The sequence below is a fragment of the Christensenellaceae bacterium 44-20 genome (assembly GCA_041223705.1).
Classification (GTDB): Bacteria; Bacillota; Clostridia; order Christensenellales; family Christensenellaceae; genus QANA01.
This window is the reverse complement of sequence record JBCLQU010000003.1, coordinates 1-57,671: the sequence shown is the minus strand read 5'-3', so window position 1 is coordinate 57,671 and position 57,671 is coordinate 1. Positions and strand designations below refer to the sequence as shown.

General features: G+C 59.0%; 49 protein-coding genes (1 of these 49 running past the window's edge). 41 read left to right on the top strand and 8 right to left on the bottom strand.

What is annotated here, in order from left to right; all coding sequences use genetic code 11:
- From tilS to AALG83_08475, 4 genes are all read left to right on the top strand, one after another.
- Nucleotides 1-1,270 carry the 3' portion of a tRNA lysidine(34) synthetase TilS gene (tilS, locus tag AALG83_08490; protein ID MEY8383187.1) on the top strand. Its footprint begins 143 nt before the window's first position, so only the last 1,270 of its 1,413 coding nucleotides appear in the window; its start codon lies off the left edge, out of view; its stop codon occupies nucleotides 1,268-1,270.
- Nucleotides 1,260-1,826 carry a hypoxanthine phosphoribosyltransferase gene (gene hpt / locus AALG83_08485; GenBank protein ID MEY8383186.1) on the top strand — a complete coding sequence of 189 codons (567 nt, stop codon included), beginning with the start codon at nucleotides 1,260-1,262 and terminating at the stop codon, nucleotides 1,824-1,826. The genes tilS and hpt overlap by 11 nt, the downstream gene beginning before the upstream one ends.
- Nucleotides 1,823-3,685 (top strand): ATP-dependent zinc metalloprotease FtsH, encoded by a 1,863-nt coding sequence (ftsH, locus tag AALG83_08480; GenBank protein MEY8383185.1) that lies wholly within the window; start codon nucleotides 1,823-1,825, stop codon nucleotides 3,683-3,685. Before hpt ends, ftsH begins: the two co-directional genes overlap by 4 nt.
- Nucleotides 3,686-3,898: 213 nt before the next feature.
- The gene (locus tag AALG83_08475; GenBank protein ID MEY8383184.1) at nucleotides 3,899-4,405 is read left to right on the top strand and encodes a GNAT family N-acetyltransferase; all 507 of its coding nucleotides are present in this window, start codon (nucleotides 3,899-3,901) and stop codon (nucleotides 4,403-4,405) included.
- 64 nt (nucleotides 4,406-4,469) lie between these two features.
- On the opposite strand, the gene AALG83_08470 is transcribed toward AALG83_08475, so the two are convergent.
- Nucleotides 4,470-4,832 (bottom strand): hypothetical protein, encoded by a 363-nt coding sequence (locus AALG83_08470; GenBank protein ID MEY8383183.1) that lies wholly within the window; start codon nucleotides 4,830-4,832, stop codon nucleotides 4,470-4,472.
- Nucleotides 4,833-5,124: 292 nt separating this feature from the next.
- Here AALG83_08470 and AALG83_08465 point away from each other — a divergent pair, with 292 nt between their 5' ends.
- Nucleotides 5,125-5,286, top strand: coding sequence for a hypothetical protein (locus tag AALG83_08465; protein ID MEY8383182.1), 162 nt, complete (start codon nucleotides 5,125-5,127; stop codon nucleotides 5,284-5,286).
- Nucleotides 5,287-5,349: 63 nt separating this feature from the next.
- On the opposite strand, the gene AALG83_08460 is transcribed toward AALG83_08465, so the two are convergent.
- Nucleotides 5,350-5,499 carry a hypothetical protein gene (locus AALG83_08460; protein MEY8383181.1) on the bottom strand — a complete coding sequence of 50 codons (150 nt, stop codon included), beginning with the start codon at nucleotides 5,497-5,499 and terminating at the stop codon, nucleotides 5,350-5,352.
- A 120-nt stretch (nucleotides 5,500-5,619) separates the two neighbouring features.
- Here AALG83_08460 and AALG83_08455 point away from each other — a divergent pair, with 120 nt between their 5' ends.
- The 7 genes from AALG83_08455 (at nucleotide 5,620) to AALG83_08425 (ending at nucleotide 13,318) form a co-directional block, all read left to right on the top strand.
- The gene (locus AALG83_08455) at nucleotides 5,620-5,961 is read left to right on the top strand and encodes a helix-turn-helix domain-containing protein (GenBank protein MEY8383180.1); all 342 of its coding nucleotides are present in this window, start codon (nucleotides 5,620-5,622) and stop codon (nucleotides 5,959-5,961) included.
- 316 nt (nucleotides 5,962-6,277) lie between these two features.
- Complete coding sequence (locus tag AALG83_08450) at nucleotides 6,278-6,547, top strand: EsaB/YukD family protein (GenBank protein MEY8383179.1); 270 nt, start codon at nucleotides 6,278-6,280, stop codon at nucleotides 6,545-6,547.
- A gap of 3 nt (nucleotides 6,548-6,550) precedes the next feature.
- Complete coding sequence (locus AALG83_08445) at nucleotides 6,551-7,756, top strand: ThiF family adenylyltransferase (GenBank protein ID MEY8383178.1); 1,206 nt, start codon at nucleotides 6,551-6,553, stop codon at nucleotides 7,754-7,756.
- Nucleotides 7,753-9,417 carry an FHA domain-containing protein gene (locus tag AALG83_08440; GenBank protein MEY8383177.1) on the top strand — a complete coding sequence of 555 codons (1,665 nt, stop codon included), beginning with the start codon at nucleotides 7,753-7,755 and terminating at the stop codon, nucleotides 9,415-9,417. The genes AALG83_08445 and AALG83_08440 overlap by 4 nt, the downstream gene beginning before the upstream one ends.
- Nucleotides 9,418-9,426: 9 nt before the next feature.
- Nucleotides 9,427-10,425 (top strand): Mov34/MPN/PAD-1 family protein, encoded by a 999-nt coding sequence (locus tag AALG83_08435; protein MEY8383176.1) that lies wholly within the window; start codon nucleotides 9,427-9,429, stop codon nucleotides 10,423-10,425.
- Nucleotides 10,418-12,511 (top strand): zinc-ribbon domain-containing protein, encoded by a 2,094-nt coding sequence (locus AALG83_08430; protein MEY8383175.1) that lies wholly within the window; start codon nucleotides 10,418-10,420, stop codon nucleotides 12,509-12,511. Before AALG83_08435 ends, AALG83_08430 begins: the two co-directional genes overlap by 8 nt.
- Before the next feature lie 9 nt (nucleotides 12,512-12,520).
- Nucleotides 12,521-13,318 (top strand): hypothetical protein, encoded by a 798-nt coding sequence (locus tag AALG83_08425; protein ID MEY8383174.1) that lies wholly within the window; start codon nucleotides 12,521-12,523, stop codon nucleotides 13,316-13,318.
- Nucleotides 13,319-13,789: 471 nt separating this feature from the next.
- Here AALG83_08425 and AALG83_08420 read toward each other — a convergent pair whose 3' ends face one another.
- Nucleotides 13,790-14,704: a DMT family transporter gene (locus tag AALG83_08420; protein ID MEY8383173.1), complete on the bottom strand. Its 915-nt coding sequence runs from the start codon at nucleotides 14,702-14,704 to the stop codon at nucleotides 13,790-13,792.
- A 322-nt stretch (nucleotides 14,705-15,026) separates the two neighbouring features.
- Here AALG83_08420 and AALG83_08415 point away from each other — a divergent pair, with 322 nt between their 5' ends.
- Nucleotides 15,027-15,278 (top strand): kinase to dihydroxyacetone kinase, encoded by a 252-nt coding sequence (locus AALG83_08415; protein ID MEY8383172.1) that lies wholly within the window; start codon nucleotides 15,027-15,029, stop codon nucleotides 15,276-15,278.
- A gap of 691 nt (nucleotides 15,279-15,969) precedes the next feature.
- Here the strand turns inward: AALG83_08415 and AALG83_08410 are convergent.
- Nucleotides 15,970-16,974, bottom strand: coding sequence for a Gfo/Idh/MocA family oxidoreductase (locus AALG83_08410; GenBank protein ID MEY8383171.1), 1,005 nt, complete (start codon nucleotides 16,972-16,974; stop codon nucleotides 15,970-15,972).
- 11 nt (nucleotides 16,975-16,985) lie between these two features.
- On the bottom strand, nucleotides 16,986-17,171 hold the full coding sequence (locus AALG83_08405) for a hypothetical protein (GenBank protein ID MEY8383170.1): 186 nt from the start codon (nucleotides 17,169-17,171) through the stop codon (nucleotides 16,986-16,988).
- Between AALG83_08405 and mnmA the strand changes: the two genes are divergently transcribed.
- The 8 genes from mnmA (at nucleotide 17,170) to AALG83_08365 (ending at nucleotide 28,152) form a co-directional block, all read left to right on the top strand.
- On the top strand, nucleotides 17,170-18,252 hold the full coding sequence (mnmA, locus tag AALG83_08400; GenBank protein MEY8383169.1) for a tRNA 2-thiouridine(34) synthase MnmA: 1,083 nt from the start codon (nucleotides 17,170-17,172) through the stop codon (nucleotides 18,250-18,252). The two genes, AALG83_08405 and mnmA, sit on opposite strands and share 2 nt — an antisense overlap.
- Nucleotides 18,253-18,502: 250 nt before the next feature.
- Nucleotides 18,503-18,904, top strand: coding sequence for a hypothetical protein (locus tag AALG83_08395; GenBank protein MEY8383168.1), 402 nt, complete (start codon nucleotides 18,503-18,505; stop codon nucleotides 18,902-18,904).
- A gap of 308 nt (nucleotides 18,905-19,212) precedes the next feature.
- A complete protein-coding gene (locus AALG83_08390) occupies nucleotides 19,213-19,830 on the top strand; it encodes an NUDIX hydrolase (GenBank protein ID MEY8383167.1) in 618 nt (205 codons plus the stop codon).
- A gap of 90 nt (nucleotides 19,831-19,920) precedes the next feature.
- Nucleotides 19,921-21,279 (top strand): bifunctional UDP-N-acetylglucosamine diphosphorylase/glucosamine-1-phosphate N-acetyltransferase GlmU, encoded by a 1,359-nt coding sequence (gene glmU, locus AALG83_08385; protein ID MEY8383166.1) that lies wholly within the window; start codon nucleotides 19,921-19,923, stop codon nucleotides 21,277-21,279.
- Between the two features lie 33 nt (nucleotides 21,280-21,312).
- On the top strand, nucleotides 21,313-21,876 hold the full coding sequence (gene pth / locus AALG83_08380; GenBank protein ID MEY8383165.1) for an aminoacyl-tRNA hydrolase: 564 nt from the start codon (nucleotides 21,313-21,315) through the stop codon (nucleotides 21,874-21,876).
- A 428-nt stretch (nucleotides 21,877-22,304) separates the two neighbouring features.
- A complete protein-coding gene (gene mfd / locus AALG83_08375; protein MEY8383164.1) occupies nucleotides 22,305-25,718 on the top strand; it encodes a transcription-repair coupling factor in 3,414 nt (1,137 codons plus the stop codon).
- A 33-nt stretch (nucleotides 25,719-25,751) separates the two neighbouring features.
- Nucleotides 25,752-26,981 (top strand): peptidyl-prolyl cis-trans isomerase, encoded by a 1,230-nt coding sequence (locus tag AALG83_08370; protein ID MEY8383163.1) that lies wholly within the window; start codon nucleotides 25,752-25,754, stop codon nucleotides 26,979-26,981.
- A gap of 106 nt (nucleotides 26,982-27,087) precedes the next feature.
- Nucleotides 27,088-28,152 carry an FkbM family methyltransferase gene (locus AALG83_08365; GenBank protein MEY8383162.1) on the top strand — a complete coding sequence of 355 codons (1,065 nt, stop codon included), beginning with the start codon at nucleotides 27,088-27,090 and terminating at the stop codon, nucleotides 28,150-28,152.
- Between the two features lie 479 nt (nucleotides 28,153-28,631).
- Here AALG83_08365 and AALG83_08360 read toward each other — a convergent pair whose 3' ends face one another.
- Nucleotides 28,632-28,787 carry a hypothetical protein gene (locus AALG83_08360; protein ID MEY8383161.1) on the bottom strand — a complete coding sequence of 52 codons (156 nt, stop codon included), beginning with the start codon at nucleotides 28,785-28,787 and terminating at the stop codon, nucleotides 28,632-28,634.
- A gap of 14 nt (nucleotides 28,788-28,801) precedes the next feature.
- On the bottom strand, nucleotides 28,802-29,341 hold the full coding sequence (locus AALG83_08355) for a stage V sporulation T C-terminal domain-containing protein (protein MEY8383160.1): 540 nt from the start codon (nucleotides 29,339-29,341) through the stop codon (nucleotides 28,802-28,804).
- 718 nt (nucleotides 29,342-30,059) lie between these two features.
- Between AALG83_08355 and AALG83_08350 the strand changes: the two genes are divergently transcribed.
- The 13 genes from AALG83_08350 (at nucleotide 30,060) to AALG83_08290 (ending at nucleotide 43,800) form a co-directional block, all read left to right on the top strand.
- A complete protein-coding gene (locus AALG83_08350) occupies nucleotides 30,060-31,595 on the top strand; it encodes a polysaccharide biosynthesis protein (GenBank protein MEY8383159.1) in 1,536 nt (511 codons plus the stop codon).
- Nucleotides 31,596-32,063: 468 nt separating this feature from the next.
- A complete protein-coding gene (locus tag AALG83_08345; GenBank protein ID MEY8383158.1) occupies nucleotides 32,064-32,525 on the top strand; it encodes an Rrf2 family transcriptional regulator in 462 nt (153 codons plus the stop codon).
- A 2-nt stretch (nucleotides 32,526-32,527) separates the two neighbouring features.
- Nucleotides 32,528-33,712, top strand: a complete 1,185-nt coding sequence (gene nifS, locus AALG83_08340; protein ID MEY8383157.1) for a cysteine desulfurase NifS — start codon at nucleotides 32,528-32,530, stop codon at nucleotides 33,710-33,712.
- A 12-nt stretch (nucleotides 33,713-33,724) separates the two neighbouring features.
- Nucleotides 33,725-34,174, top strand: coding sequence for a Fe-S cluster assembly scaffold protein NifU (gene nifU / locus AALG83_08335; protein ID MEY8383156.1), 450 nt, complete (start codon nucleotides 33,725-33,727; stop codon nucleotides 34,172-34,174).
- A 519-nt stretch (nucleotides 34,175-34,693) separates the two neighbouring features.
- Nucleotides 34,694-36,106, top strand: coding sequence for a nucleoside triphosphate pyrophosphohydrolase (gene mazG / locus AALG83_08330; protein MEY8383155.1), 1,413 nt, complete (start codon nucleotides 34,694-34,696; stop codon nucleotides 36,104-36,106).
- Nucleotides 36,107-36,211: 105 nt separating this feature from the next.
- Nucleotides 36,212-36,484, top strand: a complete 273-nt coding sequence (locus tag AALG83_08325; protein ID MEY8383154.1) for an HU family DNA-binding protein — start codon at nucleotides 36,212-36,214, stop codon at nucleotides 36,482-36,484.
- 211 nt (nucleotides 36,485-36,695) lie between these two features.
- On the top strand, nucleotides 36,696-36,938 hold the full coding sequence (locus tag AALG83_08320) for an RNA-binding S4 domain-containing protein (GenBank protein MEY8383153.1): 243 nt from the start codon (nucleotides 36,696-36,698) through the stop codon (nucleotides 36,936-36,938).
- Nucleotides 36,935-38,104: a 2-C-methyl-D-erythritol 2,4-cyclodiphosphate synthase gene (ispF, locus tag AALG83_08315; protein ID MEY8383152.1), complete on the top strand. Its 1,170-nt coding sequence runs from the start codon at nucleotides 36,935-36,937 to the stop codon at nucleotides 38,102-38,104. Before AALG83_08320 ends, ispF begins: the two co-directional genes overlap by 4 nt.
- Nucleotides 38,105-38,113: 9 nt before the next feature.
- Entirely contained in the window at nucleotides 38,114-39,265 is a 1,152-nt protein-coding gene (locus AALG83_08310) for a hypothetical protein (protein ID MEY8383151.1), read from the top strand.
- Nucleotides 39,265-40,629, top strand: a complete 1,365-nt coding sequence (gene radA / locus AALG83_08305) for a DNA repair protein RadA (protein MEY8383150.1) — start codon at nucleotides 39,265-39,267, stop codon at nucleotides 40,627-40,629. Before AALG83_08310 ends, radA begins: the two co-directional genes overlap by 1 nt.
- Before the next feature lie 593 nt (nucleotides 40,630-41,222).
- Entirely contained in the window at nucleotides 41,223-41,696 is a 474-nt protein-coding gene (locus AALG83_08300; GenBank protein MEY8383149.1) for a C-GCAxxG-C-C family protein, read from the top strand.
- A gap of 106 nt (nucleotides 41,697-41,802) precedes the next feature.
- On the top strand, nucleotides 41,803-43,404 hold the full coding sequence (locus AALG83_08295; GenBank protein ID MEY8383148.1) for a hypothetical protein: 1,602 nt from the start codon (nucleotides 41,803-41,805) through the stop codon (nucleotides 43,402-43,404).
- A gap of 60 nt (nucleotides 43,405-43,464) precedes the next feature.
- The gene (locus AALG83_08290) at nucleotides 43,465-43,800 is read left to right on the top strand and encodes a hypothetical protein (protein MEY8383147.1); all 336 of its coding nucleotides are present in this window, start codon (nucleotides 43,465-43,467) and stop codon (nucleotides 43,798-43,800) included.
- A gap of 215 nt (nucleotides 43,801-44,015) precedes the next feature.
- Here the strand turns inward: AALG83_08290 and AALG83_08285 are convergent, their stop codons facing one another.
- Nucleotides 44,016-44,390: a DUF1573 domain-containing protein gene (locus AALG83_08285; GenBank protein MEY8383146.1), complete on the bottom strand. Its 375-nt coding sequence runs from the start codon at nucleotides 44,388-44,390 to the stop codon at nucleotides 44,016-44,018.
- 171 nt (nucleotides 44,391-44,561) lie between these two features.
- On the opposite strand from AALG83_08285, the gene AALG83_08280 reads away from it, so the two are divergent.
- The 7 genes from AALG83_08280 to fusA all read left to right on the top strand — a co-directional run bounded on the left by AALG83_08280 (nucleotide 44,562) and on the right by fusA (nucleotide 57,556).
- Nucleotides 44,562-45,641, top strand: coding sequence for a PIN domain-containing protein (locus AALG83_08280; protein ID MEY8383145.1), 1,080 nt, complete (start codon nucleotides 44,562-44,564; stop codon nucleotides 45,639-45,641).
- Nucleotides 45,642-46,169: 528 nt separating this feature from the next.
- The gene (gene rpoB, locus AALG83_08275) at nucleotides 46,170-49,973 is read left to right on the top strand and encodes a DNA-directed RNA polymerase subunit beta (protein MEY8383144.1); all 3,804 of its coding nucleotides are present in this window, start codon (nucleotides 46,170-46,172) and stop codon (nucleotides 49,971-49,973) included.
- Between the two features lie 48 nt (nucleotides 49,974-50,021).
- Nucleotides 50,022-53,597: a DNA-directed RNA polymerase subunit beta' gene (gene rpoC, locus AALG83_08270; GenBank protein ID MEY8383143.1), complete on the top strand. Its 3,576-nt coding sequence runs from the start codon at nucleotides 50,022-50,024 to the stop codon at nucleotides 53,595-53,597.
- A gap of 60 nt (nucleotides 53,598-53,657) precedes the next feature.
- Nucleotides 53,658-54,422: a hypothetical protein gene (locus tag AALG83_08265; GenBank protein MEY8383142.1), complete on the top strand. Its 765-nt coding sequence runs from the start codon at nucleotides 53,658-53,660 to the stop codon at nucleotides 54,420-54,422.
- A gap of 140 nt (nucleotides 54,423-54,562) precedes the next feature.
- Nucleotides 54,563-54,937, top strand: coding sequence for a 30S ribosomal protein S12 (gene rpsL / locus AALG83_08260; protein MEY8383141.1), 375 nt, complete (start codon nucleotides 54,563-54,565; stop codon nucleotides 54,935-54,937).
- A 47-nt stretch (nucleotides 54,938-54,984) separates the two neighbouring features.
- Complete coding sequence (gene rpsG / locus AALG83_08255; GenBank protein MEY8383140.1) at nucleotides 54,985-55,455, top strand: 30S ribosomal protein S7; 471 nt, start codon at nucleotides 54,985-54,987, stop codon at nucleotides 55,453-55,455.
- A 25-nt stretch (nucleotides 55,456-55,480) separates the two neighbouring features.
- The gene (gene fusA, locus AALG83_08250) at nucleotides 55,481-57,556 is read left to right on the top strand and encodes an elongation factor G (GenBank protein ID MEY8383139.1); all 2,076 of its coding nucleotides are present in this window, start codon (nucleotides 55,481-55,483) and stop codon (nucleotides 57,554-57,556) included.
- Nucleotides 57,557-57,671 lie beyond the last annotated feature (115 nt).

Here is a 57,671-nt window from a genome sequence, read left to right as displayed (position 1 = left end):
TTATGTCTGCGCACTGCATTTTGAGCATGGCATCCGCTCCGAGGAATCCGTGGGCGATATGCACTTTGTGGAGCAGCAGTGCGAGGCGATGCATATCCCCTTTTACGCGGGCAGCGCGGATGTTCCGGTAATCGCGGCGCAGACGGGGGAGAACCTGGAGGCCGCGGCGCGCCGTCTGCGCTACGAATTTTTCGAGGAGCGCAAGCAGCAGCTGGGGCTGGCAAAAATCGCCATCGCCCATCATAAAGACGACTTCGCCGAGACTTTCCTGCTCAACCTTCTGCGGGGCAGCGGCGTCGCCGGGCTGACTTCCATGAAATACCAGCGCCAGCCGGGCATCATCCGGCCGCTGCTGGATATTTCCCGCAAGCAGATCGAGGCGTATGCCAAAAAGCACGAGATCACCTTCCGGGTAGATTCCACGAACGCCGCGCTCAAATATACCAGAAACTATATCCGGGCCGAGATTCTGCCGCGCATGGCCAAGCTCAATCCCGAGGTCTCCTCGGCCATCATGCGGGCCAGCGAGATTCTGGGCGAGGAAGATGCCGCGCTGTTCGAATATGCCAAGAGCGAGTATCATAAAATTTCCCGCAGGGAAGAAGGGCAGATCGTGCTGGATCTCATCGCGTTCAACGCCCTGCCCAAAGCCATCCGCAGAAGAGTCGTGCGCATGGCGCTGCTGGAATTTACCACGCTTCAGGATGTGGATAAGCGCTCTGTGGACCGGGTGCTGGATTTGGCCGCCTCGGGGCGCACGGGCAAGGGATATAGCCTGGAGGGGCGCTTTTTTGCGCACGTCTCCTATCATTCGCTCATCATCACGGATAAGATCATCACCATCCAGCGGGAGGGCAGCTTTGCTGTGGGCGAGGGCGTCATCGAGCCCTGGCCGGGCGAGTTTTTCCTGATGCAGCCGGTGGAGCGGCAGAACCTGCCGCGCAAGTTCCCCTCGGCCTCCAGCATGGTGCAGTATGCGGATGCGGCGGCGCTGGAAGGGGCGGTTTTGCGCACCAGAGCCCCGGGCGACTATTTCTCTCCCTTTGGCATGGAGGGCAAAAAGAAGCTCAAAGACTGGATGATCGACGAAAAAATTCCCCGGGAAGCCCGGGGGAGTATGCCGCTTCTGGCAAAGGGCAGCGAGATTTTGTGGATCGTCGGGTGTGCGCTTTCGGAGCACGCCAAAGTGCGCCGGGATAGCAGCGCCGTCTGCAAAATATCCTATATGTATCACACAGGAGAGGAAAGTGCAAAAGAAAATGAAGGATGATATCGCCGGCGTTCTGCTGAGCCAGGAGCAGATTCAGAGCCGGGTGCAGGAGCTGGCCGCCCAGATTGAGCGGGATTATACGGGAAAAGAGCTCATCATGGTCTGCGTGCTAAATGGCGCCGCGGTTTTCTATATCGATTTGCTCATGGCGCTGGATATCCCGCTGGAGATGAACTTCATCCGGGTCTCCAGCTATGGCAGCGGCACAAAAAGCAGCGGCAGCATCCGCATGCTCTACGACTTGGAGGCGGATATCACGGCAAAGCATGTGCTCATCGTGGAGGATATCATCGATTCGGGCAATACGCTCAAAAACCTCACGGCGCTGCTGGCCGGCCGGGGCGCGGCAGAGGTCAAAAGCTGCTGCCTGCTCGATAAGCCTTCCAGAAGAAGCGTGGCTATGGAGGCGGATTACGTCGGCTTCAAGGTCCCGGATGAATTTCTCGTGGGCTATGGGCTAGACTACGCGGGCAAATACCGCAATTTGAAGTTTATCGGCACGCTGAAAAAAGAGATTTACGAATCAAACGATTCGCAGGAGGAGAAAGTAGATTGAAGAAAAAGAGTAATTTCTTAAGAGGGCCGCTTCTGTATGTGCTCATCTTGCTGGCGATTTTTCTGATCGCCCAGTCCATGGGCGGCTATACCGTCAGCCAGGGGCAGACCATCGAATACAGCCAGCTTCTTGAAAAAATCGAGGCCGGGGAGATCGGCAAAATCACCATCTCGGCCAACGAAGCCGTGGCCTTAAAGCGGGATACGGCCATCAGCGCCAAGGATTTCCCAAAGAAGTACGACTACTATATCTATCTGCCCTCGGCAGAGCAGTTCGATGCAGATGTCAAGGCGATTCTGGGCGTGGATAAGGGAACCGAAATCGATATCGAGATCGCCTATGAGCCCCAGGCGCAGCCCAGCATTTTCGTGCAGATGCTGCCCGAGCTTCTCATGACGCTTCTGATGATCGGGGTCATCTTCTTCATGTTCCGGCAGACCAGAGACGGCGGCAAAACCATGGGCTTTGGCAAGAGCAAGGCCAAAATGGTGCTGGGCGAGGAGGTCAATAAGACGTTCGGCGACGTCGCCGGGGCGGATGAGGAAAAGGCCGAGCTGGCCGAGGTTGTCGAGTTTTTGAAAGACCCGAAAAAGTTCACCCGCTTTGGCGCGCGCATCCCCAAAGGCGTGCTGCTGGTGGGCCCGCCCGGATGCGGCAAAACCCTGCTGGCCAAGGCCGTGGCCGGGGAAGCGGGCATCCCCTTCTTCAGCATCACAGGCTCGGATTTCGTGGAGATGTTCGTGGGCATGGGCGCGGCGCGCGTGCGCGATCTGTTCGATACGGCCAAGAAGAACTCCCCCTGCATCATCTTTATCGACGAGATCGACGCCGTCGGCCGCCAGAGAGGCGCGGGCCTGGGCGGCGGGCACGATGAGCGCGAGCAGACGCTCAACCAGCTTTTAACCGAGATGGATGGCTTTGTCGTCAACGATGGCATCATCGTCATCGCGGCGACCAACCGCGTGGATATTCTGGACCCGGCGCTTCTGCGCCCCGGCCGGTTCGACCGCCAGGTCGTCATCAACTATCCGGATGTCAAGGGCCGGGAGGATATTTTGAAGGTTCACGCCAAGGGCAAGCCCCTGGCCCCGGATGTGGATCTGGCCGTGCTTGCCAAGCGCACCCCGGGCATGGGCGGCGCGGATCTGGAGAATGTCTTAAACGAGGCGGCTATCCTGGCCGCGCGGTATAACCGGCCGAATATCGGCATGGAGGAGATCGAGGAGGCCGTAACCAAGGTGATGGTGGGCCCCGAGAAGAAGAGCCGCGTCATCACAGAAGAGGATAAGAAGATTACGGCATATCACGAGGTGGGCCACGCCATCTGCGCCAAGTGCCTGCCGAACTGCGATCCTGTGCACGAGATCTCCATCATCCCCCGGGGCATGGCCGCCGGCTATACCATGACGCTTCCCGATGAGGATAAGAGCCACTATTTCAAATCCAAGATGCTGGATGAGATGACCATGATGCTGGGCGGACGGGCGGCAGAGGCGCTCATTTTGGGCGACATCACCACCGGCGCTTCCAACGACATCGAGCGGGCGACTAATCTCGCCCGGGGCATGGTTGTCAAATACGGCATGAGCGATGTCATCGGCCCGGTGTTCCACGGCGCGCAGCAGGAGGTGTTCCTGGGCAAGGAGCTGGTGCAGAGCAAGGCTTGCAGTGAGGAGGTTGCCGCGCAGATCGATGCCGAGATGAAGCGCATCCTGACGGGCTGCATGAGCCGCGCCACCGAGATTTTGTCCCAGCATGTGCAGAAACTGCACGAGATCTCCCATGTGCTCATGGAGAAGGAGAAGATAGACGGCGAGGAGTTCGAGGCGCTGTTTGCCGCCCCGGCTCAGGCTGAATAGGCAAGGTAAAAAGAAAAACCGCGGCAGTTGCTGCGGTTTTTTTGTGCGCAAAAGGGCAAGGGCTAATTGTGAACATGGGGCTCCCGCCCCATACCCCCTCACTATATTATGATAAGGGAATAGTGCAGGCAGAAAGTGCGCGTGGTTGGCGCGGTTTTGCCCGAGAGCTCTCTTTCTGATATAATGAGGCTACCTTAGATTAGGAGGCTTATCATGCAAATTCGCAAAAGCACCCCCGAGGATTTGGAGCATATGATGGAGCTATATGCCCAGGCTCGGGTTTTCATGCGGGAGAACGGCAACCCGAACCAGTGGGGCGATTCTCACCCCGCCCGGGAGATGATAGAAGCGGATATTGCCGCAGGCAAGAGCTATATCTGCACGGAGGGCGGCGAAATTGCGGCGACTTTCTATTTCGCCGTGGAGGACGACCCGACTTACCGCATCATCGAGCAGGGCGCATGGCTTTGCGGCGGGCCTTACGGCGTTGTGCACCGCATCACGGCGCGGCAGGGCGTGCGCGGTGCGGCCTCCTTCTGCCTGGCATGGTGCTATGAGCAGTGCGGCAACCTGCGCATCGACACCCACCGGGACAACCTGCCCATGCGGCGCTGTTTGGAGCGCAACGGCTTTTCCTACTGCGGCATCATTCACATTGCAGACGGAAGCGAGCGCATCGCTTTCCAGAAGCCGCCCCGGGGAGGGCGCGTGCAGGATTGACAAACTCCGCTATTCCGTCAATCGGGTATAAAAAAGAGCGCATAAGCGCTCTTTTTTGATTGCTTTACTGCCCTTCTATTTCGGCCAAATGCCTTTTGAGCACCAGGTTCACATACTGGGAAAGCGAACGCGCGTCCAGCTCTGCATAGAGGCGCATCTTTTCCAAAACATCTCCGGAGATGCTCAGCGTCCTGTTTTTCTTTCTGCCTTTGCTTCTCTCCGCCGCCAGTTCCAGCTCCCCGGCGTCTATTTCGCCGCTCTCCATTCTCTCGATATATCTGCGCAGGGCAATCGTAACATACCCAGAGACAGAGCGGTTCTCCCGCTCCGCGCATTGGCAAATTCCCTGCAAAACCGCCTTATCCAAACAGAGCGTAACGCTAATTTTGAGCGGCATCATGGCTTTCCATTTCCTTTCGCTGGGCATTTTCCGTCTGCGCAAAATACTCCCTCAAAACGGAATTGACGTACCGAGAAAGCGGCCATCCTCTCTTTTGGGCATTCTTCCTGGCTTTGTTTAGAATGGAGATATCTAGGGTCATATGGGCGCGGGCTTTTTTTATCATGCTTTCCTCTTCTATGATTTTATACGAATTTACATGAGCTTTCCCCTTTATTCTAATATTTTCCATTAAGATAATGGGAAATCTCATAGGAACTCATGTAATCTCGTGTAACCCATTAGATTATATGAATGTTTCCCAGAAAGGAACCACGCCATGCTGACCATCGAATCTCTTAGAGAAATGCTGGACAAAGAGCAGAGCCAAGACGAAATCCAACTGCACCTGAAAATCTCGTGCAGCCGCGCGCTGGCAGAATCTATCCTGCAAGGGAAATGCCCAGCCATTGCCATAAAACTGGAAGAGGACGAGCAATAAAGGGAAAAGTAAACATGGGGGCGAGGCCCCCATACCCCCTTACTTTTGTAGTGAAAGGGCGTTTCAAGACGCCCTTTCCCGCTCCATTTCCCTTACCGCTTTCCCCGCTTCCATTCCGGCGATAAAGGCCTTCACCTTTTGAACTTCATCAGCAGAGGAAAGGCGCTCTATCTTACTTAGTAAATTCTGCTTTTCATCTAACTGAGTTCTCATTTTTACCCTCCTTTATTTGATTTAATCAAATATTATCACTAACCCAATCAAATGTCAATATTTATTTTTGTTGACTAAATTACATTTCTAATATATCATTTTATCCATGGAGGTGATAGCATGTCTTTGGGGCAGCGGATACAGACGATATTGAAAGAGCAGAAAGTTAAGCAAGTCGAGTTTGCAAGAACACTTGGAATAAGCGCCAATTACGTCAACTTGATCGCAAATGATAAAAAAGCAACCATTTCCGATACTCTTGCAAAGTTAATAGAAGAAAGCTATGGATATTCCGCGCAATGGGTTCTTGACGGAAGCGGCGAAAAATTATCCGCAAATGAGTTGACCGCCGAAAAAGCTGAACTGCTCAAAAAAATTCAGAAGATGTCCAGCAGTGAAGTCCGGGCGGTATTGGCTTTTGTAAATACCTTGGAGAGCATGAATAAAGAAAAGGGGGAATAGCCCCTTTTCTTTTTAATTTTTGGGCAGTAAAAAGGGACTGCCTTAGGGGATATTCACCACAAAATTGAACGAGACAATACTCCCATATGGGGGTATGGGGGCTGTGCCCCCATGATTACGAATGGCCCTTGACCTTTTTTCCGTACCCTCTTGAACAGTCTGGGGCAAATAGTGTAAACTAGGCATATCGGGATAAAAATATAATAGCGTGAAGCGCCAATATAATGATATGCGCGTGAAGTGTTTGCAGTGGCGCGCGCTTTGGCGTAAAATAGATTTAATAGGCGGATTTTCCGCTTTTTATGGAGGCAATAAAATGGGAAAAGTGAATGTAATCATCGTAGACGCAACAGGCAATAAGGAGCAGAAAGTCGGCCTGCCCGACGACATCAAAACCGGCATTATCATGGTCAAGCTGGTGGAAAAAATCAAGCTGCCCTCTGTGGGGCCGGATGGCAACCCCATCAGCTATAAATTCATCCATAAAGTCTCTGGCCGGCAGCTTTTGGAAATGCAGACTCTGGCCGAAGCAGGCGTGCGGGATGGAGATGTGCTCCGCCTCCAGCCGGAAATCACGGCGGGCTGAGCCATGGAGGAGAGCAAAAATATCGAGCTAACCTCCGCAGATTTCGAGGAGGATCGCTATAGCCGCCTGCGGCTGATTCCCTGGTGGGACCAGGAGAAGCTCAAAAACGCCTGCATTCTGGTGGTGGGCGCCGGAGCGATTGGCAACGAGCTCATCAAAAACCTGGCGCTGCTGGGCATCGGAAAAATCCTCATCGTGGATATGGATAAAATCGAGCAGACCAACCTCACCCGCTCTGTGCTCTTCCGGGCCGGGGATGTGGGCCGCTATAAGGCGGAAGTCGCGGCGGAGCGCGCTATGGAGCTCAACCCGGATGTCCGCGCCAAGGCGTTTACCAGCAATGTGATAGACGATATCGGCCTTGGGGTGTTTGCCCGGGTGGATGCGGCGCTGGGCGGGCTGGATAACCGGGAAGCCCGGCTGGCCATCAACCAGAGCTGCTATAAGCTGGGCAAAACCTTCATCGACGGCGCCATCGAGGCGCTGGGCGGCTTTGCCCGGGTGTTTGCGCCGCCCGGCCCCTGCTATGAATGCACCATGACCGAGGCAGACTGGCGCATGATCAACCAGCGCAAGAGCTGCGCGCTTTTGACGCACGAGCAGATGGCCGAGGGCAAAATTCCCACGACGCCCACCTCCTCTTCCATCATCGCGGGGGTGCAGGTGCAGGAGATGCTCAAGATTTTGCACGCAGACCGCGGCCTGCCCACGCTGGCCGGCAAGGGCTATGTGTTCAACGGGCTGACGCACGATTCCTTTGTCGTCGAATACCAGAAAAAGCCGGACTGCATGAGCCACGATGCCTATGGCCCGGCCGAAAAAATGCCCTGGCGCGCGGAAAAGACCACGCTTGCCGAGGTTCTGCAAAAGGCCCGGCAGGATTTGGGCGAGGGAGCCGTGGTGGATTTCGACCGGGATATCGCCTCCCTGGCATCCTGCGCCTGCGGGCAGAAAAAACCGCTGTTTGCGCCTGTGCATAAGCTTCGGGGGGCGGATCTGGCCTGCCCGGACTGCGGCAAAGCCATGCAATTTGAGACGTTCCACACCCTCACGGGCAGCGAAGATTTTCTAAATAAGACGCTGGGCGAAATCGGCATCCCGCCGCTGCATATTTTCTGCGGCCGCCGGGGGATGGAGGAGCGGTATTACGAGTGCACCGGGGATGAGGCGGCAGTGTTTGCCGGCCTCGGACAGGAGGAGAGAATATGAATGCAAGAATGCGGCGCATCGCTTCAGACTGGGAGCAGCTGCAAAAGGATTTCGGAAACCATCCGTATATCAAGGTAACGCCCATGGGGCCAGAGCCGCCCGAGCGCTACCACGTTACCTACTTTGTCAACGGCATCTATCTGCGGCCGGATGGCAGCATCGAGACGCTGGCGCGGCACGATGTGGAGATCACGCTGCACGCAGATTACCCGCGCTATAAGCCCCTCTGCCGCATCCTGACGCCCATCTGGCATCCCAATTTCCGGGATGGGCAGATCTGCATCGGGGATATCTGGGGCGCGGGCGAATCGCTCTCGGATATCATCATCAATATCGGGGATATGATCCAGTATAAGAGCTGGAACTCGTATAGCCCGCTCTCGGCAGACGCGGCCAAATGGGCCATCGAGCATAAGCATATGTTCCCGGTGGGCAATCTCAATCTCTATCAGGGCGAGGAGGCCGCGGCGGGGGACGTGCAGATAGACCTATTCGATGAGCAGGGCGAGAAGATAGAGGAGGAGGTTCCCCAGCTGGAAATCTCTCCCGAGCCGGAAAACGATTTCGAGATCACGGCGGAGGAGCTGGCTGGGGTCGTGTTTACCCCCACGGCCGCCCGGATGCAGTCGGCCCAGCGGCCGGTCTCGGCGGGAAAGAAGCTCAACTTCAAAACTGTCTTTATGAAGGGCCTGCTCTGGGGCATCATCGGCGGTCTCGTCGGCTTTGCCTTGCAGGAGCTCATCGGCCTCTGGCTGAATACGGATACCTTCCTTGGCTGGATGGGCTATCCCGGTATGGAGGAGATTTATGCGAACGCCTACGCTGGGCTGTACAGCGAGAGCCAGCTTGCCGTCATCTTCTCGGCCGTAAGCAACGCCATGCGGCTCAGTTCCGCTTTCTTCAGCGCGTTTCTGGCCTGCGGCATCGGCCTGTTTTTGGGGCTGGGCGAGGGAGTATACTACGGCTCGGGCCGCCAGGCCGCCAAAAACGCGGCCATCGGCGCGGGCATTTCCCTGGTGCTGGGCTTTGTCAGCGGCTATATCGCCCAGTGGCTGTACAGCGCGCTCATGCAAAACACGGAAAGCGAGTTTGCCATGGCTTTCATCCGGGGCATCGGCTGGGCCATCATGGGGCTGGGCATCGGGTTCTCGGCCGGCCTGTTAAAGCCCGAGAAAAAGCGCATGCTCTTCTGCATGCTGGGCGGCCTGCTGGGCGGCTTTCTCGGCGGCTTCGTATTCAACTATATCTGCAATATCCCCTGGGCCCTGCTCAGCGAGACGGATACCGGCATCATCCCAAGGGCCGTGGGCATCACGGCAACCGGCCTGCTGGTGGGCCTGGGCGTGGGCCTGCTCGAGCAGTTCGCCAAATCCGCGTGGCTCAAGGTCATCCGGGGCGAGTTCGAGGGCAAGGAATACCTGGTCTTTGCGGGGACGACCAGCATCGGCAACAACGGCAGGAATACCATCGTGCTCTTCAAGGATAAGCTGGTGGGCGAGCATCACTGCGATATCATCCAGGAGGGCAACCGCTATGTGCTGGTAGACTGCGGCACCCCGCTCGGGACGGTGGTCAACGGCATGCGCGTCTCCCGGCATGTACTGCGGCAGGGGGATGCCATCGCCGTCGGCAACTCTGTGCTCGTGTTCAATATGAAGTAGGAGGCAGGCATGGCAAAGAAGGAAAAGCAAAAGGCGGCCGGGAAAAAGGCCGCCAAAAAGCAGAAACAGAAGGCGCTTTCCGCCCCCGAGGCCGAGGGCGCCCTGCCCCAGAATATCCTGCCCGTGGGCGAGCGGGTGCAGGGAAATAAGAATATCTATATCGCCCAGAAGGTCTACCGCCAAATCCATAAGTTCACCGAGGGCAAAACCGAGAACGAGAGCGGCGGCATTTTGGTGGGCGAGTTTGTGGAGGAGTTCGGCAAGCAGAATATCCTCATCGAGGGCTTCATCGAGGCAAAGCACTGCGAGGCCACGCCCCAGACGCTCACTTTCACCCACGAGACCTGGGAAGCCGTGGATAAGGAGATGGAGAAAAAGCACCAGGGCAAATCCATCGTGGGGTGGATTCATACGCACCCGGATTTTGGCATCTTCCTCTCCAATTACGATACCTTCATCCAGGAGAATTTCTTCAAAGAGGAGAACCAAATCGCCTATGTGATAGACCCAATTCGCGGCGAAGAGGGCTTCTATTTCTGGGAAGAGGGCAAAATCGAGCGCTGCCCGGGCTTCTATCTGTATGATAAGACGGGCGTGCCCATCAAGGCCCTAAGGGCAGAGCAGGAGGAGCCCCCGGCCGAGCCGGAAAAGGGCGGCGGCGTGCTGGCCGGCATCCAGACGGCCCTGCTCGTCGTGCTCTCGGCGGTGGTGGTCATGCTGGGGTTCCAGGTCATCTCGCTGAATGAACAGGTGAACCTGCTCAGCGCCAGCGTAGGCGGCTTGCTGGATGAAGCTAGGCTCAGCTTCGCTGTCATCGCCCAGGAGCAGCGGGGGATGGATGCGCGCATCTCAGCCATAGAGGATATGCTGGGCATCGCGCCCCAGGCTCCCTCGCCGGAGGCCTCCGCTGCCTTGCCGGAGCCTTCGATAGATGCACAGTCTGCTTCGCCGGAAACGAGCCCCGCGGCTTCCCAGCCCGCTCCCAGCCAGGAGGATACAAATGGATAAAACCGGGCATACCATGGAGGAATATATCGGCAAAATCTGCCCCTATTGCAAGACGGCTTTTGCAGAGGGCGATGAGATCGTGCAGTGCAGTGCCTGCGAGATGCCGCACCATAAGGACTGCTGGATCGAGAACCAGGGCTGCACGACCTTCGGCTGCCAGGGGACGATCCGCGGCCTGGACGGCCAGGCCTATAGCCAGATGATGGCCCAGGGCGCGCAGAGGGGCCAGCAGGCCGAGGCCTACCAGCGGCCGGTCTATGGGCAAAACGGCTATATGTTCGCCGGCCAGAGCCAGATGGCGGAGCGGCCGGCCTTTGGAGCGCAGTCCGCAGTCTATGGCGGCTCGGCGCAGGGAGCGGGCAAGCTCTGCCCAAATTGCGGCGCGCAAAATATCGGCGATTCTATCTTCTGCGCCCACTGCGGCGCCAGGATGGCCGGGGCCGATTTGGCCGGGCAGTCCCCGGAGCAGTACGCGTTTGGGCAAGCGCCTGCCCAAGGTTTGGCCGCACAAAATTTGGCAGGCCAGGCGGCGGCACCCGGCGCGCAGGGTTCGGCGCAAACCGCGTTCGGGCAGACGCCCGCTCAAGGTTCGCCCGCCCAATCCCAGCAAACCGCATCCACCGGCGCTTCTGCCGCGCAAACTGCATCCGGCCCCGCCCAGCCAATTTCGGGGCAGAGCGCGGCTGGCCAGTCCGTATCAGAGCAGTCCCAGTCCGGGCAGAGCGTCTCCAGTCAGTCCGTGCAAGCCGGGCAGAACACAGCGGCGCCCGGCCAAACTGCCCAGGCAGGGCAGGAAGCGGCCGCTGGCGCTCCCGTTTCGGCGCAGAACCAGGCGCCCAGCCAGGCAGAGCAGCTCTGCCCGGCCTGCGGCGCACGCAATCCCGCAGGATCGGCCTTCTGCTATGCCTGCGGCAGGCAGCTTGCAGGGCAGGCGGCCCCGGCTCAGGCCAGCGAGACCTTCTGCCAAAACTGCGGCGCCAAAAACCCGGCCGAAGCGGTGTTCTGCTATGGGTGCGGCGCAAGGCTCTACCGCCCGGGGCAGCAGAGTCAGCCCGGGCCGGATGCAGCGCATCCTTATGACGCCATCAGAAAGCAGGGCAGCCGCGCAAATCCTGCGGCCGGCGCAGGAGCGGCCGGGCAGGCCGCCCCGGCAGACGCGGCAGGCCCCGTCTGCCCAAAATGCGGCACGAAAAATGCCGCCCAGGCGGTGTTCTGCCAGGAATGCGGCGCCAGGTTTAGCGGCGCGGTAGACCCTGCCCGGCCGTATGATGCCATCAGAAAGCAGGGGAGCCGGGGCCCGGCAGGGCAGGCGGGCGCTCCGGCGTATGGTGCGCCCAGCCAGGGAGCATACCGGCCCGCCGGGCAAACGCAAGCGGCCCCTTCGGCAAGTGCTCAGCCCTATGGCGCACCCTATGGCCAGAGCGCGTCCCGCCCGGCCAATCCGGCGGCGGCCCAATCCGGCGGCCAGCCCTATGGCGCTTACGGCGCGGCGCAGAGCGCGGGTGCCTATGGCGCGGGAGCGTCCGGAAGCGCGCAGAGCGGCGGCGCCCGGCAAGGCCAGGCGGCCCCAGTCTATACCCCGCCGCTGGGGACGTACCGCGTCCCTTCCTATGCCATTCCCCAGCCCAGAAGTGCCGCCCCGCCCACGCCCGAGGAATTTGCCGAGGAAAGAAGGTTGTTTCTTGGCAAAAATGAGGTATACTATGAGAAGAAGTTTGCGCAGCTGCAAGGCGGCCAGCTGACCTGGAACTGGGCGGCCGCCTGCTTTACCTCCTTCTGGTTCATCTACCGCAGAATGTATCTTTGGGGCTATCTCTCGCTGCTGGGGCAGATTATCCTGGCGGCGGTGCTGGTCTATGCCTGGCCCGTGGCCCCGCTGCTGGCCTGCATTCTCTTCGGCATGTTCGGCAACAGGATCTATCTGGGCCATGTGGAGAAGGAGATGAAGCTGGTCCAGCGGCTGAGCAAACAAAACCGGCTTATCGAGTATGCGGATAAGGGCGGCGTGCGCCTGGCGCATCCCCTGATCGCAGGCACAATCATCGGGGTCTACCTCATCGCGCTGCTCTGCTCGCTGTATATCTAAGGAGTTAGCTTGAACCAAGAAGATTTTGAGATTACGTTTCTATCCGGAGAAGAGGCCCCGCGCCGGCAGTGGGAAATCCCCAAAAACGCCGTGCAGGTCGGCGAGATCGCGGAGGGGGATTTGCGCCTGTATATCGGCCAGGAGCTGCTGCATCAGATGGATGCCCTGGCTGGCTTGGATTTGCGCCGGGAGACGGGCTGCTTTCTGGTGGGAGACTATCTGGAGCAGGATGGCCGGCTCTGCGCCATCGTCGCCGGGTTTATCGAGGCGCGCTATGCCGATGCCTCTTCCGCCTCGCTGACGTTTACGCACGAGACCTGGCAATACGTCTCGTCCCAGCTGGAAGAGCATTTTGCCGGTATGCGCATTTTGGGCTGGCAGCATACCCACCCGGGCTACGGCGTGTTTTTGTCCCAGCACGACCTGTTTATCCAGGAGAATTTTTTCAACCTGCCCTATCAAATCGCCTATGTGATAGACCCAATCCAGGGGCACCGTGGCTTTTTCGGGTGGAAGCAGGGCAGAATCTGCCCGCTCTCGGGCTACTATGTCTTTGGCAATCTCGGCGAGGAAATCCGTCTGCTGCCCGGCGCAGAGCGCGCGCCGGGGAAGCCCAAAAAGAAGCGGCGTTGGTGGCTCTTTCTGCTCCTATTCCTGCTGGCGGTTTTTCTCGCCGCGGCCACGGCCGGTACGATTCTCTTCGCGCGCAGCCAGAGCGAGCAGTCCCAGAAGGGCGGCGGCTCCCGGCCGGGCATGATGGAGCTGGCAGAGCCGGCGCAGCCGGATGGAGCGCTTTCCCCACAGTAAAAAGGAGCAGTTTTGCTCCTTTTTTGATTGGGAAAGGCCAAGGGCGGTAAGTAACCATGGGGGCATGGCTTAACAGCGCGGCGCAAAAGGCCAAGGGCCCCTCTTAACCATGGGGCTCCGCCCCATACCCCCCTCTAAAAAAGAGAGATACGGGTTAGGCCCAAAAGCGATAAAAGCCAAAAAATCCTGCCGCCCCAATGCCAGGAAGCAGAGCTTTGGGAAAAGCGCCTGATAGTATGATGGCATGCACAGCTAGGGAGCCCGCCCGCTCTTTTATGGCATGGTGCAAAAAAGGGCCGTGAAGCCACGCTCTACCCCCTTTTATTTTTCACGGGGGTATGGGGGCTATGCCCCCATGATAAAGAATCGCCCTTGACCTTTTGCCCCCGTGTTCACCCGCAGCCCGGAGGCATGAAAAAAGACCGGGCATTGCCCGGCCTTTTTCTCGCCTGATATTTTGTTTGCGCCTTCCTATTCCGCCTGCGCCTGCCCCTGTGGCTCTGCCTGCGCCTGCTCCGCCCGAGCGGCCCGCTCGGCTTCGCGCTTTGCCAGCTTGGCGTTTTGCAGATTGTAGCAGACCACCGCCCCGATGACGACGGCCGCCCCGGCCAGCGCGATGAGGCTGGGCAGCTCGCCGTAGAAAATGGCGACCCAGACCGGGTTCAAGATGGGTTCCAGCGCCGAAACCAGGCTGGCAGCCACGGGCGGCGTCTCCCGAAGCCCCTTGGAGAGGCAGAGGAAGGCCGCGCCCTGCTGAACCACGCCCAAAACCACGATGCTCATGACGGGCGCAAAGCTAAAATCCGTCTCCTGCAGGATGAACGGAATGCCCAGCACGGCGCAAAAACTGTGCGTGATGACCATAGAGGAGAGAGAATCGCCCTGGGGGAAAGCCTCCATCATGAAGACGACGGCGTAAAACGCACCCGAGCCCACGGCCAGCAGGTTGCCCAGCATGCCGCCGCCCGAAAGCCCGTCGATGAAAAACAAAATGATGCCGCCAAAGACCACGGCGCAGGTGAAAATATCCAGCTTTCTGGGTTTCTGGCGGAAGAAAATCCACATGAAAAGGATGATGAAGATGGGCGCGGTAAACTGCAAAATGATGGCGCCCGCCGCGGTGGTCAGCTGGTTGGCGTAGACGTAGAGTATCATCTCGCCCAGCAGGCAGACCGAGCCCAGCAGAACCTGCTTGTTGACGACCAGCTTATGGTGCGTCGCCTTCATATAGCAGGAGAGGATGACAGCGGAAATCAGCGCCCGGCCGCCGTTGATGGAGAGCGCGTTCCAGGGGACCATTTTGAGGAACAGCCCGCCGATGCTAAAGCAGATGGCCGAGAGCAGGACAAAGATGACGCCGTGATTTTTCTTTTTCGCAGTTTCCAAGATAACCCTCCCAGGGCAGGCAAGCCCGGTGAATTTGGCCGGCGGGAGGGCCCCGCGCGCCCGTAGGTACCATATCATGGCGGGAAATTTTTGTCAACCAAAGGGCGGCAGGCGTGGGGCAAAGGAGGCCAAGGGCGATAGGTAAACATGGGGGCATTGCCCCCATACCCCGGTGAAAAATAGAAGGGGGTGGGTCCATGATGAAGAGGGACACCTGTTTTCTTACCGCCCTATTTTCCACGTGGTTTGCCAACCGCGCGGCTTGACGCGCCCGCTCGGCCGCGGGTAAAATAGGAGAAAACGAGCAGAAGGGAGAAAAGCCATGCTGGAATACAAGTTCGATACGCAGCTTTTAATCGAGGGGGAGCATTTGGATGAGGACGCGATAAACGCCTATATCCGCGGGCATTTCGAGGGCGACTGCCTGCTGGCCGTGGGCAGTGAAAGCCTCATCAAGATTCATTTCCACACCAACCGCCCGGGGCAGGTTCTGGACTATTGCGCCTCTCTGGGCGAGGTTTACGATGTCGTAGTCGAAAACATGGAGCGCCAGGCGAAGGGGCTGCAAGGGTAGGGGAGCGGCCAAGGTCAAGGGCGTTCCTTTATCATGGGGCTGCGCCCCATACCCCTTTGCTGATGATGGTAAGAGGACGGCGCGAAAGGAAAGCGCGTGCGCCGGACGGGGCATAAAAGAGCATTTGTTCCCTGATAAGCTGACTTCCGGCTTCGTGCGCGGAGGAGACAAGCCCTGCTATCCCGTCAATCGGAGGCAGCTCTGCCCATACTCCAACACAAAAAGGGGCAAATACAATACCATCCGGCAGATATGCGCCGCGCCCGCATCCCTGCCCCTGTTCCTGGAGGTTTGCCCGGGGTGGCGGGGTGGACGCTATTGGCTTTTTATTATCCCAAGCAAGAGGGCGGGCAGTGCCCCATGGCTAAGAGAAGCCCTTGCCTTCCCCCTATTTCTCCATCATCCCTGGCTCTTTTTCCCCCGCGTCTTTTGTTGCCATAGTCAAAAGAGGCGGCTGGCCCTGCGCCCCCATGGTTAAGAGAGGCCCTTGCCCTGTTTTACGCACCCCATGATATAACGAAGAGCGCTTGGCCCTGCGCATATCCCGCGCAAAACCGAGCGCTCTTTTTGTTGCCCTGTTTTCTAAATCATGGGGTATGGGGGCTTTGCCCCCATGTTTACCTATCGCCCTTGACCTTAACGCCCTTCGCCCTGCCCCCATGTTACAGCCCTTGGCCTTTCCTTCTCCCGCCTACTGCGCGTCGTTGGGGAACACCATGCCGCACTGCCGGCGAATCTCGTCCATCACGCCCAGCGCGCAAAGCGTGCGCTCGTTGTAGCGCTCCGCCCCTGCGCCGCCCTGGCCGATGAGGTCGATAAAGGCCTGGAGCTCGTATTTCATGTCCTCGCCAAACGGCGTCGCCGAAATGGGCAGCTCGCGGATTTTCTCCTCGCCGCTCCTGCGGGTGTTGTATTTGATGCTAACCCGGTCGGGCGTGCTGCAAAAACTAATGACCATCAGGCCGTCCTCGCCCTGAATCTCGCTCAAATTGTTGGTGTCGGCCACTTTGGAAGTGAAAACCGTGGCCAGCATTCCGGGGTAGGTGCAGGTCGCGGTGAGCACGGCGTCCAGCCCGTTTTCCAGCTTGATGACATCCGCGTTGACCTTTTCCGGCGCGCCGAACAAATCCGCCATGATGTTCACCGCGTAAACCCCAAGGTCCATCAGCGCCCCGTTGCACATCTCCGGCCGGAACGCGTTTTCGATGATGCCCTTTTTGAAGTTGTCGTAGCGGGAAGAATAGGCGCCGCAGGTCAGGATAACCCGGCGAATCTTGCCCAGCTCTGCAAGGCCCTGGCGAATCAGCTCCAAATCCGGGTTGAAGGCGATGCGGATGGCCTCCAGGCAGACCAACCCCTTCTGCTCCGCCAAATCCAGCATCTCGCGGTACTCTCTCTGGTTGGCCGCGGCGGATTTCTCCACCAGCACATGCTTGCCCGCGGCCAGCAGCTTCATAGCGTAGCCGTGGTGCGTGAAGTTGGGCGTCGCGATATAGACGGCGTCCACATCCGGGCAGGCGGCCAGGTCGTCCACGCTGGTAAACCAGCGCTTGGCGCCCCATTTTTTGGCAAAGGCCTTGGCGTTCTCCTCATTTCTGGAGCAGACCGCCTCCAGCGCAAAGCCCGTGCAGTGCTGGCTGGCCTCCAGCAGATATTCCGTGATAAAGTTGGTGCCGATTGTCGCAAGGCGTACCATTTTGTTCCCTCCTAAACTGAAATTTCCCTTTGCAGCGGCGTTTTTCGCGCCCAGCCGCGTTCAAATCCACTTTCAGTATAAGGCAAAAAGCGCCCTGCGTCAATTTGGGTGGAAAAAATCCAGGCGGTGTAGTAAACTATAATAGAAGAAGAGGCGCCCGCTTTTTGGAGGAAGGCGCCGAAAACGAGGTTTGGCATGGAGCGAAAGAAGATTGCCGTCGGCATGTCCGGCGGGGTGGATTCCGCCGTAGCCGCCTTTTTGCTCAAAGAGCAGGGGCACGATGTTACGGGAATTTTCATGAAAAACTGGGATGAGCAGGCCGAGGGAAGCGAGGAGTGCACGGCCGCCGAGGATTTCGACGACGTCCGCGCTGTCTGCGACCACATCGGCATCCCTTATTATACCGTCAATTTCACGCAGGAATACTGGGAGCGGGTTTTCTCGATTTTCCTGAAAGAATACCAGGCTGGGCGCACGCCCAACCCGGATGTGCTGTGCAACCGGGAGATTAAGTTCGCGGCATTTCTGGATTTTTGCATGCAGACGGGCGCCGAGTATATGGCCACCGGGCACTACTGCCGCCTTGGCCGGGAAAACGGAGAAACCCAGCTGTTAAAGGGGCTGGACCCGGGCAAAGACCAGAGCTATTTTCTCTGTATGCTCACCCAGCAGCAGCTGGCCCCGGCTATGTTCCCGGTGGGAGATTTGCAGAAGGAACAGGTGCGCGCCATCGCGGAAAAGGCCGGCCTGCCCGTGGCAAAAAAGAAGGATTCCACAGGCATCTGCTTCATCGGCGAGCGCAGGTTCCGGGAGTTTTTGAAGCAGTATCTGCCCGCCCGGCCGGGGGAGATGCGCACGCTCTCGGGCAAGGTGGTCGGCCGGCACGAGGGGCTGATGTATTATACTCTGGGCCAGCGGCGGGGGCTGGGCATCGGCGGCGCGGGCAACGGCCAGCGCTGGTTTGTGGTGCAAAAGGATTTGGAGCGCAACATTCTATACGTCGAGCAGGGCGCAGACAGCCCGGCTCTTTATTCCAGCCGCTGCAAGACAGAGCCCTTTCACTTTATCAGCCCGCCGGAGCAGAGCGAGTTTGCCTGCACCTGCCGCTACCGCTACCGCCAGCCAGACCAGCAGGTGCGCGTATTCGTGCAGGAGGGCGGCGAGGTGGTCATCGAATCTCGGGAGCCCCAGCGGGCGGTAACCCCCGGGCAATACGCCGTGCTCTATCAGGGGGATGTCTGCCTGGGCGGCGGGGTCGTCTCAGAGCTTGATTGCTAAGGGCGGCTCGCCTCATCCTCCCTTCCTCATGGGCGGGATAGGACGCGGGGTCAAGGCCAAGGGCCATTTTTAGCCATGGGGCAAAGCCCCATACCCCATAATCGGGAAGGGGAATGCCCTCGCCTACTGAGCGGCGCGTCCTGCCGCTTTTGCACTATCCACTCTATTTATAATAAGAGGGGGTATAGGGGCGTTGCCCCCATGTCTACCATCGTCCTTTTGATAAGAAATTTGATAAAGAGAGGCAAACATGAAAAAATATAAAACAGCGGCAATTCTCATGCTTATCCATGGCGGTATGATAGAGCTGGGCGGCGGGCTGGCGGCGCTTTTGGCGCAGTTTTTGCCGGGCGGCGCGGCACAGATGGATGCTTATTTTGGCTTTTGCATGCCCTATTTGCAGGAGAATTTGAACCTGGTGCTCCTCATGGGCGGCATCTATGGCGCTCTGCGGGTGACAGCCGCGGTTGGGCTGCTCAAAAACCGCTTGTGGGGGCTGGCTCTTGGCATCATCAACTGTGTGGTTACGCTGGCGCTGATGATATTCATGCTTCCCGCAGGCATTCTGGATGGCATCCTGGCGGGCAGTGCACTGCTGCTTATGCTTTGGCAGTATTTCGGCCAGAGGGAAATTGGCGGCATAGCAAAATGACGGGCGGCCAAAGGCAAATGCGTTCCCGTTTTCTGCTCTCCCAAGGTCAGGGGCAATGGCAGTCATGGGGCAAAGCCCCATACCCCATATAAAAATATGGGGCAAATGCAGATGCTTTTGGTCTGGCAGGGCTTGAGGCAAGTCCAATCCAATCAATTATTCTTTGTCGGTTTTTTGCCCGCCGCTGTGTCCTGCAAAAGCGGCACAAGGAGCCGTTCCTGCACTATTTTCATTATAATGGGGGGTATGGGGGCCTGCCCCCATGTTTACCCATCGCCCCTGACCTTAACAGAAAGAAGGAACTTCAGATGAAACCATATGTCCCCTCCTGCGAGGAAGAGGCGCGCTATCTGGCGGCCTACGACCCGAGCAAATACAAAAACCCCGCCGTAACCGCGGATGTCGCGCTGTTTGGGCGCGAAGGCGATGCGCTTTTCCTGCTGCTCATCCGCCGGGGCGGCTATCCCTATAAGGGCTATTTCGCCCTGCCCGGCGGGTTTGTCGATATCGCGGAATCTGTGCCCGCTGGCGCCGCCCGGGAGCTTTTCGAGGAAACAGGCTGCTCCGGCCTTCGGCTGCATGAATGCGGCGTGCTCTCCGAGCCTGAGAGGGACCCTCGCCAGCGCGTCATCTCGGTGGTCTACTGGGCGGCGGCAGAGCGCTCTGCCCTGGCCCCGGCCGCCGGAGACGATGCCGCAGCCGCCGAGTGGTTCGCCTTTTCGGATTACTCCTGCCAGGAGCAGCCGGATGGCCGCCTGCACCGCTATACTCTCTCGGGCAGCCAGGTGCTGCATATCGCCCTGCGGGAATATTGGCAGGATGGCATTTTGCAGTATGAATCCCTAGGAGACGATTTGGCAAACGACCACGCCCAGGCCTGCCTTTGGGCCTATCTGGGCTATTCGCGGGGAAACGGGCGGGGCTAGCGGCCTGCCCAGGCAGAAACGCCCAAATCTTAGCATAGAAATAAAATGGCGCGCCTTTGGCGCACACATATCAGGAAGGAAACAAGACGCATGGAAAGCAAAGTAGTCATTTTAGCGGCAGGCGAGGGAACCCGGATGAAGTCCAAAATGCCAAAAGTGTTGCATCGCTGCGCGGGAAAGAGCCTGGCAGCATGGGTCGCAGAGGCGGCCGGGGCGGTGTGCAGCCGCCCGGTCATCGTCATCGGCAGCGGCGGCGATGCCGTCCGGCAGGCGCTGGGCGAGGGCTGCGATTATGCCGTCCAGGAGCAGCGCCTGGGCTCGGGCCACGCCGTGATGGCCGCAAAGCAGCATCTGGCAGGCAGTGAATATACCGTGGTGCTGGCCGGGGATATGCCGCTCATCCGGGGGCAGTCCATCAAAAGCCTGCTGGCTTCCGCCCGGGGCGGGGATTTTTCCTGCATGATGCTCACGGGCTACGTCCAGAACCCCAAGGGCTATGGGCGCATCCTGCGGGATGAGATTGGCAGCGTGGTCGGCATCGTGGAGGAAAAGGACGCGACGGATTTCCAGCGCTCCATCTGCGAGGTCAACGTCTCGGTCTACTGCTTTAAGACGGCAGACCTGCTCTTTGCCCTGGATAAATTGCAGCCGGCCAACGCCCAGGGGGAATACTACCTCACAGACTGCGTGAAAATTCTGCACGACGCAGGCAAGAAGGTCGGCGGGCAGCCGGTGGCAGACCTCACCGAGTGCATGGGCGTGAACGACCGCGTCCAGCTCGCCGAGGCCGAAGCCCTCATGCGCCGGCGCATCAACGAGGCGCATATGCGCGCCGGGGTTACGCTGATAGATCCCGCGCAGACATATATCAGCCCCGAGAGCGAGATTGGCGCGGATACCGTCATCTATCCCGGCGTGATTTTGGAAGGCGCTTGCCGCATTGGCAGCGGGTGCACGCTCTATCAGGGCAGCCGGCTCACGGATAGCCAGGTCAAAGACGGCGCGACGGTGGAAAACTCCGTGCTGCAAAGCGCGGTGGTCGGCCGCCAGAGCAAAGTTGGCCCGTATGCCTACCTGCGGCCGGGGACGGTCATCGGCGATGGCTGCCGGGTGGGGGATTTTGTGGAGCTGAAAAATGCCCTGGTGGGCAACGGCACCAAGATTTCGCATTTGACGTATGTGGGCGATGCGGAGCTGGGAGAGGAAATCAACATCGGCTGCGGCGTGGTGTTCGTCAACTACAACGGCAAGCAGAAGTTTAAGACCAAAGTAGGCGACCGCGCCTTCATCGGCTGCAATACCAACCTCGTCTCCCCGGTCAATGTGGGCGAGGGGGCGTATATCGCCGCCGGGGCGACGGTAACCAAAGACATCCCGGCAGATGCGCTGTGCATCGCCCGGGCCCGGGAAGTCATCAAGCCGGGCTGGGCCAAGGGAAGATATAAATAAGCCACCAATTTTGAACAAAGGAAGAAAAAAGCAATGTATCTCATCGCCGGCCTGGGAAATCCCGGCCTGAAATACCGCAAAACACCGCACAACGCCGGCTTTATGGCGCTGGATGCCCTGGCAGATGCGCTGGGCGCGCGGTTTACGAAAAAGGGGAACGGCAAAGTGACTGAGGCGCGCATCGGCGGGGAAAAGGTCCTGCTGGTCAAGCCGCAGACTTTTATGAACCTCTCGGGAGACTGCATCGCGCCGCTGGCGGCCTATTATAAGATTCCGAGCGAGCATATTGCCGTCTGCTACGACGACAAGGATTTGCCCATGGGCAAGCTGCGCATCCGGGCCGAGGGCAGTGCGGGCAGCCATAACGGCATGAAGAGCATCATCGCCCGGCTGGATACGCAGAATTTCCCGCGCATCCGCATGGGCATCGGTGCGCCCCAGGGTATCCGGCTGATGGACTATGTCCTGCATAAGCTCTCGCGGCAGGAGCAGGCCGTCTATGCGCAGATGGCGCAGGATGCGGCGCAGGCGGCCATTCTGCTGGTGCGCGAGGGGCTGGCGGCGGCTCAGCAGAAATATAGCTTTAAGGCGCATTAGGCTCTTGTATTTTGGGCGGCGGCGTGGTATCATGCTCTCACTCGCCGGGAAAAGGACAGGGTAGACATGGGGGCAAGCCCCCATACCCCTTTTTATACGATATAAAAAACAGTGGGCGCAGAAAGTGCATCTGGCGGGCATCTGCTTTGAGCCAAAACCATTCCATTCCCCTTTGTCGTATTGGGGTATGGGGCGGAGCCCCATGATTACTCAGCGCCCTTGACCTTGGCCGGGCAGGAGCAGGGGAGAGCATTTGCTCTCTGAAAAGCTGATAAACTGACCGCGTGCAGAGCTAAAAGGTTTCTGCATTCTATCAATCGAGTATAAAAAACGCGCAGGCAAAACCGCTTTGCGCGCGTCTTTGTCTGCCCTGGCGCGCCCGCGCCCGGGCTTTGTGCGCAAAAAAGAAACGGAAGGAAGCGGCAAGCATGAATATTTTGCTGGAGACAATAGAGAAACTGCCCGAAACGGCGGCCCTGAAGCAGGCCATCGCAAAGGGCCGCCTGCCCTGTTCCCTGGCGCGAGTGGCGGCCGGCGCGCGCCAGCATCTGGCAAAAAGCATCTCGGGCGGGCGGGATGTGCTCTTTGTCTGCGCCACGGAATACGAAGCCCGCCAGCGCTTTTCCGAGTATATCTATGGCAATAAAATCCTGCTGCCTGCCCCGCAGACCGAACTGCGGCCGGTGGAAACCCGGGGCGAAGAGTTGGCAGGCGAGCGCATCCGGGCGCTCTGCCAGATGCAAAAGGGGGGCAGCGTGGTCTTTTTGTCCATGGATAGCCTGCTTTTCTCCATGCGCCCGGCGGCCGAGTTCTACGGCCGGTTTCTGCGCCTGGCTCCGGGAACGGTTTTCCCGCCGGAAAAGCTGGCCGAGGCGCTGGTGGCCCTGGGCTACGAAGGCTGCGCCATGGTGGAAGGCCCGGGGCAGGTCTCGGGGCGCGGCGAGATTATGGAAGTTTTCCCGCCGGATGCCAAAGCGCCCTATCGCCTCACCTTTTTCGACGACGAAGTTGAGAGCATCCGCTCCTTCGATACAGATTCCCAGCGCTCGTTCGGCGCAGGGGAAGCGCAGGTTTGCATCCCGCCGGCGGCAGAATTCTGCCTGAATGGGGAGGCTCGGCAGGCGCTGGAGCGCTATCTCACCGGGCACGGCGGCGAGGGTGTGGAGAGCTTCCGGGCCCGCTATCTCTTCGAACTTTCCGAGCGGGGCACCTTTGCCAATATCGAGGCCTATGCCGGCCTCCTGCCCGGAAAAACCAGCGTCCTGGAATATGCCAAAAACCCGCTGCTGCTTTTTGATGGCAGCGTGCGCGTCTTGGAGGAACAGAAAAAGCGCATGGAGAGCCGCGCCGCCATGCTCCAGGAAATCTTGGTAGACGGCGGCGCCTTTGGCTGCGAGGCGCAGGCCTGGGCGGGTGCCGAGAATTTTCTGGAGCAGAATAAAGAGCGCTGCCTGGATTTGGAGGATATCCGTCAAAACAAGCTGCTGGCAGGGCAGGTGCTGGATTTTGCCATGCGCAGCACAGTCGGCTTTGGCGGCAGCCTGGAGCGGCTGGCCGAGGCGGCCAAAACCCGGGCAGAGGCGGGCTGGCAGGTCTATCTGATGGCCGGCGGCCGGGCGGCCAAGCTCTCGGAATCCCTGGCAGAGCTGGGCGTGCTTGCCCCGGTGGCCTCCGAGGCCGGCGCCAGCATCACCTGCGTCCCGCTGATGGTGGAAGAAGGGCTGGAAATCTCGGGTGCAAAGCAGGTCTTTTTCTCGGAGATGGATATTTTCGGCGCCAAGGCCCGGGGCAAGGCCAAGCGCCAGAAGAAGAAAACCGCGCCCACCCTGCTGGCTGATCTGCGCGCCGGCGATCTCGTGGTGCACGAGGTGCATGGCAAAGGGCGGTATAACGGCCTGAAAACCATGGAAGTGGCCGGGGCCAGCGCGGAGTATATGGAAATCGAATACCGGGACGGCGATAAGCTGTATATCCCAACGGCGCAGATCGGCCGGGTGGATAAATACGTCGGCCCGGAGGAGGGCACCCCGCGGTTAAATAAGATGGGGGGCAAGGAGTGGGAGAGCGCCAAGGCAAAGGCGCGCTCCTCGGTGAAGGAGCTGGCCGAGGATCTCGTGGCCATCTACCGGGAGCGGGGCGTGCGCCCGGGCTACCGCTTCTCGCCGGATACCGTCTGGCAGCGGCAGTTCGAGGATAACTTCGGCTATACCGAGACGCCCGGCCAGATGGAGAGCATCGAGCAGATTAAGCGGGATATGGAGAGCAGCAAAATCATGGATCGCCTGCTGCTGGGCGACGTGGGCTATGGCAAAACCGAGGTCGCCATGCGCGCCTGCTTCAAGGCCTGCATGGATTCTAAGCAGGTCGCCGTGCTCGTGCCCACAACGCTGCTGGCCCGCCAGCACTATGCAACCTTCAAAGAGCGCTTCCAGGGCTTTCCCGTGCGCATCGAGATGCTCTCCCGGTTTACCAAGCACCCGAAAACTGTGCTGGATAACCTTGCCACCGGCCGCACGGATATCGTCATCGGGACGCATAAACTGCTCTCCAAAACCGTGCATTTCAAAAACCTCGGCCTGCTGGTTATCGATGAGGAACAGCGCTTTGGCGTCTCGCATAAGGAGCGCATCAAGGATTTCAAGCGGGATGTGGATGTCTTAACCCTCACGGCCACGCCCATCCCGCGCACGCTGGAAATGGCCATGACGGGCATCCGGGATATGAGCACCATCGATACCCCGCCCGAAGATAGAAAAGAAGTGCAGGCCTATGTCGTGGGGTTCGATTGGGGGCTGGTGCGCGATGCCGTAACAAAAGAGCTGGCCCGGGGCGGGCAGGTGTACTTCGTCTGCCGGCGCATCGAGCAGATGGATGCCCTGGCCGCAGGGCTGAAGCGGGCCGTGCCCGAGGCCCGGGTTGTCATGGCGCATGGGCAGATGGGCGAGCAGGAGTTCGAGGCCGCGGTTACCAGCTTTGTCGAGCGGGAATACGATGTTTTGCTGTGCACGACCATCGTGGAATCGGGCATTGATATCCCGGCCGTCAATACCATCATCGTCTACGAGGCGGATAAATTCGGCCTGGCCCAGCTCTATCAGCTCAAAGGCCGGGTGGGCAGAAGCCGCCTGAGGGCCTATGCCTATTTCACGTATCTGGGCGGCGAAGTGCTGAATGAAACAGCCGCAAAGCGCCTGGAAGCCATCCGGGAATTCACCCAGTTTGGCAGCGGCATGAAAATTGCCATGCGGGATCTGGAAATCCGGGGCGCGGGCAACGTGCTCGGGGCCGAGCAGAGCGGCCATATGGCGGGCGTCGGGTATAGCCTGTACTGCAAGATGGTCAAAGAGGAAGTCGCCCAGGCCATGGGCCAGCCCCTGCCCAGGGAGAACGAGACTTCCGTCGAGCTCTCGGAAAACGCCTTCATCCCCTCTGGCTATATCAGCGACGAGGGCCTCAAGCTGGATATGTACCGCCGGGTGGCCGAGGCGGATACCCTGGAAAAAGCCCGCTCCGTCCGGGAAGAATTCGCGGATCGGTTCGGCCCGCTGCCAAAAGAGGTGGAAAACCTGCTGGGCGCCTCTGTCATCCGGGGCTTCGCGGGCCGGGCGGGCATCGCCTCGGTGGTGCGCGGGCGGGATAGCATCGTCCTGCGCTTCGATCCCAATTCCGCCGTGGATCTCCGCAAACTCTCGGCCCTGTGCGCGGGCAACTCCCGGCTCATGCTGCGCCGCAGTACGCCTCCCGCCGTGGTTTTCCAGCTAAAGGGCGCCGGCGGCTACCGCCAGCTTCTCCAGGTTTTGGAGCAAATAAGGCATTGCATAAGCGCGCGCAATCAAGTATAATAGGGGGAAGGATTCCATAAAGGAGTTTTGATTATGCGAAAGAAAATAGTGGCCCTGCTCGCGGCGGTTTTGCTGCTGCTCAGCGCATCTGCCTGCCATATGGTCTATGTCGATCAGGAAAAAGACTATGCGCAGGTGGTGTTCTCCGTCAACGGCAAGGAGTATACCAAAGGCGATATCATGAAGCTGTACGAGGCCTACCGCAATACCTATGGCCTGACGGATGAAAACCAGGAAACCCCGGCGTATATCGGCAATTACCACCAGGTGCTGGATCAGATTTATACCGAGCTGCTCGAGCACGAGCTCATCTTGCAGTATGGCAGTGAAATCGGCATTACGGGCCTGACGGACGAGCAGATGGAAGGCGTGTATAGCGACCTCGCCCAGATGGAAGAGATGCTGGAAACCTCCGTGCGCACGACGGTAGAAGACGAGGCCGAGAACGACCCGACCATCGATATCGAGGCGGAAGTCGCCCGGCAGCTGGAAGAGCGCCGCGCCTACTACGGCCTTTCCACCGGCGAATACCAGGAGCGCATCGAGAAAGAGGCCCTGCGTTCTGCCGTGCGCAAATACCTGGAAGAGAACTACGTCCCCAGCGAGGAAGACGTCCAGAGCTTTTACGATACCAACCTGGCAGACCAGAAGCGCCTGCTGGAAGAGGATATGGGCAACTTCTCAGTCTTTGCCCGCAGTAACCTGACCATGTATATCCCGGCTGGCCTGCGCTATGTGCACAGCATCCTCATCGCCATCCCGACGGATGCCCGCAGCGAGATTCTGCGGCTGCGCGCTGGCAGTGAGGAAGATAAGCAAAAAGCCCAGGAACTGCTGGATGCCGAGCTTGCCAAAGTCGAAGCCCGGGCCCAGGAGTGCTATGCAAGGCTCCAGGCCGGCGAGGATTTTGAAAAGCTGCTGGATGAATACGGCGACGACCCGGGCATGAAGCCGGGTGCCGTCAACCGGGAGAGCGGCTATATCCTCTATAAAGAAGACGAGAGCTACGACAAGGATTTCATGCAGGCCGCTTTCGCGCTGGAAAAAGCCGGCGATGTGAGCCCGCTGACGCCCTCGGCCTTCGGCTACTATATCATCCGCATGGATGGCGAAACCCAGGAAAAGACGCTTTCGCTGGAAGAGTGCCGCGAAAATATCCAGACTTATATCAAAAACGAGATGGCGCAAAACGCCTATGGCGATAAGATTCAGCAGTGGAAGCGCCAGGCGGATATTGTGGAGTATAAAGACAGGCTCTACTAGAGCCGGCAGAAAAGAGGGCTTCGGCCCTCTTTTTTATCCGGCTGTTTTGCAGGCCGGAAGAGAGGCGCCGCATGCTTGCGGCGCGCCCGCGTTTGGAGGAGCGTTTATGCTGGAAAAAATACTGGAAAAGAAAAGCTGGCTGGAGGAGATTGCCGGGAGCGGTTTGCCCGTGGCCGTCTATGGTATGGGCAACGGCGCGGACAAGCTGTTCGCATTTTTGGAGCGGCAGGGCATCCGGCCGGCCTGCGTGTTTGCCAGCGACGAGTTTGTCCGGGGGCAGAGCTTCCGGGGCTACCCCGTGCTGCGCTATCAGCAGGCCGCAGAGCAGTATGGCGAAATGAACATCCTGCTGGCCTTCGCGACGGATTTGCCCCAGGTCATGGCGCGCATCCGAGAAATTGCCGAAAAAATGCCGCTGTTCTGCCCAAGCTTTTCCGTGGCCGGGGAAGCGTGCGCCGACCGGCAGTTTTTGCAGACCCACGCCCCGCAGATAGAGCAGGCCTATGCCGCCCTGGCCGACGAGGATTCCCGCAAAACCTTCCGCGGCGTGGCCGAGTTTCAGCTGACCGGCCGCCTGGGCGCGCTGGACGCCGCCAGCCAGCCCCGCTCCCAGAGCCTGGCGCTGCTGCATCTCTCAAAAGAAGAAATCTATGCGGATCTCGGCGCCTACCGGGGGGATACCCTGCTGGAATTTCTGGAGCTGGCCGGGGATTACCGGCAGATTTTCGCCGTCGAGCCGGATGCCAAAAACTTCGCCAAGCTGGAAGCGCTCATAAGGCGCCTGGGTCTGCGCCATGCCGTGGCAAAAAATAACGCGGTTTCGGATGCGGCGCGCAAAGTCTGTTTTGGCAGCCCGGGCGGCAGAAGCTCCGCCATCGGCCGGGGCAAGGGGGAAGTGCTGGCGCTGCCCCTGCTGGAGCTGACGCACGGCCAGATTCCGACGTATGTCAAGATGGATATTGAGGGTGCCGAAGCCGCGGCCCTGCGGGGCATGGAGGGCGTGCTGGCCGATCATGCGCCCAAACTGTTTGTCTCGGCCTATCACCGCATAGAGGATTATTTCTCCCTGCCCCTGCAAATCCTCCGGGCGCAGCCGGGCTACCGCATCTATCTGCGCAAATCTCCCTACTACCCGGCCTGGGAAGTCAATCTCATCTGCCTGCCGCGGTAAAAGCGGGCGGGGAGGGGGAAGGTCAAAGGCGATAGGTAAACATGGGGCTCCGCCCCATACCCCATTTGAAAAATGACTGCACGCGGATGATAAAACAGGGAAATTTTTCTTAGTTCACGCCCGTCGCACTGTCCTTTTATCCTGGCTCATATGGGTTTTACCCCTATGGTAAATACTCGCTTTTCCCGAATTGTTCTCTTATCCTATCTTAATAGGGGGCGGATTCGCTCCATGGCCAAGTCCTGCCCTTGCCTTTCTCCTCCACGCCGCCGAGAACCCTTTTATCCCAAAACAAATGCCTTCTCATCCTCTGCCTGCTGCATGACCCTTTTTTCGTGCTGTCTTTTTATCCCGTCCCAGTAAGGGGGTATGGGGGCTTGCCCCCATGTTTACCAAAAGCCCTTGACCTTGTCCCTTCGCCCTTGCCCTTATTTTCCGCAAAAAAAAAGAAAGAGCCCAGCTCTTTCTTTTTTGTCCGCTTATAAATCGTCCGCGTCCTGCACAGGCTTTTCATACGGGTTTTCCGGCATGCCGGTGTAGCTGCCCAGCGGGTCTGTCTTGCTGGGCTGTTTGTCCGTAACCTCGGCAACCTTGTTCTGAATGGCCTGTTTTTTCTTCTCGCTGATTTTTCGCATACTTCCTCCTGTTGTTATTGCTCCATTTGTGCGCCCAAAAACCCGGCGACGACCTCCGCGCCGCGCATCTCCGTCTCGCCCGGCCGGTGGCTGCCCTGGTAGAGCAGGAAAACGCCGCCGATGGCCTGCCCCTCGCAGATGATGGGCCGGATCACCTGCCCGCTGTAGGCCGCCGCGTCCTCCTCGTAAACCGGGATGCACTCGGCGCCGCCCAGCAGCAGGGTCTTGCGGTTCTCGATGGCCTGCTCTGCCTTTTTGGAGATGGCTTTGCGCTCATAATTTTTGCGCAGCTCCCCGCACGATGCGATGACGGTATCCTTATCGCTGATGAGCGCCGTGCCCGAATAGGTGTTTTCCAAAACCCGGGCCAGCTGCTCCGCGTATCCGGAAAGCTCGAAAATAGGGGAGTATTTTTTGAGTGTGATGCTCCCGTCTGCGGATGTATAAATCTCAAGCGGGTCGCCCTCCCGGATGCGCAGTGTGCGGCGTATCTCTTTTGGGACGACAACCCTGCCCAAATCATCGATTCTGCGAACAATGCCTGTGGCCTTCATGTAAAAAATCCTCCTGTGCCATTTCTTGCCGATAGTATCTGCATTGCCGGAATTTTTATACGAATTTGGAGCAATTTTCTATTTTTATACCCGATTGACGGGACACAGCAACCTGTCAGTTTCGCACGCGCCGCTGCACCCGATTGATAGGCCTGCAAAACTTTTCATTTTCGCACGCGCCGCTCAAAATCAGCTTGACAGAGGGCAAATGCTCTCTCATTCTGTGCCCGCCGCACCCGGAAAGAGCGATACCCGATTGATAAGACGGCGAAACTTTCTATGCCTGCCCGTGCATTCTGTGTTTTTCGCGCAATCTCCCTTCATTATAATATACATGGGGGTATGGGGGCGTTGCCCCCATGTTTACCCACTGTCCTTGACCCTGCCCGCCGCCCATCAACCGCTTTACTCCATGGAGCGGCTCCCCATGCCCACTGCTGTCCTTGAGCCTGTCCACTCATTCAGCCCTGCCATCACCTGGCCCAAGCTTTTCTCGCTGTGTTTTTCCCAAATGAGGGGGTATGGGGGCGTTGCCCCCATGTCCACCCACTGCCCTTGACCCTGCCCTTCGCCCATTGACCGCTTTGCTCCATGGAGCGGCTCCCCATGTTCACCCACCGCCCTTGACCTTGCCCCTCGCCCTTAACCTTCTCCCACCGCCTGCGGGCTCATTTTTGGGCGCCTTTTGGCATAAACATGCCTAGAGGGAGGCGGGAATATGACGAAAAAGAGCATCATCAAAAGCGCGGCCATGCTGGGAGCGGCAGGCATCATCAGCAAAGTTTTGGGCGCGATATACCGCATCCCGCTGGGCAACATCCTGGGGGCGGGCGGCATGGGCAACTACCAGCTTGCGCACCCCATCTATACCATGCTCCTGCTGGCCTGCACGGCGGGCATCTCGGTTGCCGTGGCGCGCATGGTGGCCGAGCGCGTGGCAGACAGCGCGCCGGCGGAAGCCTATCAGGTCTTTCTCGTCTCCCTGCGCTTTTTGGCCGTGCTGGGGGCGGCGGGCTGTGCGCTGCTGTATTTCGGCGCAAATTTTGTCATGAACAGCCTGGGCATGGGCTCTGCCGCGCCCTCGCTTCGCGCCTGCGGCCCGGCGCTTTTTGTCGTCGCCATCTCCTCGGCCTACCGGGGCTACTACCAGGGCCTCCAGGATTTGGCGCCCCACGCCCTCTCCCAGGTGGTGGAGCAGGTGGTGCGGCTGTTCTGCGGACTGCATTTTGCAAAGCTGCTGGCCCCGATGGGCACGGCTTACAGCGCCGCCGGAGCGACGATAGGCATGGCCGTCTCGGAAGTCGCCTGCCTGGCCGTCATGTGGGCGTATCACCGCAAAAAAGGCGTGCGCTATGTGCGCGATAAACAGCGCTGGCCCGCCCGGCCGATTTTGGAAAAACTGCTGCGCATCGCCCTGCCCACGACGGTGGGCGCCCTGGCCGTCTCGCTGGTGGCCGGGGTGGATTCGCTCTGCGCCCTGCCCCAGCTGCGCGCCGCCGGGTTCACGGCAGACCAGGCGACCTCGCTCTACGGCCTCTACAGCGGGTTTGTCTCGCCGGTGGTGGGGCTTTGCTCGGTCTTTTCCGGGGCCATCTCCACCAGCCTGTTGCCCGCCATCACGGCCGCCCGCATCCATGGCCGCAAGGCCGCGGCGCACCGGCAAATCTCCCTTGGCATGCGGCTTTCCATGGCGCTGGGCTTGCCCGCCATGGCAATTTTATACCTCTTCGCCCAGCCGATTTTGCAGCTGATGTACCGCAGCCTGCAAGGCCAGGAGCTGGTCCAGGCGGCAGAGCTGCTGCGGCTGATGGCGCCGGGCGCGCTGTTCCTCCTGATTATGCAGGTGCAGACGGGGGTGCTCCAGGGCATGGGGCGGCCGGGGCTGCCCGTGCTCAATATTCTCTGCGGAACTGTGGTCAAAGTTGCCATCGGCCTGCCGCTTTTGGCCATTCCGGCCCTGAATATCGCCGGCGCCGCCATCGGGACGGTGGCCTGCTATGCCATCTGCGCCCTGCTCAGCGTGTATTGCGTCATGAAGTTTTCGGGGGCCAGCTTCGCGTTTGGGGATGTTGCGGCGAAGCCGGCGCTGGCCACGGCGTTTATGGCGGCCGTCGCCTGGCAGGTTTACGCCGCGCTTTCGCACCGGGGCAACACGCCTGCCCTGCTGGCTGCTGCCCTGGCCGCAATTCTGGTTTACGGCCTTTGCTGTTATTTCATGTTCCGGCCAAAGCGGGGCAGGCGGGAGAAGGCTTAAGGCGGCTGTGAATGAAAGATAAGGTCAAGGGCAATGGGTAAACATGGGGGTAGGCCCCCATACTGAATCATAGAAACAGGCTGGCATATGTTTATCGCCGGCCTGTTTCTATTTTGGAATGTCAAGACCAAATAATAGTATTTTTCTATTTATTTAATATTAAAAATTGTGGGGTATGGGGTGAAACCCCATGTTTACCAAGCGCCCTTGACCTAAACCGCCGATTTTTTGGACAAGCCCGGCGGAGAAGCGTTTTTGGAATCCCTGTGAGGCTTTTTTAACGGGGTATGGGGTGAAACCCCATGTTCACGAAATGCCCTTGACCTTAACCGCCCGCACTGCCAATTTGCGCCGCGCTGCCAATCGGGAGTATAATCCCTAGTATTTTTGTCAAGATTATTGACATCCGGGCAAATCCGTACTATGATATACCCGAGTAAATTGCTGGGAATTGGAGGCGTGTGCAGTTTGAAACTATCGACAAAAGGCAGATACGGCCTGCGAGCCATCGTGGATCTGGCGGCCAACAGCCAGAGCGGCGCAGTCTGCATCAGCAGCATCGCCCAGCGGCAAAACCTCTCGGAAAGCTATCTGGAGCAGCTCATGAGCCTGCTGCGCAAAGCGGGCATCATCGAGAGCGTCCGGGGCGCGGGCGGGGGCTACCGCCTGGCCAGAGCGCCTGAGCAAATCTCGGTGGGAGAAATCCTGCGGGCGCTGGAGGGAGATTTAAACCTGGTGGAATGCTCGGCTCTGATGGGCGAAGGGCAGCCCTGCGCCGCGGAAGAGACCTGCGTGACCAAATACGTCTGGCAGCGCATCACGAAGAGCATCAACCAGACGGTCGACGAGATTTTCCTCGCCGAGCTTTTAAAAGAAGGAAACTGCGCGCAGGGCGCAAAGCGCTTTTGCGAGAGCGGAAAAGGAGAATAGCTATGCAGGAAGTCATCTATTTAGATAACGCCGCGACGACGGCAACCCGCCCGGAAGTGGTGGAGGCGATGCTCCCGTATTTCACACAGCACTATGGCAACCCCTCGACCATCTACAGCCTGGGGCAGGAGAGCCATGCGGCAGTCGATCATGCAAGGGAAGTCATCGCGGGCTCGCTGGGGGCAAAGCCGGAGGAAATCTACTTCACGGCCGGCGGCAGTGAATCGGATAACTGGGCCATCAAGGCCGCGGCCGAGGCGTATGCCAAAAAGGGAAAGCATATCATCACGAGCAAAATCGAGCATCACGCCGTGCTGCATACCTGCCAGTACCTGGAGCAGCATGGCTTCGAGGTAACGTATCTCGACGTGGATGAATACGGCAAAATTTCGCTGGACGAGCTGAAGGCCGCCATCCGGCCGGATACCATCCTCATCAGCATCATGTTTGCCAACAACGAAATCGGCACGATAGAGCCCGTGGCCGAAATCGGCAAAATCGCCCGGGAGGCGGGCGTGCTCTTCCATACGGATGCCGTCCAGGCCTATGGGCAAATCCCCATCGACGTGGATGCGATGTGCATCGATATGCTCTCGGCCAGCGGCCATAAGCTGAACGGCCCCAAGGGCATCGGCTTTCTGTATATCCGAAGGGGGCTGAAACTGCGTTCGTTCGTGCATGGCGGCGCCCAGGAGCGCAAGCGCCGGGCGGGCACGGAAAACGTCCCGGGTATCGTAGGGCTGGGCAAGGCGGCGGAAATCGCGCTGAAAACCATGCCGGAGCGCACGGCAAAAGAGCGGGAGCTCCGGGACTATCTCATCAAAGCTATGCTGGAGAGAGTCCCCTATAGCCGGCTGAACGGGCACCCGGCGGATCGTCTTCCGGGCAACGCCAACTTCTGCTTCCGGTTTGTGGAGGGCGAAAGCCTGCTGATGATGCTGGATATGGCGGGCATCTGCGGCTCTTCGGGCTCGGCCTGCACGTCCGGCTCGCTGGACCCTTCGCACGTCCTGCTGGCCATCGGCCTGCCGCATGAAATCGCCCATGGCTCTCTGCGGCTGACGCTGAACGAGCAAAACACCAAAGAGCAGATGGACTACGTCGTGGAAAACACCGCGCGCATCATAGAGCAGCTTCGGGCCATGTCGCCCCTCTATGAGGATTTTGTCAAGAAGAACGCGAAATAGGAGGAGAGACAAATGTCTGCATACAGCGAAAAAGTGATGGATCATTTCCAGCATCCGAGGAATATGGGAGAGATTGAGAACGCCAGCGGCGTGGGCACGGTGGGCAACGCCAAGTGCGGCGATATCATGCGCATTTTTCTGGATATCGACGACGCCGGCATCATCCGGGATGTCAAATTCAAAACCTTCGGCTGCGGCGCCGCCGTGGCCACCAGCAGCATGGCGACAGAGCTGGTCAAGGGCAAGAGCATAGAGGATGCGCTGAAAATCACCAACGCCGCCGTCATGGAAGCGCTGGACGGCCTGCCGCCCGTCAAGGTGCATTGCTCTCTGCTGGCCGAGGAGGCCATCCATGCCGCCCTTTGGGATTATGCCCAGAAGAAGGGCATCAAAATCCAGGGCCTGGAAAAGCCCAAGAGCGATATTCACGAGGGCGAGGAAGAGGAGCAGGAGGATTATTAGGCCTCTGCCGATAAGAGAGGGCAGCGCCGCCGGGCGCGGGCCCTCTTTTTTGCGCCCTTGTGGGGGCAGGCCCGGGCGTAGTATAATAGAGAAAACAATTTGGCGGATGGAAAACCGCAAAAAACGGCAGGCGGAGCATTTGCGCCTAACTGGAAGTATGCGCCCAGGCCGCGCGCTTGCCCCGCGAAAGTGCGGCAAGGGACTGCGATAGTCTGCAAACGGCGGACGCGGCCAGCTGTCCTGCCAAATTGCCTGCCCAAAGCGCGGCAGACGCTGGAAAAATGGCACAATGGCGCGGCTTGGAGTGGGAATTTCCTCTTGCAGGCCGCCGAAAATGCGGCAAGAGCGGCGCAAACAGCCGCTTGCGTGCGGGGCTTGGAGCGGTTGAAATCAGGCACTGGGGCTTCCTGCCAAGCCGCCCCGCACAGAGCAAAACAGAAGACTTTGGCAGGGAATGCCCGTTTTTAGGCGCCGCGCGGCTGGGCGCGAGGCCAGCCCGGAAGGAATAGGAGAGATAGCATGAAACTCATCGGAATTGGAATTGGGGCGGCGGAGAGCCTCTCGCTTGGAGCATGGGAGCAAATGAGGGCCGCAGGGCAGCTCGTCTTGCAGACGGGCCGCATCCCGCTGGCGGGCTGGCTCCGCGAGCAGGGCATCCGCTTTGAGACGCTGGACGCCTTCTATGAGCAGGCCGAGGATTTCGAGGAGCTGGTAGCTCTGGCGCTGGCGCATCTGCGCAAAATGCCGGATGCGGCGCTCTGCCTGATGGGGGAGCTTTCCCAGCATAAGCTGGCCGCGGCGCTGGCGGCCGAAGGGCTGGCCGGGGAAATTGTGCCGGGCATGGGCTTTGAGCAGGCCGCGCTGGCCCTCTGCGCCGGCGCGTGCAGTCCCGGCGCGGTGCTCTGCTGCCCGGCGTCCGAGTTCGGGCAAAGCGGCTTTACGGGGGGCAGCAGCCTTGTGCTGACCGAGCTGGATAACCCCTACCTGGCGGCGGAGCTGTTCTCGGCGCTCTCCCGGTTCTATCCGGCCGATGCCCCCTGCCATCTGGTGCATATGGGGCGGCGGGTGGATCTGCCGCTCCGGGATTTCCCCTCCTTCCCGGATTTCGATTACAGCACGGCCCTGGTGCTGGATAAGCCGGTTTTTGAGCAGAAAGCCTGCTACGATTTTTCGGATCTGCTGGCCGTCATCGCCCGTCTGCGCGCGCCGGGCGGCTGCCCCTGGGATCGGGAGCAGACGCACCAGAGCCTGCGCACCTGCCTCATCGAGGAGTGCTACGAAGTGCTGGAGGCCATCGATGCCGGGGATGAATTCGCCCTGGCGGATGAGCTGGGGGATGTGCTGCTGCAAGTCGTCATGCACGCGGCCATCGCCGGCGAGCATGGGCAGTTCGATGCGCTGGATGTGGCAGACGGCATCTGCCGCAAGATGATCCGGCGCCATCCCCATATTTTCGGGGATGCCGTGGCAAAAGACTCCGCGCAGGTCATGCAGAACTGGGAAGCCATCAAGCGCCGGGAAAAAGCGCAGAAATCCCTGGCCCAAAGCCTGGCGGATGTCCCGGCCGGCATGCCCGCCCTCATCCGGGCCCAGAAGATCCAGAAAAAGGCCGCGCAAATCGGCTTCGACTGGCCGGATTACCAGGGCGCGCTGGAAAAAGTGCGCGAGGAGGCGCAGGAGCTTTGCGCGGCGCTTGATGGCGCGGGCGATGCCCAAGAGGAGGCGGGAGATCTGCTCTTTTCCGCCGTCAATCTGCTGCGCAAGCTGGGCATCGAGGCCGAGCCCGCTCTGCTGGCCGCCTGCCGCAAATTCACGGATCGCATGGCAAAAATGGAAATTCTTGCCAAAAAGCAGGGCCTGGATCTGGCAAAAATGCCGCTTTCGGGACAGGATGCCCTCTGGGAGCGCGCTAAAATGTGTAAAAAAAGCTGAAAAAGGCTTGTATTAGGGCAAAAAGCCGTGTATAATCTTCATGACGCTTGTCCCCAGGGGGCGGCGCAGAAAAGAACTCGTCAATTTAAAAGGAGGAGAACTACGTTGAATAAAACAGAATTGATTGCAGCAATCGCAGCAAAGGCAGATCTTTCCAAGAAAGATGCAGAGAAGGCTCTGGTCGCCATGACCGAAACCATCGTCGAGGAGATCGGCAAGGGCGAGAAAGTCCAGATCGTCGGCTTCGGCACCTTCGAATCCAGAGAGCGCGCCGCCAGAAAGGGCATCAACCCGCTGACCAAAGCACCCATCGAGATCGCTGCATGCACAGTTCCCGCTTTCAAAGCAGGAAAAGCTTTCAAAGACGCTGTAAAATAACAACTAGTTTTGTGCAAAGGCCCGCTTCCCGCGGGCCTTTTTGCTGCGCTTTTGCGCCTGGGGCAGGGCAAATATGAACAGGGTGTAAAACTATGCCGCAAAATTCGCCATGGATTTGCCAGATGGGCGCGTTTTGTTTATAATCAGGTTGGAAGCTGCCCCCCGCAAATGGAAGCTGCGGCGGGCAAAAGCAAAAAAAGGATGGACTGTTTTGAGAGTAGATAAATTTCTGAAAGTCTCCCGGATCATCAAGCGGCGCACGGTTGCGGCCTCTGCGGCGGATGGCGGGCGCATTAGCGTGAACGGAAAAGAGGTCAAGCCGGGCTATCGGCTCAAAGTCGGCGATGAAGTAACCATCGGCTTTGGCGCCCGGCCGCTCAAAGTGCGCGTCAAAGAGCTAAGGGAATCCACTAAAAAGGAAGACGCCGAGCGCATGTATGAGGTGATCGAATGAAGGTGGCGGGAATTGTGCTGGCCGCGGGCCGGGGGACGCGCATTGGCGCGGATAAGAACAAGATGCTGCTGAGCCTGGCGAATAAAACGCCGCTGGAGCTGACACTGCAAAGCTGCCGGGAGGCAACTTGCCTGGATGAGGTGGTGCTGGTCTGCAAGGATAGCGAGCGCGAGCAGATGCGGGAAATCGCGGATGCCATCTTCCCGGAGGGGGAAGTCATCCTGGCTTCCGGCGGGGCGACGCGCCAGGATTCGGCCTATAGCGGCATTTTGGCCGCCTCTTCGGATTGCGATATTCTGGCGGTGCTGGATGGCGCCCGGTGCTTTACCACGCCTGAGCTCATCGAAAACTGTGTGCGCAGCTGCGTCCAGCATGGCAGCGGCGTGGCCGGCTGCTGGTGCACGGATACCGTCAAGCTGGCGGATGCCGAGGGCTGCTTTTTACGCACGCTGGACCGCAACCGGCTGGTGCTGGTCGAGACGCCGCAGGTCTTCCCCCGGGAGATTTTGAAGCTGGCCTATGAAAAGGCTCGGGAAGACGGCTTTCTGGGGACGGACGACTCCTCTCTGGTGGAGCGGCTGGGCCTGCATCCGCGGCTGGTGGTATCCGGCGGCAACAATTTCAAGCTGACGCACCCCAAGGATATCGTCCGGGGGACGCAGGAAGTGCTGGGCGTGCGGGATCTGCGCATCGGCCAGGGCTATGATATCCATGCGCTAAAGGAGGGCAGGCCGTTTCTGCTGGCCGGCGTGCGCATCGAGAGCAGCCTCGGCCTGGACGGCCATTCGGATGCGGATGTGCTGGCCCATGCCGTCATCGATGCCCTGCTGGGCGCGGCCGGCCAGCGGGATATCGGCGAGTTTTTCCCGGATACAGACCCGGCCTACCGGGGCGCAGACAGCATGAAGCTGCTGGAGCAGGTCTGGGCCATGCTGCAGGCCGAGGGCTATGCGCTGGTCAACCTGGATACCACGGTTTTCCTGGAAAAGCCCAAGCTCTCTCCCTATAAGAGGAAGATCATCCACCGCCTGGCCAAGGCGCTGGGGGCAGAACAGCGCAGCATTTCCGTCAAGGCAAAGACGGCCGAGCAGTTCGATGCCGTGGGCGGGGGGCTGGCCTGCGCCGCCTCGGCGACCTGCCTGATGACAAAGCAAAAGCCAAATTAAGGAGCGCGTATGAAGCGGTTTCGCTCGGGTTGGAGCAAAAAAGGGCATATCAGCATGCAGGGGCAGAAGGACCATATGGGCCTGAAAATTGCCCTGCTTTGCGCTGCGCTTCTTTTGATTGCCGGGGCGGTCTATTATTTCGCCGTCCACCGCCCGCGCCAGCAGGAGAAAATTCCGGAAAGCGTGGATCCCAAGCCCTTTGTAGACCCGGCTTTGGGGGTCGGCTCGGAGGGCGCGGAGGATTGGAGCAATCTGCAAAAGGAGGCCGCCATCCGCTACAACACCATCAACGACCCCTTCCTGTTTGGCGGCGACATCGTCTTTTCCTCGACTTCCACCGCCAGCGGCACTGTGCTGTATAACCGCCTGGTGATCTATCACACAGAGCAGGGCGCCAGCGAGGAGATCAGCGTGCCCGTCAAATACGAGAATATCGCCTGGCTGCAAATGAGCGATCAGTATATCGTCTGGGTGGATTCTTCGCCCCGGGGCGGCGGGCGCGTCTGCGCCTACGACAGGCAGAAGGGCGAGTTTTTCGCCGTTAAGGATTATGTTTTCGCGCTGCCCCAGCTCAGCCTGGATGGGCACTACCTGGCCTTTTTGCAGCAGGCCGGCCAGGAGACAGACCGCCTCTATCTCTACGATCTGCAGGCCCGGGAGGGCGTAACGGTAAAAGTGTTTGAAAGCGTGCCCGAAACCTCCGGCGCTGTGCATATTCAAGACGGCATCTTGACGTACGCTGTCTCCTATACCGAGGGAGACCTGCTGAAGAGCCGGGTAACCCTGCTCTCCGTCGAGACGGGCCAGGAGCACACCTACGAGTGGGGCCGCTATATCTATGCGCCCAAAACCTCCGGCCGCTATACCGCCTTTCTCTCTTCGGCCACCGGCCCGGCAGACGATATCTATCTGAGCGAGAACGGCGAAGCGCCGCTGCTCATCGCCGAAGAGGTGGTCAACTACCGCATGGGCGACGGCTATCTGTGCTATACCAAAGACGGCAATCTCTATCTCTACGATTTCGAGACGGGCAAAACCGCCCAGCTCAACACCTCCATCTCCCGGGGTATGCTGGCCAGCGCCAGCGGCGGCGAGGTCTGCTGGTACGATGTGACCAGCGCAGGGGATGTGGACGTCGTCAAATATGCGAAGGTGAAGTAATGGCAAAGCAAAGAAGCTTTTATCAGTGCACGCAATGCGGCTATGAGTGCGCCAAGTGGATGGGCAAATGCCCGAACTGCGGCAGCTGGAACACGCTGGAGGAGCACCTTCCGGCAGAGGCCGCTCCGGCGCACCGCAGCGCCATGGGTTCGGGCGCATCCGGAGCCGCGCCGGGCAAATCCGTGCAGCTGCGGGAAATCGCGGGCACAAAAGCGCCCAGAAGAAAAACCGGCATCGGCGAGCTGGACCGCGTGCTGGGCGGCGGCATCGTGGCGGGCAGCGTTGTGCTGGCCGGGGGCGAGCCAGGCATCGGCAAATCCACGCTGTTTCTGCAGATGGCGGATCGGCTGGCCCAGGAGGCCAGCGTGCTCTATATCTCGGGCGAGGAATCCGGCGAGCAGGTGGCCATGCGCGCAGAGCGGCTGGGGCTGAACTCCCCGGTGAAGTTTTTGGCCGAGACCAATCTCTCGGTCATCCTGGCCACCATCCATCAGGAAAAGCCGGATTTTCTCATCATCGATTCCATCCAGACTATCTACCACGAGGAGATCACCTCCGCGGCGGGCAGCGTCAGCCAGGTGCGGGAGTGTGCCGCGGCGCTGGCGCGCATGGCCAAGAGCACGGGCACAGCCCTGTTTATCATCGGCCACGTCACCAAAGACGGCAACATCGCCGGCCCCCGGGTGCTGGAGCATCTGGTGGATACCGTGCTGTATTTCGAGGGCGAGCGGGCCAGCTCGTTCCGGATTCTGCGGGCAGTCAAAAACCGCTTTGGCTCGACCAACGAGATCGGCGTGTTCGATATGGGCGATCAGGGGATGCGGGAGGTGCCCAACCCCTCGGCCATTCTGCTGGGCAGCCGGGAAAAGGCTGTGCCCGGCGCCTGCATCTACTGCGCCCTGGAGGGGACGCGCCCAGTCATGCTGGAGGTGGAGGCGCTGGTCAGCGAGACCAGCTTCGGCACGCCCCGGCGCATGGCCGCCGGCGTGGATTACAACCGCATGAGCCTGATCATCGCCGTGCTGGAAAAGAAAATCGGCCTCAAGCTGTATAATCAGGATGTGTTCGTCAACGTGGGCGGCGGCATGAAGGTCGCAGAGCCCGCCCTGGATCTGGCGCTGGCCGCGGCCATCGTCAGCAGTTTCCGCAACCGCCCCATCCGGCCGGGGACCGTGCTCTTTGGCGAAATCGGCCTGACGGGGGAGATCCGGCATATCTCCCAGGCGGAGAAGCGGCTGGCCGAGGCGGCCCGCATGGGCATGGACCGGGCGATTCTGCCCAGCTCCAACGCCAAGGGCTTGCAGACGGATTTGGAGCTTGCCCCGGTGCGCACGCTCTCAGACGCTCTGGTACAGCTCTTCTGAAAAAAGCCCTTCCGGGGCTTTTTTTCTTTTGGGGGAAGGGAGAAGGGCAAGGGCGGCTGGTAAACATGGGGGCAAGCCCCCATACCCCATTGGCTAATTATAACGGATTCGTGCGGAAAGGGGCTTTGCGCGGGGAAGCAATGCCCGGATGCTGGGAATGCGGAGCCTGTTATTCCCGCCCGCGAAGCTGGAAGCCGGTTTGTCAGCGAATACATGCTCTCCCGTGATGTGCTCGGAGGGAGGCACCCGATGGCCAGAAGATGCGGCCTGCTACTCCTGCCCGCGAAGCTGCCCCCGATTGGCAGAACGGCGAAAACTGCCGGCTCCGCGCCTAAGGCCGCGGTTCAGCTCGCCGGCTGGCAAATGCCCGCATATTCTCTGCTTGCCGTGCGAATAAATCCCATCCTTAAAATAAGTAAGGGGGTATGGGGCGTAGCCCCATGTTTGCCCACCGCCCTTGACCTTTGCAGGGGCAGCGCAGAGAAGGCTTCCCCGCTCTTGCCCTTATCGCCCTTCCCGCGCAAATAAAAACGGGCTCCGGCGCAGAAATTTTGCCGTGCCGCCTCGAATCAAAGAATAGAAAGGTGAAAAAGATGAGTAAAACGGCGCAAACCAAATCGCAGAAAGCGAAACAGCTTTTTATAGAGGAGAAGTATAACTGCGCCCAGGCCGTGGCCTGTGCCTTCTGCCAGGAGCTGGGGCTGGAGCAGGCCAAAGCCCGGGCGCTGGCCTCCTGCTTTGGCGGAGGCATGGGGCGGCTGAGAGAGGTCTGCGGGGCGGTCTCGGGGGCGCTTCTGGTGCTGGGCGCGGCAGGCGGGGATTACGACCCGGCCGACCGCGCGGCCAAAGCGGCGCAGTATGGGCGGGTGCAGGAATTTGCCCGGCGCTTCCGCGAAAAAAACGGCAGCATCGTCTGCCGGGAGATGCTGGGCCTGCGGGCAGGGCAGCAGGATGCCCCAGCTCCCAGCGCGCGCACCAAGGCCTATTATGCCGGCCGGCCCTGCGCGGAAATCGTGGCCAGCGCGGCGGAAATTTTACAGCAGATGCTGGAGGAGCAGGGCGAGTAGCGCCGCAAAGGGCAGAATGAAAATCCGGGACGCTTTTTTTCAAAATAAGAAAATATCCGTGCTGCCGTCAGAGAGCCGGCTGCTCCTGTTTTTTGCGCCGCCAAAAGTGAATCAAAAGGTTGTCCCGCTGCTGCCCTTGCCGCCTGGGCCCGAAAAAGGCAGAGAGGATGCCGTCTGGCGGCAGATGGAGCGGGCAGTTAAGGAAAATGGCTTTATGCCTTCCCCTTTCTATTTTCAATACCCCTCCGGCGCACGGGTTTTGGCAGATGGCGCGGGAGATATGGATTGGATTTGGGGGCCAAAGGAGAAACGAAAGCCGGGCAACTATGCAAGATTGTTTCGTGCCCTGCGTTATCTGCGCGCAGGCCGGGAGATGGAGGCGAAATGGGCCCTGCAAGATATTCTGCCTTTTTCCGGTATCCAGCGCTATTTGGATGGCATGAGCGACTGGATATGGAAGCACAGGAGCTTTCTTTGCAAAAATGGTGCAAATTTTTGCTGGAATCAGCTTTGGGACAGCCTGGATCCGCGGCTGGTGCAGTTTTCTCTCTGGTATCTTTGCTTTTACAGAAAAAACTATGAAGAATATCTGCGCAAAATTGTGCCCTTCCTCTCTCAGTGCGGGGCGTTTACAGTGCAGTGCCTGCGCATCATCAGCGAATGGGAAGACGCGCAGGATCTCATTTTCAGAATTGCCCGATGCTCAAAAGATTATGCCCGGTATGCGGCGATTTGCTATTTGAAGCCGGAAACGCCGGGTGCGCAGGACTGGCTGATTCGCCGGGCCCCGAAGGATACGCGGATGCCCATGGATTTTGCACTTCTTTGCGCGCAAAAGGGCGATCTGGATGGCCGCCTGGCGCAGGAGCAGATTTCCCGGGAGGATTTTGCCGGCGCGGGCAAATTGCTCGCGCGCCTGATACCCGGCGATGCGCCCTATCGAAATCTCTGCGATCTCAAAGGGAGCGCAGTCGTGCTGAAAAACTATCTGCGCCATGCCAGGGTTTATGCCAAAACACTGGAGGATTTCGATGTCGTCTCGGATATTTACTGGACAACGCAATACTATACCTATCAAAACCTTGAGTTAAAAGGAGAGGTGAGCCAAGCCAGCTTGGCGCTGCTGAAGAGCCCGCGCTGCCTGGCGCTGCTTGAGCCGAAAATGGTGGAGGGAAATCGCGTCGCCTACTATATCGCCCAGCAGATCGGTATGCCCTATCAGAGGCGGGCAATGCGCCAAATCCAGCTGAATTTTTGGCAAAATTATCGCCTGGCGGATTTTTTGCTGCCCAGGCATTATGTGCAAGAGCTTCTGGCCGTGTTTGAGCAGCGCCTGCCCGTGCAAATGCTGCGGTATCATAAACGCCGGCCGAAGCGTTCCCAAATAGAGCAAGAATGGATGAGCCGCACCCAGGCCGCCCTGGGCTATATCCTGGGTAAACTGCAAAATCTTCCGGGAAAAGGTGAAGAACTGCTGCTGGGCGGCATCCGGAGCATCTATATCGAGCATCGGGAGCAGGCTTTGGTCGCGCTGGAAAAATGGGAAACAATTCCGAAAAAGCTTCAGCTTTGGCTCCGGCAGGCCGAGCGCTATGGCTATCATCTGCCCGGCGAGAAGGAGCGGCGGCACCGCCTGCGCGTCTTAGCTGGGCTCGAAGAGCCCGCCCCAAAAGAGGATCCGCCGCAGGAGCAAACGCAGGGCGAGTAACTTGCGTTCAAACCCTGCCAGGGAGCATCGGCTCATTCAAACTGTTTTGGAGGGGTACCCATGAAGTATTTTATCACCGAAGCGGCGCGCGGCGCGTCTGGAAGCACGGCCTATTTTGAGTTTCAAAAAGGAAGGTACGGCGGCGAGTGCTGGAAAAAGGATTCTCTCTGCATCAGCGCCGGGCGCTGGGATGCGCTTTCTCTGACGGAGCTGCTTGCCCAGGTTTTTCCCGCCTTCGATTGCTATGGCGTGACGATTGTCTGCCGCGGGCAGTGGGAACGGGTGCGCCGCCTTGCCCGGGCTGTGCCGGAATGGGAGCAGGCGATGGGAGAGCTTGATGCCTGGGCGGATGCCTGCTTTGAAAAGCAGGAGGCTTTTTCTATCCTTGGCATATAGCGCAATGGCAATTCCCGCGCCAAAAAAAGAAGGCACAGCCTGCCGCCGCGCAAATTCTCTCCTTCTGCGCGCTTTTTTTAATTCCCTCAAAAAGGGGGTATGGGGGCGATGCCCCAATGGCTAAGAAAGGCCTTTTTTCCATTGCCTTTGCCCCATCCAATAATAATTCTCGAAACACAAAAAGAGCGCCACAGGGCGCTCTTTTTCTTGCTCTTTTATTTGAGCGAGTAATCCCCCAGGGCGAAGAGCGTCTGCTTTTCCTTGAGCATGACGTCGTAAATCGAGAGCCCGAGGGCGTTGCACATGGCGGCGTGGTAGAAGAGCACGTCGCCCATCTCCTTTTCGATGGCCTCCCGGCAGTTTTTGCAGAGCTTGCCCGAGACGTTGGTCTTGGCCTGGCCCTCCCGCTTCTTGCCCGAAAGCGAGATGCAGCCGCACTGCGTTGCCGCCTTGGTGACGGCGCGGTTGAGCCGGCCGGCGGCAGTCTGGTATTTGCTCATGGTGTCCAGCAGGTTCTTATTGCGGTCCACATATTCTTCGACGACGATCTGAAAATCTTCCGCCATAATATCGTTTAAATTGATAGCCAATGCCCTTCCTCCGAGAATAAAAGTTAAGTTTATTATAGGCGGCGCCTGGGGAAAATGTCAAACGCGGCCGGGGCGGAAATTGTGAATTTCCTAAAAACCGCCCTTTGCTGTGGTTGACACCGCCCCGCCGGGCAGGTATGATCAAGTAAGGTCAAGAAAAAGGAGCAGCCTGTGAAAAACCTTCTGAGAACCGCTGTCGCGATTGCCGGCATTGCCATCGGGCCCAGCCTTGTGGTGGCGGCGTTTGAGTTTATCGATAATTTTGCGCATATCAACCTCTATGAGCTGATGCATCCGTGGGCCAGCGTGGCCATTTTGGTGATCAGCGCCATCGTGTTTGGCGTGTTGTTTCTGCTGCTTTCCCGGCCGATCGCGGATGAAATCGTGCGCGGCTGTACGCAGCTCTCCCGGCATATCTCGAGGGCCCCGGCCAAAACCATCGTCGTGGGCACGGTGGGGCTGCTGGTCGGCCTGCTGGTGGCGTTTCTGCTCTCCTGGCCGCTAGACAAACTGCAAATCCCCTGGATCGTCATGACGGTCAATATCATCCTCTATGTGGTCTGCGCTTATCTGGGCGTGAGCATCGCGATCAAAACCGGGGAAAAACTGCATCTGCGCGGGGAAGAGACGGGCGGCGCGCAGAGCCAGCCGGCGCCCGGCCCGAAAATTCTGGATACCAGCGTCATCATCGACGGCCGCATTTTCGATATCTGCAAAACCGGCATCCTGGAAGGAAAAATCGTCATCCCGGAATTCGTGCTATCCGAGCTGCGCCATGTGGCGGATTCGGCAGACGCCCTGCGCCGCGGCAAGGGCAGAAGGGGCCTGGATATTCTGGGGAAAATACAGCGGGAGCTGGAAATTCCCGTGGAAATCTCCCGGACGGACTGGGAAGACCTCTCCGAGGCGGATGCCAAGCTGCTGCGGCTGGCCAGGGAACTAGGCGGCAAGATTGTAACCAACGATTTTAACCTCAATAAGGTGGCGGCGGTGCAGGGCATCCCTGTGCTCAATATCAACGAGCTGGCCGGCGCCGTCCGGCCCGTGCTGCTGCCCGGCGAGGTCATCACCGTGCGCGTCATCAAAGAGGGGAAGGATGCCGCCCAGGGCGTCGCCTATCTGGACGACGGCACCATGGTCGTGGTGGAAAACGGCGGCGGGCGCATTGGCGAACAGTTCGCCGTAACCGTAACCAGCGCACTGCAAACCGCAGCCGGCCGCATGATCTTCGCCAGAGACGAACAAGCATAACAAGGCCAGGCCCATGCCTGGCTTTTTAGTGTCATAAAAGTGTAGTAGTTAGAGAGCAATTCACTCTGGCATCTACACTTATTTTATTGGGAGAGAAAAAAGACGGCGTGTTGCGCGCCGCCCTGATGAAAACAGGCGGCAGAGTTTTGTGCTCTGCCCGCCTGTTTTTTCTGCCCGAAAAGACGCGCAAAACCGGCCGCTTCAAATTGTAAACAATTTGTGAATAATCGCGAAAAACTTCGCGTTTTCCCGGCGCATCCGCCCCAAAATGTAAATAAATTCGCAAAAACCTGCAAAAACCCGGCTTTCGCGCCCGAAAAGTGTTGACACCCGGGCGCTGTGATGCTATTTTAGACTATACTGCATAAATGCGCCCTGCGCGGTTTTCGGCCTTTTTCGAGGCCCGCGCAAAGGGCATGGCAAAGGGCTTTCCCGCCGCTTTTTTGGGCGGAGAGAGCGCATCCAAATGGTCTAGTTTTGATAGAGTAACGATATAGGGAGTGAGTGGTAACTATGGTGCATGAAGGTATGGTGCATGAGGTCAAGGCAGGGCTCTCCACGCGGCAGAGCTTTTCCAAAATCAAAGAGGTTTTGGAAGTGCCGGATCTCATCGAGATCCAGAAGGATTCCTATGAGCGGTTTCTGCGCGAGGGCCTCAAAGAGGTTCTGAGCGACATTTCCCCGATCACAGATTATTCCGAAACCCTAGTTTTGGAGTTTGTGGACTACCGCATCCTGGAAACGCCTAAATACGATGTGGAGGAATGCAAGGAGCGGGACGTCAACTACGCCGCGCCGCTCAAAGTCAGCGTCCGCCTCATCAATAAGGAGACGGGCGAAGTCAACGTCCAGGAAGTGTTCATGGGCGATTTCCCGCTGATGACCGAGCGGGGCACGTTCATCATCAACGGCGCAGAGCGCGTCATCGTCAGCCAGCTGGTCAGAAGCCCGGGCGTCTATTTCGATACCGCCAAGGATAAGACGGGCAAAGATCTCTTCAGCTCCACCGTCATCCCAAACCGCGGCGCGTGGCTGGAGTTCGAGACGGATTCCAACGATATCATGTGGGTCCGGGCAGACCGCACGAGAAAGCTGCCGGCGACCGTTCTGGTCCGGGCCATGGGCCTTGGGACGGACGAGGAGATCCGCGCTTTCTTCGGCGAGGACGAAGTGCTGGAGGCGACGTTTAAGAAGGATACCGCCGTTTCCCAGGAAGACGGCCTTTTAGAGATCTACCGCCGTCTGCGCCCGGGCGAGCCGCCCACAGTCGAGAGCGCGAGCCAGCTTGTGCAGTCCCTTTTCTTCGATCCCAAGCGGTATGACCTGGCGCGGGTAGGCCGCTATAAATTCAATAAGAAACTTTCGCTGGCGCATCGGATTGAGAATCAGACCGCCGCGGAGAATATCATCAATGCCGAGACGGGCGAAGCGCTGGTCATGGCAGGCGAGAAGATTTCCCAGGAAACCGCGCGGCAGATTCAGAACGCCGGCATCAATTCCGTCAAGCTGGCCATGGGCGAGGAGACGGCAGTCGTCATCGGCAACCACTTTGTGGACGCCGCGGCTTATCTGCCCTTCGATCCCCTGCTGGCCGAGCTCAATGAGCAGGTCTACTACCCGGCGCTTAAGGAAATTCTGGACGAAAACCTGGGCGAAGAGGAGCTCAAAGCGCGCCTGATTTCCGCGCACAGCGCCCTCATCCCCAAGCACATCATGGTGGAAGATATGTTCGCCGCCTTCAGCTATATGCTGGGCCTGCGCTTTGGCCTGGGCGAGACGGACGATATCGACCATCTGGGCAACCGCCGCGTCCGCTCTGTGGGCGAGCTGCTGCAAAACCAGCTGCGCGTCGGCCTCTCCCGGCTGGAGAGAGTCGTCAGAGAGCGCATGTCCATCCAGGATCTCGAGCATGCGACGCCTTCGGCGCTCATCAATATCCGCCCGGTAACGGCGGCAGTCAAGGAGTTCTTCGGTTCCTCCCAGCTCTCCCAGTTCATGGACCAGACCAACCCGCTGGCCGAGCTGACGCACAAGCGCCGTCTTTCGGCTCTGGGCCCGGGCGGCCTCAATCGCGACCGCGCCAGCTTCGAAGTGCGCGACGTACACCACTCGCACTACGGCAGAATGTGCCCGATCGAATCGCCGGAAGGCCCGAATATCGGCCTGATCAGCTCGCTGTCGACGTACGCGCGGGTCAACGAATACGGCTTTATCGAGACGCCGTACCGCGTCGTGGATAAGCAGACGGGCTGCGTCACCAGCGAAATCCGCTATATGACGGCAGACGAAGAGGATAAATACGTCATCGCCCAGGCAAACGAGCCCATCGATGCCCAGGGCCATTTCGTCAGCGCCCGCATCACCTGCCGCGACCTGGATAAATTCGTGGAAGTTTCCCCGGATCATGTGGACTTTATGGACGTTTCGCCCAAGCAGCTCATTTCCGTGGGCACGGGCATGATCCCCTTCCTGGAAAACGACGACGCCAACCGCGCGCTCATGGGCTCCAACATGCAGCGCCAGGCAGTTCCGCTGCTCATTCCCGAATCCCCCATCGTGGGCACGGGCATCGAGGGCAAAGCGGCCTACGACTCGGGCGTGCTCGTCAAGAGCAAGCAGAATGGCTTTGTAAAGAGCGTCTCTGCAGACCGCATCGAGGTTCAGGATACCGAGGGCGAGGTCCATACCTATAAACTCATCAAATACTCCCGCTCCAACCAGGGTACCTGCATCAACCAGCTGCCCCTGGTGCATAAAGGCCAGCCGGTTTCGGTGGGCGATGTGCTGGCAGACGGCCCCTCCACGCAGAAGGGCGAGATCGCGCTGGGCAAAAACATCCTCATGGGCTTTATGACGTGGGAAGGCTATAACTACGAGGACGCTGTGCTCATCTCCGAGCGCCTGGTCAAAGACGACGTCTTCACCTCCATCCATATTGAGGAATACGAGGCGCAGGCCCGGGATACCAAGCTTGGGCCGGAAGAGATCACCCGGGATATTCCCAACGTCGGCGCAGAGGCGCTCAAAGATCTGGATGCCTCGGGCATCATCCGCATTGGCGCGGAAGTGCGCAGCGGCGATATTCTGGTGGGCAAAGTAACGCCCAAGGGCGAGACCGAGCTGACGGCGGAAGAGCGCCTGCTCCGGGCTATCTTTGGCGAGAAGGCCAGAGAAGTGCGCGATACCTCCCTGCGCGTGCCGCACGGCGAGGCGGGCATCGTGGTGGACGTCAAGATTTTCACCAGAGAGGATAAGGATGAGCTGACGGCCGGCGTCAACAAGCTGGTGCGCGTGTATATCGCCCAGAAACGCAAAATCTCGGTGGGCGACAAGATCGCAGGCCGCCACGGCAACAAGGGTGTCATCTCCCGGGTGCTCCCGGTGGAGGATATGCCCTTCCTGCCGGATGGCACGCCGCTGGATATCGTGCTAAACCCGCTGGGCGTTCCTTCGCGTATGAATATCGGGCAGGTGCTGGAAGTGCATCTGGGCCGTGCGGCAAAAGCCCAGGGCTGGAAAATCGCAACCCCCGTTTTCGACGGCGCCTCCGAGGAGGATATCGAGGAGCTGCTGGCCGCCTCCGGCCTCTCGCCGGACGGCAAAACCGTGCTCTACGACGGCAGATCCGGCGAACCCTTTGAGAACCGCGTAACCGTCGGCTATATGTATATCTTAAAGCTGCACCACCTGGTAGACGACAAGATCCACGCCCGTTCTACCGGCCCCTACTCCCTGGTTACCCAGCAGCCGCTGGGCGGCAAGGCGCAGTTCGGCGGCCAGCGCTTCGGCGAGATGGAAGTCTGGGCGCTGGAAGCTTACGGCGCCGCCAATACCCTGCAGGAGATTCTCACCGTCAAGTCCGACGATATCGTCGGCCGCGTCAAGACGTATGAGGCCATCGTCAAGGGCGAGAATATCCCCGAGCCCATGGTGCCCGAATCCTTCAAAGTGCTCATCAAGGAACTGCAAAGCCTGTGCCTGGATGTCAAAGTGCTGGGCGAGGGCAACGAGGAGCTGGAAATCCGCGAATCCGACGGCGACGACGTCCAGCTGGATGTCAACATCGAGGGCAACGAGGATGAGAAGGGCGCGCCTTCCGGCCAGGAAGATCCGCTGGACGACCTCAGTCTGGACGATATCGACTTCCAGAGCCTCGGCTCCATTCTGGACGATGCCGACGAGGGCGACATGGAAGACGACGACTTGGATGAAGAGCCGACGGAAGACGACCTGCTCTCCAGCATCCTGGATACCGACCTGGAGGAGGAAGATCTCGACGATCTCCTGCCCGCGCTGGATGGAGACGACCTGGACTTTTCGGACGACGAATAGGCAAAGAGCCCGAAATTCTTTAGATAATAGAAAGGGAGTGTAGTTTCCTTGTTTGAACTCAATACATTTGATTCCATGCAGATTGGCCTTGCGTCGCCTGAGAAAATAAGAGAATGGTCCCACGGCGAGGTGAAAAAACCCGAAACCATCAACTACCGCACATTAAAGCCGGAGAAAGACGGCCTGTTCTGCGAGCGCATCTTCGGGCCGACCAAAGACTGGGAATGCCATTGCGGCCGCTATAAGCGCATCCGCCATAAGGGCATCGTCTGCGAGAAGTGCGGCGTCGAGGTAACCCGGGCGAAAGTGCGCCGGGAGCGCATGGGCCATATCGAGCTGGCCGCGCCTGTCTCGCATATCTGGTATTTTAAGGGCATCCCCTCCCGGATGGGCCTGCTGCTGGATATGTCGCCCCGGGCGCTGGAAAAAGTGCTCTATTTCGCGTCTTTCATCGTTACGGACCCCGGCGATACGACGCTGGAATACAAACAGCTTCTGACGGATAAGGAATACCGGGAAGCCCAGGAGAGCTTTGGCGCAGATGCGTTTAAGGCCGGCATGGGCGCCGAGGCCGTCAAAGAGCTGCTCAAAAAAGTGGATCTGGAGGCCGAGTGCGAGGCGCTGCGCCGGGATCTGGAGAGCTCCTCCGGCCAGAAGCGCATGCGCGCCATCAAGCGCCTGGAAGTAGTGGAGGCGTTCCGCAAATCCGGCAATAAGCCCGAATGGATGATCCTGGAATGCGTCCCGGTTATCCCGCCAGAAATCCGCCCGATGGTTCCGCTGGACGGCGGCCGCTTCGCCACCTCGGATCTCAACGACCTCTACCGCAGAGTCATCAACAGAAATAACCGCCTCACCCGCCTGCTGCAATTAAAAGCGCCGGATATCATCGTCCGCAACGAAAAGCGCATGCTCCAGGAAGCGGTGGACGCGCTCATCGATAACGGCCGCCGGGGCCGCCCGGTAACGGGCGCCGGCAACCGCGCGCTCAAATCTCTCTCGGATATGCTGCGCGGCAAGCAGGGCCGCTTCCGGCAGAACCTGCTGGGCAAGCGCGTCGACTATTCCGGCCGAAGCGTTATCGTCGTGGGCCCCGAGCTCAAGATGAGCCAGTGCGGCCTGCCCAAGGAGATGGCGCTGGAGCTGTTCAAGCCCTTCGTCATGAAAAAGCTGACGGATGAAGGCCTGGCGCACAATATCAAGAGCGCCAAGCGCATGGTGGAGAAAGTGCGTCCCGAGGTTTGGGATGTGCTGGAAGAAGTCATCAAGGGCCACCCCGTGCTCTTAAACCGCGCGCCGACGCTGCACCGCCTGGGCATCCAGGCATTCGAGCCCATGCTGGTGGAAGGCCGGGCCATCAAGCTGCATCCGCTGGCCTGCACCGCCTATAATGCCGACTTCGACGGCGACCAGATGGCTGTGCACGTCCCGCTTTCCGTGGAAGCCCAGAGCGAAGCGCGCTTCCTGATGCTGGCGGCCAACAACATCTTAAAACCGCAGGATGGCAAGCCTGTCGTCTCCCCGACGCAGGATATGGTCATCGGCTCGTACTACCTGACGATTCTAAAGCCCGGCGCCAAGGGCGAGGGCAGCGTGTTCGCTTCGCCGGATGAGGCAATCCTGGCCTACAATACGCACAATATCGATATGCAGGCCATCATCAAAGTCCGGGTAACGCGGGAAGTGAACGGCGAGCAGAAGACGGGCATCATCGAAACTTCCGCTGGCCGCATCATCTTCAACCAGGCCATCCCCCAGAACCTGGGGTATCTGGATCGCAGCATCCCGGGCAACGAACTGCAATACGAAGTCAACGAAGTCGTGGGCAAAAAGCAGCTGGGCAAGATCGTAGACTACTGCTTCTCCGCCCTTGGGGCGACGGAAACCAGCCATGTTCTGGATAAGATCAAGGCGCAGGGCTTCCACTATTCCACCATCGGCGCCATCACGGTTTCGGTTTCGGATATCAACATCCCGAAGGAGAAGAAGGAATACATCGCCGAGGCAGAGGCGCGCATCACCAAGATCGACCGGCAGTATCAGCGCGGCTTCCTCACAAACAAAGAGCGCAAGGAAAACGCCGTCAACGTCTGGACCGAGACGACCAACAAGGTTACGGCGGCGCTGGAATCCAATCTGGACGATTTCAACCCCATCAACATGATGGCCAGATCCGGCGCCCGCGGCAGCATCAACCAGATCCGCCAGCTGGCCGGCATGCGCGGCCTGATGGCAGACCCTTCCGGCGAGATCATCGAGGTTCCCATTCGCGCGAACTTCCGCGAAGGTCTGACGGTTCTGGAGTTCTTCATCTCCTCCCACGGCGCCAGAAAGGGCCTTGCCGATACCGCTCTTAGAACGGCAGACTCGGGCTACCTGACCAGAAGACTTGTCGACGTTTCGCACAACGTCATCGTCCGGGAGGACGACTGCTTCGCCCGCCTGGGCGAGGAAGTCCAGGGCATGTGGGTTTCGGATCTGTATAGCGGCGGCAACGTGGTCGAGCCGCTGGCAGACCGCATCCGCGGCCGCGTCTCGGTGGATGAAATCCGCGATCCCGCAACGGGCGAAGTCATCGTAGGCAAAAACGCCCCCATCGATGCGATTCAGGCAGATAGAATCGTCAAGGCGGGCATCAAGAAAGTGCAGATCCGCACGATCCTCACCTGCAAGAGCGAGCACGGCGTCTGCGCCAAGTGCTACGGCGCCAATATGGCGACCGGCCTTCCCGTGGATATCGGCGAGGCCGTGGGCGTCATCGCGGCGCAGTCCATCGGCGAGCCGGGCACGCAGCTGACCATGAGAACCTTCCATACGGGCGGCGTCGCCACGGCAGACGATATCACCCAAGGTCTGCCGCGTGTCGAAGAGCTGTTCGAGGCCAGAAAGCCCAGAGGCCAGGCCGTCATCTCGGAAGTGGGCGGCACGGTATCCGTCAGCGACGTCAAGAAGAAGCGGGAAGTGTTCGTTACCCCCGAGCACGGCGAGACTGCCGTCTATACCATCCCCTACGGCTCCCGCATGGCCGTGCAGGATGGAGACGTCATCGAGGCGGGCGATTCGCTCACCGAAGGTTCCATCAACCCGGCGGATATCCTGAAAATCAAGGGCATCAAGGGCGTGCAGAGCTATCTGCTCAGCGAGGTGCAGATGGTCTACCGCATGCAGGGCGTTGAGATTTCGGATAAACACCTGGAAGTCATCATCCGCCAGATGCTCAGAAAGTGCAAGATAGACGATGCCGGCGATACAGACCTGCTCACAGGCGAAACTGTGGATATTTTCCGCTTCGAGGCGGAAAACGAGCGCATGGCGCGGGAAGGCGGCCGCCCGGCGGTTGCTTCCAGAATCCTGCTCGGCATCACCAAGGCCGCCCTCTCGACGGAATCCTTCCTCTCGGCCGCTTCCTTCCAGGAGACGACCCGGGTGCTGACGGATGCCGCCATCAAGGGCAAGGTGGATAGCCTCTCCGGCCTCAAGGAGAATATCATCATCGGCAAGCTCATCCCCGCGGGCACGGGCCTCAAGCGCTATAAGAACATCGAGGCCGTCAAGAATGTCCCGAATGAGCAGATTGCCGGCCAGCTTTCCGGGGCGGAAGCGCCGCAGGAAGAGCTGGCATAGCAAATAGGAGCGCCCGGCCGGGCATCCCCGGCCGGGAAGCGCTCAAATGGGAGAAGAAATATGGCAGATAAAATCAGCAAGGTCTGCGAGATCAAAGGCGAGCCTGCCTGCGAATTTCTGGGAAGCGACGGCTGCGAACACTGCACGCTGTATAAGCAGAATGTCCGGCAGTTCGAGCGCAGAAAAATCAACGACATCTGGAAGGTAACGCTGGGCAATTTGCCGGCAGATGTGGATAAATTCCACGAATCCGAGGAATGCTTCTTCTGTAAGAAGGAGCACAAGGGCAAGCGGGAAGCCTATGCCATCGCGGAAATCGCGCATCCCGAGCCCGCCCACGAGACGGGCGAAGCCTTTGGCCTGGGCCAGAAGGTGCGCCGGCCGGTGGGCTCCATGATCCAGGTGCCCGTGGCCGTCTGCAAAGACTGCAAGCGCCGCCTGAATACGCTGGATAACCTCCGGTTCATCGGCATGATCATCGGCCTGGCTCTGGGCATTTTCGTCCTTTGGCTCATTCGGAATGCGGAATTTCTGACGAACAACGGCGAATTCACTTCCACGCTCATCCTGCTGCTGCTCATCGCGCTGGGCTACCAGGGCGGCAAGCTGTATCAGAAGGCGCTGGCGCGCAAATATGAGAAGCAGATGTATCTGCAGTTTTTCGATTTGCCCGAGGCAAAGGAACTGGCCGATCTCGGCTGGTTTGCCCAAAACGAGAAAACCCGGGGCAAAGTGTTCGTCAAAAAAGAGAAACCCCGGAAAAATTTCCGCTTTATTCCCGGGCAGGGGGCGCCGGAGCAAGGCGAATCCCAAGGGAAAATGTAGTTGACAATGCCGGCAGCGAAATGCTAGAATATTATTTGGCTTCTTTTGTGCTGCCGCAAGGAAAAAAGGTTCCCCGCGGGTTGCAGTGGGAATTTCAGATAAAATAACGATTGTTTACTTAGGAGGTAAAGAGGTAGAATATGCCTACGATTAACCAGCTGATCAAAAAAGGAAGAAAAACGATTGAAGATAAAAGCAAATCGCCGATTCTGCAGCAGTGCCCGCAAAAGCGCGGCGTCTGCACCGCAGTGCGTACGATGACGCCCAAGAAGCCGAACTCGGCGCTGCGCAAAATCGCCCGTGTCCACCTTGTAAACGGCATGGAAGGTACGGTCTATATCCCCGGCATCGGCCATAACCTGCAGGAGCACTCCGTTGTCCTCATCCGCGGCGGCAGAGTGAAGGATCTGCCTGGTGTGCGCTATCACATCATCCGCGGCACGCTGGATGCAGCAGGCGTCAGCAACCGCAAGCAGAGCCGCAGCCTGTACGGCGCCAAGAAGCCCAAGAACTAAGGCTTTTCGCGCAGTCTAAAATTTGAATTATCACAAGGAGGAAGACCATGCCAAGACGTGGTGGAGTAGCAAAGCGGGAAGTTATTGCAGACCCGATTTATAAAAGCAAAGTTGTGACCAAGCTGATCAACCAGATCATGCTGGACGGCAAGCGCGGAACCGCGCAGCGCATCTGCTATGATGCGTTCGAGATCATCGAAGAGAAGACGGGCAAAGACCCCATGGAAGTGTTTGAGGCAGCCATGGAAAACATCATGCCTGTTCTGGAAGTCAAGGCGCGCCGGGTTGGCGGCGCGACGTACCAGGTGCCTATCGAAGTGCGCCCCGAGAGAAGACAAACCCTCGCCATCCGCTGGCTGGTGATGTTCTCGGGCAAGAGAGGCGAGCGCACCATGCGCGAGCGCGTGGCCGCAGAGATTATGGATGCCGCAAACAACACCGGCTCCAGTGTCAAGCGCAAAGAGGATATGCACAAGATGGCCGAGGCCAACAGAGCGTTTGCGCATTACCGTTGGTAGCGGCTGCTAGGAAAGGAGCTTAGTAGTGTCCAAAGAATTCCCATTAGATAAAATTAGAAATATCGGCATCATGGCCCATATCGACGCGGGCAAAACCACGACGACCGAGCGTATTCTGTTCTATACCGGCCGGACGTATAAAATCGGCGAGGTGCACGATGGCGCCGCGACGATGGACTGGATGGAGCAGGAGCAGGAGAGAGGCATCACGATTCAGTCTGCCGCAACGACTGCCGAGTGGAAGGGCCACCGCATCAACATCATCGATACTCCCGGACACGTGGACTTCACGGTCGAGGTTGAGCGTTCCCTGCGCGTGCTGGACGGCGCTGTCGCCGTGTTCTGCGCAAAGGGCGGCGTTGAGCCCCAGTCCGAGACGGTTTGGCGCCAGGCCGAGGGCTATGGCGTTCCTCGCCTCTGCTATGTCAATAAGATGGATATCATGGGCGCGGATTTCTACAACGTCGTCGATATGATCGTCGACAGACTGGGCGCGAACCCGGTTCCGCTGCAGCTGCCCATCGGCAAAGAGGCTGATTTTATCGGCATTGTCGACCTGATCAACATGAAGGCCGATCTCTATGATACTGACGATGCTACCGGCGCCAAGTTCGACGTCGTGGATGTCCCGGCGGATATGCTGGAGCAGGCCAAGGAATACCGCGAGAAACTGGTCGAGGCGGCTGCCGAAGCCAGCGACGAGCTGATGGAGAAATTCTTTAACGGCGAGGAGCTCACGAGAGAAGAGATCATTGCGGGCCTGAGAAAGCGCACGATTGCCGGCGAGATCGTCCCGGTCTGCTGCGGCTCTTCCTACCGCAACAAAGGCGTTCAGCCCATGCTGGACTATGTCGTCGAGCTGCTGCCCTCCCCGCTGGATGTCCCGGCTATCACGGGCACCATCCCGGGCACGGAAGACGAGGATTCCCGTCCCGCAGATTACGACGCCCCCTTCTCTGCCCTGGCTTTCAAAATCATGGCAGACCCGTTCGTGGGCAAGCTGGCCTTCTTCCGGGTATACTCGGGCAAGCTGGCCGCCGGCTCCTATGTCTATAACTCCACGAAGGACAGAAGAGAGCGCCTTGGCCGTATCGTCAAGATGCACGCCAACCATAGAGAAGAAGTCGAAGAGGTTATGGCCGGCGATATCGCCGCAGCCGTCGGCCTCAAAGACGTGGGCACGGGCGATACCCTCTGCGATGAGAAGAATCCCATCATCCTGGAGTCCATGGTGTTCCCGGATCCGGTTATCCGCGTCGCCATCGAGCCCAAAACCAAAGCCGGCCGCGATAAGATGGGCGTTGCCCTGATGAAGCTGGCCGAGGAAGACCCGACCTTCAAGGCCTATACAGACGAGGAGACGGGCCAGACCATCATCGCCGGCATGGGCGAGCTGCATCTGGAAATTATCGTCGATCGTCTGCTCAGAGAGTATAAAGTCGAAGCGACGGTGGGCGCGCCTCAGGTTGCATACCGCGAGACCATCACCAAAGCAGTCGATTCCGAAGGCAGATACGTCCGCCAGTCCGGCGGCCGCGGTCAGTTCGGTCATTGTAAACTGCACGTCGAGCCCCAGGAGCCGGGCGCTGGCTACGAGTTCGTCAACGCCATCGTCGGCGGCGCAATCCCCAAGGAATATATCCCCAGCATCGATGCCGGTATCCAGGAAGCGGCCAAGAGCGGCATTCTGGGCGGCTACGAAGTGGTAGACTTCAAGGTTACGCTGGTGGATGGCTCCTACCACGAGGTCGACTCCTCCGAAATGGCATTCAAGATCGCCGGCTCCATGGGCATCAAGGCCGCCTTCGAAAAGGCCGCCTGCACGCTGCTCGAGCCGATGATGAAAGTCGAAGTCGTCGTTCCGGATGAATATCTGGGCGATGTCCTGGGCAACATCAATGCAAGAAGAGGCCGCGTCGAGGGCACGGAACAGCGCGGCAACTCGCAGACGATCCGCGGCATGGTTCCGCTCTCCGAGATGTTTGGCTACGCGACAGACCTGCGCTCCAGAACGCAGGGCCGCGGCAACTACACCATGCAGTTCTCGCACTATGAGCCTGTCCCCAAGAACGTCGCAGAAAAGGTTACTGGCAAGAAATAAGCGCCAGAAAAGAATAATAAAATTCTCAGTTTAAGTTTAAAGGAGAAAGAGAATGGCAAAGGAAGTATTTCAGAGAAATAAACCGCATGTCAACATCGGAACGATCGGGCACGTA

Coding starts and splice junctions, on each gene's coding strand:
- AALG83_08475 (MEY8383184.1), top strand. CDS start 3,899: ATGCAAATTCGCAAAAGCACCCCCGAGGATTTGGAGCATATGATGGAG.
- AALG83_08395 (MEY8383168.1), top strand. CDS start 18,503: ATGAAAAAATATAAAACAGCGGCAATTCTCATGCTTATCCATGGCGGT.
- nifS (MEY8383157.1), top strand. CDS start 32,528: ATGCAGGAAGTCATCTATTTAGATAACGCCGCGACGACGGCAACCCGC.
- AALG83_08355 (MEY8383160.1), bottom strand. CDS start 29,341: ATGAAGGCCACAGGCATTGTTCGCAGAATCGATGATTTGGGCAGGGTT.
- AALG83_08350 (MEY8383159.1), top strand. CDS start 30,060: ATGACGAAAAAGAGCATCATCAAAAGCGCGGCCATGCTGGGAGCGGCA.
- mazG (MEY8383155.1), top strand. CDS start 34,694: ATGAAACTCATCGGAATTGGAATTGGGGCGGCGGAGAGCCTCTCGCTT.
- mnmA (MEY8383169.1), top strand. CDS start 17,170: ATGGAGCGAAAGAAGATTGCCGTCGGCATGTCCGGCGGGGTGGATTCC.
- pth (MEY8383165.1), top strand. CDS start 21,313: ATGTATCTCATCGCCGGCCTGGGAAATCCCGGCCTGAAATACCGCAAA.
- nifU (MEY8383156.1), top strand. CDS start 33,725: ATGTCTGCATACAGCGAAAAAGTGATGGATCATTTCCAGCATCCGAGG.
- AALG83_08265 (MEY8383142.1), top strand. CDS start 53,658: ATGGCAGATAAAATCAGCAAGGTCTGCGAGATCAAAGGCGAGCCTGCC.
- AALG83_08410 (MEY8383171.1), bottom strand. CDS start 16,974: ATGGTACGCCTTGCGACAATCGGCACCAACTTTATCACGGAATATCTG.
- hpt (MEY8383186.1), top strand. CDS start 1,260: ATGAAGGATGATATCGCCGGCGTTCTGCTGAGCCAGGAGCAGATTCAG.
- AALG83_08455 (MEY8383180.1), top strand. CDS start 5,620: ATGTCTTTGGGGCAGCGGATACAGACGATATTGAAAGAGCAGAAAGTT.
- mfd (MEY8383164.1), top strand. CDS start 22,305: ATGAATATTTTGCTGGAGACAATAGAGAAACTGCCCGAAACGGCGGCC.
- radA (MEY8383150.1), top strand. CDS start 39,265: ATGGCAAAGCAAAGAAGCTTTTATCAGTGCACGCAATGCGGCTATGAG.
- rpsL (MEY8383141.1), top strand. CDS start 54,563: ATGCCTACGATTAACCAGCTGATCAAAAAAGGAAGAAAAACGATTGAA.
- AALG83_08440 (MEY8383177.1), top strand. CDS start 7,753: ATGAATGCAAGAATGCGGCGCATCGCTTCAGACTGGGAGCAGCTGCAA.
- AALG83_08465 (MEY8383182.1), top strand. CDS start 5,125: ATGCTGACCATCGAATCTCTTAGAGAAATGCTGGACAAAGAGCAGAGC.
- AALG83_08415 (MEY8383172.1), top strand. CDS start 15,027: ATGCTGGAATACAAGTTCGATACGCAGCTTTTAATCGAGGGGGAGCAT.
- AALG83_08460 (MEY8383181.1), bottom strand. CDS start 5,499: ATGAGAACTCAGTTAGATGAAAAGCAGAATTTACTAAGTAAGATAGAG.
- AALG83_08430 (MEY8383175.1), top strand. CDS start 10,418: ATGGATAAAACCGGGCATACCATGGAGGAATATATCGGCAAAATCTGC.
- AALG83_08445 (MEY8383178.1), top strand. CDS start 6,551: ATGGAGGAGAGCAAAAATATCGAGCTAACCTCCGCAGATTTCGAGGAG.
- AALG83_08310 (MEY8383151.1), top strand. CDS start 38,114: ATGAAGCGGTTTCGCTCGGGTTGGAGCAAAAAAGGGCATATCAGCATG.
- rpsG (MEY8383140.1), top strand. CDS start 54,985: ATGCCAAGACGTGGTGGAGTAGCAAAGCGGGAAGTTATTGCAGACCCG.
- AALG83_08435 (MEY8383176.1), top strand. CDS start 9,427: ATGGCAAAGAAGGAAAAGCAAAAGGCGGCCGGGAAAAAGGCCGCCAAA.
- glmU (MEY8383166.1), top strand. CDS start 19,921: ATGGAAAGCAAAGTAGTCATTTTAGCGGCAGGCGAGGGAACCCGGATG.
- AALG83_08450 (MEY8383179.1), top strand. CDS start 6,278: ATGGGAAAAGTGAATGTAATCATCGTAGACGCAACAGGCAATAAGGAG.
- AALG83_08290 (MEY8383147.1), top strand. CDS start 43,465: ATGAAGTATTTTATCACCGAAGCGGCGCGCGGCGCGTCTGGAAGCACG.
- AALG83_08370 (MEY8383163.1), top strand. CDS start 25,752: ATGCGAAAGAAAATAGTGGCCCTGCTCGCGGCGGTTTTGCTGCTGCTC.
- AALG83_08365 (MEY8383162.1), top strand. CDS start 27,088: ATGCTGGAAAAAATACTGGAAAAGAAAAGCTGGCTGGAGGAGATTGCC.
- AALG83_08470 (MEY8383183.1), bottom strand. CDS start 4,832: ATGCCCAGCGAAAGGAAATGGAAAGCCATGATGCCGCTCAAAATTAGC.
- AALG83_08390 (MEY8383167.1), top strand. CDS start 19,213: ATGAAACCATATGTCCCCTCCTGCGAGGAAGAGGCGCGCTATCTGGCG.
- ispF (MEY8383152.1), top strand. CDS start 36,935: ATGAAGGTGGCGGGAATTGTGCTGGCCGCGGGCCGGGGGACGCGCATT.
- AALG83_08360 (MEY8383161.1), bottom strand. CDS start 28,787: ATGCGAAAAATCAGCGAGAAGAAAAAACAGGCCATTCAGAACAAGGTT.
- AALG83_08300 (MEY8383149.1), top strand. CDS start 41,223: ATGAGTAAAACGGCGCAAACCAAATCGCAGAAAGCGAAACAGCTTTTT.
- rpoB (MEY8383144.1), top strand. CDS start 46,170: ATGGTGCATGAGGTCAAGGCAGGGCTCTCCACGCGGCAGAGCTTTTCC.
- AALG83_08405 (MEY8383170.1), bottom strand. CDS start 17,171: ATGCCAAACCTCGTTTTCGGCGCCTTCCTCCAAAAAGCGGGCGCCTCT.